This window comes from Dyadobacter sp. CY326 (assembly GCF_021390515.1).
In the GTDB taxonomy this organism is placed as follows: domain Bacteria; phylum Bacteroidota; class Bacteroidia; order Cytophagales; family Spirosomataceae; genus Dyadobacter.
Genome location: NZ_JAJUXI010000014.1, coordinates 173014 through 215977, shown reverse-complemented (window position 1 = coordinate 215977; position 42964 = coordinate 173014). Strand labels below are relative to the sequence as shown.

The following is a 42964-nucleotide window of genomic DNA, read 5'->3' as shown; positions in this document are numbered from 1 at the left end:
TGGCGATGTTTCTAAAAAAGCCGCGTCAGCGGCGACCGATATCATTCCCCCGGGTTTCAACCCGGGGAGGAACCACAAACTAACTTACAACCCCATGCAAACAACACAAACACAAGTAACCTGGCACATCGCTTGCCACGTCAGTGACATTCCCGAAGATGGCGGCGGCTGCGCGCTGATCGATGGTCGGCAAATCGCAATTTTCAACTTCGCGCGACGAGGCGAATGGTATGCAACCGATAATCAATGTCCCCACCGCCAGCAAATGGCCGTGTCGCGCGGGATGATCGGGAGCCATGAAGGTGAGCCGAAAGTGGCTTGTCCTTTTCACAAAAAAACCTTTTCCCTGCAAAGCGGACAATGCCTCAATGATGATTCCTATAAAATCAATACCTTTCCGGTGATGGTCAAAGAAAACCTCGTTTACATCGGAATATGAGCGAATGGAGAGACTCGACAAGAGCGTAGCAAGCAGTCTGACAAGGTTTTACATTGTTGCATTATGCGTTGTGGCCATGCTGACGATCAGCGGATTATTTCTGATTCGCAGAACGATTAACAACCTGAACCACGATAGCCGGATGGTGAACGTCGCCGGAAGGCAGCGAATGCTGAGCCAGCGACTCACCAAACTCGCTATCCTCAATGTCGGGGAAATGAAGCATAAGGACACAGCTGATTTTGCCGCGCTCTTGAAGATTTGGAAGGAAAGTCACGAAAATCTTGCCAATAAAAAACTGCCGGTTGAAAACGGACTGGTGACCTGGAAAAGCGCGCAGCTCGACTCCATGTTCCTTGATCTGACGCCGGTTTTTGACAGCATTTACGTAAATTTTACATCTGTCAATGACTCCGCGACGACACTGCCCGCCAAGCAGCAGGCACTCGATGCCATTTTGGAGAAAGAACCATTGTTTCTTGACAAAATGGACAAGATTGTCTTCCAATTTGACAAGGAAAGCGTCCAGCGACTGGAAAATCTGGAACGGATTGAATGGATTCTGGACATTATGACCATTCTCGTGCTGTTCGCGGAAGGCCTTTTGATTTTCAGACCGGTGGTGAATACAACCCGTCGTGTCGTCAGAATGCTGACCGAGTCTGAAAATGCGTTGCAACTTTCTAATCAAAAATTAAAGGAAGCGAATAGCCAGCTCCTTGAAGCGCAAAACGAATTGCTCCGCGTCGAAGAAGAGAAATATGAACTGCAATTGGCCGAGGACCGCATTAGAGCGGGTGCGTTGATTGAAGGGCAGGAGGAAGAGCGAAAGCGCTTTGCACTCGAACTGCACGACGGCATTGGCCAAATGCTGACCGGACTCAAACTGCATGCAGAAAAGCTCAAATCGGTGCAATTTCTGGATGAAAAACATCAGAAAAGATTTGAACAGCTGGTTGCGCTCATTCAGGATATCATTCAGACAACGCGGCAAATTTCCTTCAATTTGATGCCTTCCGTGCTGAGCGATTTTGGACTGAATGCCGCATTGCGATTGCTTTGCGAGCAAACCGCCGATTTATCGGGAATCAAAATAGAGTTTGACGGCGATACAAACAAGCGCATTGAAATGAGCCGTCCAATGGAAATTGGGCTTTATCGCATTGCCCAGGAAGCGCTGAACAATGCAGTGAAGCATGCCAATGCGGATAAGATCAAGATAAAGTTGGACCATAATAAGAATCGGATTGTTTTGGAAATTTCAGATGACGGAAAAGGTTTTTTAATTAGTAATTTGAAATCAGAAGACGGAATATTTCTTTCCCGAAACGGCATGGAAAACATCCGCACAAGGACGCAGCTGCTGAACGGTGAAATCGAAATTGTTTCAAAAGTGGACAGTGGAACAAACCTGATCGTCCGGGTTGATTTATAATTATTAATCCAAAAAACATTCATACATGCCCATCCGGATTTTAGTTGTTGATGACCACTCAGTTGTAAGACAAGGAATTATAACCCTTTTAGAAGATGAGGAAGACCTGTTAATCGCAGGTGAGGCGTCAGATGGCGATGAAGTTTGGGATATGATTGAAGATTTGAGTCCGGATCTGATTTTGCTGGATCTGACGATGCCAAAAATGTCCGGAATTGAGGTCATAAAGCAAATAGTGCCCGCGTTCCCGCATGTCAAAATATTGGTTTTCAGCATGCATAATAATGCGGAATATATGGTTTCCTCCGCAGTGCATGGCGCTGCGGGTTATCTGCAGAAAGACACCAGTCGCGACGAAATGTTGAAAGCCATTCGCAGCATTGCGAAGGGCGAACTATATTTTCCTCCTTATGCATCTTCGTTGATTATCAAGAACTTATTGAAACAAATTGCCCGAATTCCGGAACCAAAGGTCGAGCTTGAAGAAGGCAGCAATGACCGGTCGATCTGGAAAATGATCACACCGCGCGAACAGCAAATTCTGAAATGCCTGACCGAAGGCATGAGCAGCAAGGACATCGCCGAAAAGTTTGATATCAGCTCCAACACCGTCGCCAATCAGCGCGCCAGCATCATGAAAAAAGCCAATGTCAGGAACACGGCCGAATTGATTAGTCTCGCTTTGCGCGGAAATTGAAACATTATTTGCCCATCCAAACCTTAAAAGCCTGCACTTTTTCGCGGCTTACAATGCTTTCTTTACTGAAACCGGGCTGCAACTTCAATGCAAGTCGGTGACCGAAATAGTCGCTGATCTGGTTTACGGCTTTGACAGAAATGATAACCGACCGGCTGATGCGGAAAAATGCGGCGGGATCGAGCAGTTCTTCCAGCTCATCCATATTGTAATCGACGATGAATTGTTTGTCGTCATATGTTTTAAAAAAGCTGATCCGCTCTTCGCTGAAAAAGTATGAAATGGCCTCAACTTCAACAGAAACCAACTTCTGGATGTGTTTTACCAAAAACCGTTTGCGATATTCCTTCGGCTGAAACTGGTTTTGCAGTTCTTGCACAAGCTTCTCAATGTTCGTATTTTGATTTTCAGAGGATTGCCCGAATGTTTCTTTGAAACTTCTGTATTTGTCAAGCGCTGCGCTGAGATCTTCTTTCTGAACCGGTTTTAATAAATAATCAATGCTGTTGACCTTGAATGCGCGCAATGCATATTCGTCATAAGAAGTAATGAATATGACCGGCGTTTTGACACGGATCTGATCAAAAATTTCAAAGCTCTGTCCGTCTGCCAGCTCAATGTCCATCAGGATCAGGTCGGGATTTGGGTTGGTTGCCAGCCACTTAACCGTCGACGTGATGCTTGCCGTTATGCCGATCACGCGCGCAGCGGTGTCTACTTTTTTCAGTGTTGCTTTGAGTTTGTCCACCGCCAGGTCCTCATCTTCGACGATTAAAATCTTCATTTTAAATTATTTATCAATGGAATGATCACCGTAAATGTGTTGTCGGAATTGCTTATAATGATGTCGGGCTGGTTCAGCAGCCTGTATTTTGTTGAAATGTTTGCCAATCCTACTTTATTCGACTGCACCACGAGCCGCTTTTTGTGGAGCGAGTTGCTGACGATCAGGTTGTCGTTCTCGTCTGTTTTGATTGAAATGATCAAAGGTTCTTCTTTTAAAATAACGTTATGCTTCACTGCATTTTCGAGGAGCATTTGCAATGTCAGCGGAGGCAGAAGATGCTCCTCATAGGAATTGTCAATTTGAATGTCCAGCGCAATTCCCTCAGCATAACGCGTTTTGAGTAAATGAAAATAAGAATGGACAAACTTGATCTCCGCTGAAAGTGTGGTCAGTTCCTGCTCGTTGGTGCGGAGAAGATAGCGGTAAACTTTGCTCAGCTCATCCAAAAAAAGCTCCGCTTTGTCAGGATCTTTGTGGATCAGCGCGGAAAGGGAATTGAGGCTGTTAAACAGAAAATGAGGGTTAACCTGACTTTTCAACCCATCGAGCTGACTTTGCAAGTTTGCTTTTTTCAGCTTTTCCGCTTCCAGTTTCAGGTTTTCTGCTTCAAGCATTGTGTCGCGCCAGCGTTCAAAAATGTATAAACCTTCATAAAAGCTCGTTGCCACAAGATTGATCAGCAGGCCACACAGCATTGCGGCAATGAAATTTCCCAGATCAAACTGATAACCTAGAAATCCCGTCGCATAAAAACCGTAAAACAACGCGCAGGCAATGACGCCCGTCAGCGCAATGTAAATGGAAACCGAAACCAGCAGCCGGTAAGTCGTTTGCTGTACGCCCTGCATTGCCACCCGCATGTAATGTCCCGCAAGAATGTGCAGCCGCCAGGAAATTACCCAAACGGCTGAAACAGTTAATGTTGCATAAATAAAAACATGCATTTCATCCAGATATCTCGGTCCGAAAAGCAGATATGCGAGCGTGATGAAATAAGGCAGGCACACAAACAAAACCCATACATCTTTCTTGGTGATGGGGCTTTTTAATATTTCTTCAAACTTTGACATTTTTCGTAATTCTTCCGCTTTACAAGCAGCCATTGCCTAGGGTTTACTGCAAATATTGCCGCCTTGGCTGCGCAAATCAATGATCATTTCACCAGATTGACAAAAAGCCTGACCGAACTGCAATAACGAGCAGTTTATGGCTTTCAGACATTGTGACGTGCTTTTTGGCTGAAAGCGTGAAAGTATGAGTGAGCGTAATTTATCGCAATTCGGTAGGCGAAATTTGCAATTCAATACATACGGAAATGCGGTGAGCGAATGTAAAGTAGAGTTTTGTCAAAAAAACAAAACATTTATTAGACATGAAAACAATCATTTTATCCGCAATCACAGCAGCCATCATTTGGGGAGGCTGCAAAGAAGACGAAGTTGTAAAAAAGCAGCAGTATGTTTTGAATGAGGAAACGTCCGTTGCCGAATGGAAAGGCGCAATGCCCAACAATGCAAATACAGGATCATTTGCTGTAAAAAGCAAAGATCTGGAAGTTGAAAATGGCAAGGTTACGGGTGGCTCCTTTGTTATTCCCATTGCTTCAATCAAGAATTTCAACCTGCCGGATGCTGTAAAACCGCAATTGCTTGAACATTTGAAAAGCGCTGATTTCTTCAACATTGCGCTCCACCCGGTGGCTGCTTTCAAGATCATTAAAATTGAGCCGTATAGCGGCAAAGACACTGCCGCCGTTGCGGGTGCCAATTTTCTGGTAACCGGGGATTTTACGATGATTGGCCAGACGCATCCGGTTACTTTTCCTGCCAAAATCAATGTAAGCGCCAATGCACTGCAAACAGAAGCCAAGTTCAGCATTGATCGCACGAAATGGGGCATGAATTATGCAACCGACCCGAAAGCTGAGGGACATTACATTTACAACGATGTCGCTATTCATCTGAAACTTTCAGGCGCTCCGAAGCAAGGGGCGGTTAAATAACTTTTGGCGGGGAGGCCGAATTACAAATAGACTCAATCGGATCGAAATGGCATATTTGATGCCATTTCGATTTTTTTATATTTGTATCATTATAAAAACAATTTGTTTCAAAAATTCATGAGCCATCGCAGGAATGTTGTTACGCTTCTTTTGTTGTTTGCCAGTCTCAGTGCAATTGCACAGTCTTTTACCGTCAGTTCCAACAAACGTTACTTGATGAAGGATGGAAAACCGTTTTTCTGGCTTGGGGACACGGCTTGGGAGCTTTTCCATCGGCTCGATCGTGAGGAAGCATCTTTTTATCTGGAAAAACGCGCTGCTCAGGGTTTCACAGTCATCCAGGCCGTTGCGCTTGCAGAGTTTGACGGGCTTAATGTGCCAAATCCTTATGGAGATAAACCGCTGATAGACAATGATCTTACAAAACCTAACGAAGCATATTTCAAGCATGTTGATTTCATTGTTGACAAAGCCGCTGCCGTCGGCCTGAACATTGCTTTTTTGCCGACCTGGGGTGATAAAGTTTTCAAATCGACTTGGGGAAAAGGGCCGGAGGTTTTTAATGCGGACAATGCAATGGTGTATGGAAAATGGCTGGGTAACCGCTATAAAAATCACAAAAACATCATCTGGGTGCTGGGCGGAGATCGAAATCCCCGAAAAGGAGCGAACGACTTGGCCATATGGCGAGCCATGGCGGCAGGAATCGAAGCGGGCGTGGGAGGGGCGGGTAACGCAATGATCACTTTCCATCCGCAGCCGAATAAAGAAGGATCGGGCGAGTGGTTTCATGGCGACAATTGGCTGGACTTTAATATGTTCCAAACAGGACATTGCCGGGACGCAACTGTCTACGACAATATTAAGGGCGCTTACGATCGGCAGCCGACAAAACCTGTGCTGGACGGCGAGCCCATTTACGAGGATCATCCGGTGTGTTTCAATGCCGATGAGAATGGCACTTCAAGTGCTTACGACGTCCGAAAATCGGCGTATCTCGATCTTTTCGCGGGCGCTTTTGGGCATACATATGGTTGTCATGATATTTGGCAAATGTATTCGCCTAATCGTGAGGCGGTTAATGGTCCTCATATTTTTTGGCAGCAGGCTGTGGATTTACCGGGAGCCAGGCAAATGACTTTCGTCAGGAAATTAATCGAATCGCGCCCTATCACGGATCGCATTCCCGATCAATCCATTATTGTCGAAAACGACCTCGCATCGCACGACCGCATCCAGGCAACGCGGGGCAATGATTACATTTTTGTATACACGGCGACAGGCAAAACATTCTCAGTCAACTCAGGCAAAATCTCCGGCGAGCAGCTAACTGCCTTTTGGTACGATCCCCGCAATGGCAAAATCAAAGAAATTGGCAAAACGGACAACAAATCCATAAAAACATACACCCCACCCACCTCCGGCTACGGCCAAGACTGGATTTTAGTGCTGGATGATGCTTCTAAGAATTTTAAAATGCCGTGAGATTTGGTTAGTTCGATGGCTTGTTTTCCGACACCCTATTTGGAATATCGAGAAAAGCGTCTCTGATCTTTTCACGAAACATATTATGACGATGAACGAAGAGAGAAGCAAAACCCTCATTCATTATCGTTAGGTCATATTTGCAGACCATCTGACCATTTAACGCATTGGCCTTCTCAAACCATTGATTGAACAACCTGTTCCGACATCTGGCAAGATTATCCGCCGACTCACAAATGATGATAATTGATTTTCGGGGATTCTCTTTAAAGGCGTGAAGTAAAATGGTTATTATCGTGTCCAAGATTCTTTTATCATGACTTTGGGCGAGTACTTTTGATACACTGACGCCCAAATATAAAGCTTCACGTTCTTCGCCAGCGGGCTCAAATGTGAAGCTTAGTATGTGCTCATTAAATTCAGGATGCGAATTGAAATAGCCTGTGGAGTTTGTAAAATAGGCGATGTAGACGATGTTGCACTGCGTGATGAACCAATATTTTTCCGGATCTTCACTTATAATCTCATATGGGTTTAACAAATTTAATTCCGCGTGCATGTATTTCTTCAATCGTTATTTTGCCTTGGAAATACTCCGAAACGGTTCGTTGATCATCAAGCATTTTTTGCAAAAGGCTTGACTTTGAATTGCCGTTCGCAATTCCTGCCATTTTTATCAAAGCTGATTGTTTCATCGGGTAAGCATCTAAATTTGAGTACGTTGGATTAATACAAATAACTATCAAAAATGAAAGGAAAGCAAAATTCAAGGCGATCAATGTTCTATCGGCTTGTGTTGATGAATTAACGGTCAGCCATGAATTTTAAATACAACTTCCTTATCAACAACAAATCGCATCGCTTAAAACCCACAAAGCACTCTTTCTTCTAGCGCAGGAAAACTGAGCTGGTTGGAATCCGCTCGGCTTGGGCGAAGGATTTTTTGTAGTTTGTTTGGATGCGGGTGAGTTCGCTGGTTTTTTTCTGTGCTTTCAAGCTTTGATAGAGCCCTACGGTCGACCAGCCATTGCCCGGATTCCACATGAGATCTTCTCGGTAAATTTTTTCTGCACCGACCGGTTTATTCATTTTTAACAGATATGCGCCCAGAAATTGCCTTGCCGGGATCGGCCAGTCGTTTGGCTCGGTGTAAATGAGGCCATCTTCGATTTCAATGGCTTTGTCTAAGCTGGCAATGGTCTGGTCGTAATTTTTGTTGTCAAATGCGATGGCGGCAGTCAGGATTTCGGCGGCAATGTTGGCAATGGGTGCGAATGAGTTAAATGGAACGCGTCGTTTGTTCAAAATCGGATCTTTCGATTTTTCCAAAAGCGATGTCAACTCCGCTTTTGCTTTGTCGGCAGCGCTTGTGTTGACATAAGCAACGCCTCTTGCAAAATTGCGCAACAATGCCGCATAAGTCCATTTTGGATCGAGTTTTGTGGTGTCTTTCAATATCTCGTCCCACTTCCCGAGCCTTACCAATGTCAATTCCGGCAGCATAAACAAATATTGATCATACGGGTTTTCGTAAACGGGCGCAACAGTTTTCCTGAGCCGGTTCGCGGTGTTCATGCCCGTTTGATATAATCCAGCACTCATTGCGCAGTAAGTCTGAACCGCAAAATAATGCGGGCTATGCTTTACCAAACTCAGGTTTTTGGCCAACGAATCGTATTTCAACAACGCCGCGTCAGCGTGGTCATTCACATCCACGCCTTTCAGAAAAAAACCATTGCGCTCATATTCATGGCTCGACATATGCACCATATGCGCAACGCCCGGAAGCTGGTCGCGCAGCTTATCCGCATTAGGGAGCGCGACTTCCGGATTTCGCGAGGCTTCGGTCAAGTGGATGTGATAATGCAGGGCGGCAGGATGGTTTGGATTTTGCTTCATCACCTGCTCGCAAAGCGCAATAACTTCGTTGGTCCATGCTTTGGGCGTGCCATCATTATTCCAAAAATCCCACGCATGAATGAGCATGACGGCATCTACAAAGAGCATTTTAATGTCCTGATCTTCCGGAAATTGTGTGATCAAATCATGCGTTTTCTGCGCATAAGCCACATTTAAGGCCTTTCTGTCTGCATCCGAAGCATCGGCCGAATAACGGTTGTTCATCACAGCGATTAGTTGCTGTTCCTTTGGACTTGCTTTTGGTGCGAGCTCCTTCATTTGCTGTAAAACCGCGGGAATAGACTGCGGTTTGGTGTACAAATGCGCACTGTTGTAATAAGGCCCCATTGCCAATGCCTGCCCCCAAAACGCCATTGCACATTCCGGGTCCAGCCTCGCTGCTTCCTGAAACGAAGCCAGTGATTCCTTCATATGGTAACTATAATACATGGTCAGACCCTGATTGAAATAAATCTGAGCGCTGTCGTTTTTTGTCGAAACCGGGTAAGCGTATTTTCCCCAGCCCGGTAACACAGCAATAAACTTCCCATTAGCCGCAGCAACCACATTCGCATCAGGCACAGGTCCGCAAAGCGCGATCGCATTCTGCGTTTTCCGTGTGTTTTGGTATAAATCAAAAATATTGAAATGAAACACCAAAAAGCTGATCAGAACGACTGGAATGAGCAGTAAGGAAAGGAATGTATTTTTCATTTTAATAGATTTTGCGTCAGCTAAGCCATTGCGACGGACATGTGCGAGCAAGACGGATGATTTAAATATAAATCCTTTATTTCTTTTTTCGAGCAATACAGTCTGCATAACCGCGCTTTTGGTGCGCTGAGGGTACGATAATTGTCAAGAAACCATTTTACACTTCATCGACAAACAGATAATGAAAGACAAAGTACGCATTCAGCCATTGGCATCAGCCTCCGGCGAAGAAGTCCACGAACCGATTTCGCGCAAAGGATTTTTATCATTAACCGGCCGATATGCGGCCATCGGGGCCGTGAGCGGTTTGGTTTTAAAGAGCTCGCAGGAAGTGCTCGGTCAGAACGCAAAAAAAGCAGTTTCTCCGCCCGTGCGCGTTCCCGCCAAGTCCGAAGACCCCATCGTTTTGGAAAAATGGAAGTCAGAAAATGACCAGCAAAGCGGTCCAACGCCAACGCCGCTTCCGCCTGGTTCGCGCGTGGGCTATGCCGTTGTTGGGTTGGGACATTTGTCTTTGGAAGAGATTCTACCAGCGTTAGAAATGTGCAAAAAATCGAAACTGACGGCACTTGTGAGCGGAAGTCCGGAAAAAATGAAAAAGGTTGCAGCGCAATATGGCGTTAAGTCGGAGAGCTGTTACAGCTATGAAACGTATGATCAGCTGAAAAATAACCCGGAAGTTGACGTGATCTACATCGTCTTGCCAAACGGCTTACACAGGGAATATGTGGTTCGCGGCGCAAAAGCTGGAAAGCACATTTTGTGTGAAAAACCAATGGCCAACACAGCGGCAGAATGCAAGGATATGATTGCCGCATGCAACCAGGCCAACGTGAAACTGATGGTTGCTTACCGCATTCAATATCAGCCGCATAACAGGAAGTTGCGCGAAATTTTGCAGAAAAAGGAATTTGGCACAACGAAAGTGGTGGAGGCTTCCAATTGTCAGAGCACTGCAAATCCGGATCACTGGCGTCACAAAATCAAACTTGCAGGCGGGGGCGTCTTACCCGATATCGGTCTTTATTGCCTAAACACGACACGGTTTGTGCTGGGCGAGGAGCCAACCGAAGTATTTGCTTATCAATACAGCACGCCGGGCGATCCGCTTTTCAAGGAAGTGGAGGAATTTGTTTCCTGGCAAATGCGCTTTCCCAGCGGTGTTATCGCAAGCTGCGTGTCCAATTATGACGTCCACGAAAGCCGTCGCTATCGTGTGCTCTCCGAAAAAGGCTGGCTGAACTTAGACAAGGCCTATGCCTATAAGGGCCAGGAATTAACGCGCGCAAAGGCGGACGGAAAAATGGAGTTGCATGAAACCATTGGCATTGCCGAGAAAAATCAGTTTGCAACCGAAATCGACCATTTTTCGGACTGTGTCATCAACGACAAAAAGCCGTTTACACCGGGAGAGGAGGGTTTGCAGGACCATATCATTATGGAAGCAATTTACCAGTCTGCCCGGGAAGGCAGGCCGGTAAAGATCACTTCTGAGGCAACCAATGCATCGCTGCACGGCCCAGAGCCAGAAATGGAATAAGTATTAGTTTTTTGCAAGATCAGGTCGGCCAAACACTTCGTTTTCCGGCCTGGTTTCTATCCACCAGACTTTTTCAAGTTTCGGGTCATAATAACGTGCTAGCTTACCTTTGAACAAAACGACCCTTTTTATCTCGCTTTTCAGCGGTTTAATGTTGCTTCCGGTTCCATAAACCTGACGGAAACCATCCAGAAAGTAAGCTTCATTGTCCAAAACGGAAATATCAAAAGTTGACGCATTCTGCGTCTCTGCATTGCCAGGCAATAACGCAGCAGACGGAGCATCCTTGTATAAGGGAAACGAGAGATATTTCAATTTGGTATAAGTGCCGTCGTGTCCCCATTCTTTGGACAACCTCGTGTCATCAAGCAGATAAGGCGAAGACCTGAATGCTTCATTGACTTCTGTATGCGTTGCCCGCTTGCCATCAAGATATAATTCAGTAATTCCTTCATAGCCTAAAAATTCGCTACGCCTATCGAAATAACCGTTTCGGAATTTCGTAATGACATTTTTTGGAAAGGGATGATATTTTTTAAAGTCTGTTAGAAGCTGAATTTCGGTTCGGTAAAACGACAATAGTTGACTTAAATAATCCCTTACTTCACTTTTGACATTGCGGGGGTTTGCTTTTTCGGGATATTTTTTATGTCGCGGATTGTAGTAACGACCTCTGATGGTGGAGTCGTTTTTTGCCGGAATAAACGATATCGAAAGGCGCCCGTAGCCCAGATTTAGACCTCGTGTATACATTTCCTTGACAAAATCCCGGTAATTGGGATGTACAAGTCGCAACGAACGGAAGTAATATCCGTTGGTCACGGTGTCAGGACCCACTTCGGTGAAATAATAACCTTGATTATCCGTCTTGAATGTTTTTACAACGTCCTTTTCTTCAAGTAACTCTATCCGCGCATTCGCAATCGGCTCTCCCGTAGCGGCGTCTAAAAGAATTCCAGCGCAATATCCAAAGTCCTCTTCGATATTTTCGTTTTCAATCAAGTCCTGAATTGGATCAGGCTTAGCGGGATATTTCAAGAAAACGCCTTTGCTGCTGAGTGTATCTATTTCTTCCAAAGCTGGCCGGAAAGCAACGAGCATTACAAGCAGAAGCGGAAGCACGAACAGGAACCGGGTCAGATAAATTTTTGGCGTGCGCGCCTTATTCATCATAATGATCCGCTGTTTGAGCGAAGCAAAATTGAACTGATTGGTCAGCCGGTAAGCTGGCACGCCTGTGACTTTCAGTAACAAATATTGATATTGCTTTGCATCCACGTCATTTTTCAAAACCTGATCATCCGCAATGTATTCCAGGTTTTGCCGGATCGCATAACGGATCAGCCACGCAAACGGATTATACCAATTGAGAATGCACAGCATTTCGGCCCAAATGTTGTCAAACGTATGCTTTTGCTGCACATGCACATATTCATGCAAGATGATTTTTTCAAGCTCGTCTTCCTGGTGCATCTTCGGATTGACGAAAATCGCATTGCCAAAAGAAAACGGAACGATCTCACGATCAATGTGATAAAGCTTAGCAATGTCTTCTGAAACCAGTCGCGCCTTTCTTTTAATGCGAATGTATAAATAAAAATTCAGGCAGAACCGGGCGGTCATTGCGATGATTCCGGCTATAAATATGATCGCAAGCCAGTTTACAGGTTCCTGTTGTTCCGCACTTGAAAGCGGCGTTGCGACAGCGGTTGCTTCCACATAATGGCTCACCCGCGGCACCTGCTGCACCCAATCACTCGCACCAAGGCGTTGCTCGGAAACGAATGAGCTGACGTCGATAAACGGAATGCAAAACGCGAGCATGGAATAAAGCAGCAAATACCAGCGATTCCAGTTGTAAAACGTATGGCGACGGAGCACTGCATAGTAAAACAGGCTGGTCACCGCCAGTCCAACGCTCAATTTGACGAGATATTCGGGCAATTCGGTCATCGCGATGCATGTTTAAATCCGACTATTTTTTACCTTCTATTAATCCAATGATTTCCTTCAATTCTTCGGTTGAAATCTTATTTTTCTGGACAAAAAAGCTAACAAGTTCTTTGTAAGAATCTTCAAAATAATCTTTTACAACATTGCCCAAAAACTTCTGTTTATAAGCTTCTTCGGTTATGACGGGCGCGTACAAATAAGCATTGCCGATGAGCCGGCTCTGCACGAACCCTTTCTTTTCCAGGTTCTTAACCGTTGACGCAAGTGTGGTATAAGGCGGAACAGCGTTGGCAAACGCAGCCATGAAAGACTTCACGCTTCCTTCGCCCGTTTTCCATATCGCCTGCATGGCTTCTTCTTCTTGCTGCGTGAGCTTTTCCATATCTACGAGGTTTTCGTAAATCTACGAATTTGTCGTAGTTAATTCCAAGTCTTTTCTAAAAATTTTAGATGAGGGGCAGTTAATAGTTGGTTTTTAGGCCAGTTCTTCAAACCATTTTTTGAAAACCGGAACGCGCTCTTTGCTGATCAGGATTTGATTTGAAGAGGAGGGAGTGGTGCGCACAAGCAACCTTCCGTTGAAATATAATTCAATTTCAGAAATGCATTGTCTGGAAATGATGAACTGGCGGTTCGCGCGGAAGAAGTTTGTTGTATCCAGCTGATTTTCAAGTTCTTCCAAAGATTTGTCAACAACAAAAGCTTTATCATCGTGCAGAGTCGCGACCACAACGCCGTTTTTGATCGTTAACCACGCAAAATCGGAATCTTTCAGCGGGATCAGCTTGTCGCGATAGGGAACCAGAAAGCTTCTGCGCGGGCTTTTGCGGTTGCGGATCTGCGTGTGCATGAGCTCTTCCAGATATTTCACTTTGCTGATCGCATTCTCTTCATTCAGCTGATAATATTTTTCGAGACTGAATTGCAATGCTTCCTGGCGGATCGGTTTGAGCAGATAATCAATGCTGTTGAGCTTGAAAGCGCGCAGCGCATATTCGTCATGCGCGGTTGTAAAAATCACCGGGCAGCCGATGGATATTTGTTCAAATATTTGAAAACAAGTGCCGTCTCCCAATTGCACATCGAGGAAAATCAAGTCTGGAACCGGGTTAGTGCTCAACCATTCAACGGCCGATTCCACGCTTTCCAGCACAGTCAGTATTTCAGTTTTAGGGTCAATTTTTTGTATCAATTGCGTCAAATACTGGCCCGCCGGCTGTTCATCTTCGATGATAAGGATTTTGGTCATGGAGCTTCTATCAGAGGGACTTTTACTGTAAAGTGTTGTTCGTCTTCCGTCAACACGGGTTTTTGGCCTGTTTGAATTTTATATCGTTTGTCCAGATTTTGCAGTCCGATTCCCGTTCCCGGCGAGTTCAGTTTCTTGTTCACCGAATTGGTCACGACAATGTGTTTGTCCTGCTCATTCAGCCGCAGCTCGATCATTAAAACCTGGTTGGAAGTGATCACATTGTGCTTAATGGCGTTTTCAATCAGAATTTGAAGAGAAAGCGGAATGATATACCACTGCCGCTGCGTGTCTGTCTCCAAAAAACAAAATGCCATTTTCTCGCCAAAACGTGCCGTATACAGATCCAGATAGGCTTTCGCAGCATTCAGTTCGTCCTTCAGCAAAATAAGGCTCTGGTTCTGGACTTTGAGGTTGTAACGCAAAATGTCAGAAAGGTCCAGCACGATCCGCTGTGCCAGATCCGGGTTGGTGGCGATGGAAATGTTGAGAATGTTCAGTGCATTGAACAAAAAATGGGGGTTAAGCTGGTTTTGCAATGCTTCGAGTTGCGCTTTCAGCTGCTCACGTTTAAGTTGCTCATTTTCAAGTCCTATTTGATGATTCTCCTGCGTTGTCAACAGAAAATTCCGGAAACCCAGAATAGCCAGAAGCAGCAGAATGTGATACAAATAATATACAACCCGGAAAATCAGCATGTCCGAGTTATCATTGTCCAGCGCCAGTTTGAGCTGAAAAAGAATCTCGTTCATGGAGAAGAAGAGAACGCTTAGCAGGAGGAACTGCACCCACGATTTCTGGCTGTTGAACCAGCTGGGGATTTTATAAGTGTTTTGCAGGCAGATATAGACGAAGATCCACGAAAATTCAAAACTGATGATGAATTGAATGCAGATATCAAGAATGCCGGAGCCAAAGTTATCCGGGTCGAAGAGTGAGTCCCAGACGAAAATCAGGCGCGGAATGGTGGCAAATAAGCTCAGGATAAAGCAGAGACGCCAACCTAATGACATCCCGTTCCTGTAATTTAAGTCGGGGTTCATGCCAGGCTCGTCAGAAATTTGCTATTCTTCGAAGTTTTCCCCGACAATGTGCTTTGTGATTGGATTAATGCTGCAACCGACTCGATCAGCGCAATTTCAGCGCTTGTCCACTCCCTGTTGTTCAGGGCGTCTTCCAGGCCAATGAACCCTGACCAGCCATTCGTTCCGCGGATGGGAACGAGCAGCATGGATTGTGCATCTTGTTGGCTAAACCATTGTGCCTCAGCGTTTGTCATATGGCCAGATGGCTCCATAACCGCTTGTCCAGCTTCAAAAAGCGCATTCCAGCGATTGAAGCCAGGCAGTTTGACATTTTTTGCTGCGTACTTTGTCGGAACACCCGGCGCCGTCACCTCAACTTCAAGCGAGAGATCATGTGCCTCACCGTTCGCCTTTACATTTTTGGTATACAAATAGATCCTGCTGAGATCCATCACTTCCAGCAGCAAAGTGAAGGCATTGGACAAAGCATTTTCGGACAGCTCTTCCTCAAATCTTGACAGCACTTTTCTGTAAAGGCTTTCGTGGTTTTGATTGTGCTGCGCAATCTTTTTGCGTGCATTGTTTTTCCACTTTGCCAATGTGTTTTCCAAAGCTGGAATCCAGCCGAGCTTGTTGGAGCAGTTGATATAATATGTCGTTTCTGTAACCGCAAGCACTCTTTCGGCCGTAACAGGGCAATGTCCTTCGGTCATAACCAGGCAAGGAAGCTGGCTGCCCAGCACATTGGCCAGGTCCGTTATTTTACCATCGGGAAGCAGGCAGTTGGAAATAAGTAAGTCGTATTTTGATTCGTAAAAGGCTTCGATGGCAGACTGTTTGGAAGCCACTTGCCTGATGCTGAATTTGTAACCCGCATATCCAAGCGAATCTTCAAGCAGGGTGAGATATTCTTTTTGAATGGCAACGATGAGGAGGTTTAAGGGCTTCATTATCGATAGGTTTACAGTATTGCAATGATACAAATTAAAGTAGAAACAATACTACCAAAGTAACCTAAATAGCTAGAAAAAAAACTGCCATTACAATAAGGTTTCGATGTCGACGGTTTGAAGTCGGGAATCAACAGGTTCACCATTACATTTTTCAGTTTCGGGAAATATTTGGATGGCCCGGCGCCAGTTCTGGGGATATTTATGAAACAAAAAGGACAAAGACACGAAATTATATTTCATTTCCTTGCTCTTTTCGCTTTCAAACTTAAATCCTTCCTACTGGTTAACTATCAAAAAATGAACGCTAATAAAGTACTCTCCCGACGATATTTTTATCAGATCATGAACGGCATGAATGAGCAGGTTGCTCATGAAATCCTGTCCGACGATTTCGTTTTTACATTGCCTACACATCCCGAGCCATTCCACGGTCCGGACGGTTTTTTCGGGCTTGTCAAAATGCTGCACGATTCCTTTCCTGACTTTTATCTCAATCCGCAGGAAATGGTTGCCGGCGGCGACTGGGTTGTGACCCGCTGGAAAGGCGGCGGCACGCACACAGGCGGACCTTTGCTAACGGTGAAGGGAAATGTGGAAGCAACAGGGAAGTTTTTCGAAGTGGACGGCATAACCTGGCATACGATTAAGGATGGCAAGATTACCGAGTCGGTTGGTCATGAAGATACACTGGGTTTACTGCTTCAATTGGGAATTTTACCTTCCGATAATGTGCCAGAGCAAATAGATCTTGAACACAACCAGACCCTTGCGACAAGATATTTTGAAGAAATCATGAACCAGGGAAATCTGGATGTGTTTGAAGAGATTCTGGATCCGAATTTTGCCTTTATAATTCCTACACAACCCGAGCCTATTGCCGGATTTCCAGCCTTCAAAAACTTCGTCCTGTATTTACGCAATGCTTTCCCGGACATTAAGTTTACAATCATGCGTCAGACGGGAGAAGGCAATAAGGTGGCAACCAGATGGAACATTGAAGGAACGCATTTGGGAGAATTCCTTGGCGCTGCTCCCACAGGAAACCACGTGAAAGACTTTGGGATCGACATTTTCACCATTAAAAACGGCAAGATCTTCTCCGTTCACGTTAATGAAAATGATTTTGGTTTGATGCAGCAGTTAGGAGCGATCCCATCATGATGGCATTGGAAACAAATACGCCAGCGTTGTCAAAAACAGAAGCAAACAAAGCCATCGTCCGCCGTTACTGGTTTGACTTTTGGAATGAAAAAAATATCAGTGTGCTCAATGAAATCGCGGTAGAAGATGTGACATTTCACTTCCCACCCGGACAAGCACACCAGCCGCCCACATTGAAAAAGTGGTTCGAAACAGCGCTTGTCGCATTCCCGGATGTGCATTTTACATTGCATGATGAGCTTGCAGAAGGAGATAAAGTGGTAAGCCGCTGGTCATATGAAGCCACAAACACGGGCAACTTTTTGGGCAGGGAAACAACAAGCATAAGGGTTAGGGATCAGGGAATTGACATATTCCGCATTGAAAACGGGAAGATCGTTGAAATGTGGGTTGCTCAGGACAGTCTCGGTTTGTTGCAACAATTGAAAGTGATTCAATAAATGGAAAAAGCAGTTGTCCGTCATTACGTTAACAGAGGCGGGCAGCTTCCGGTGAAGCCGGTGATCATTGAAAATTTCGACACGGACACGGACGTGTTGATCATTGACGAGCCCGAGCTTTCCAGGAAAGACCTGATTTTTGAGCAGGAATCAAGTGATACATGGATCAGGCTGGCAGATTCTTTCATGATCCTGGCTGAACTGAAAAATGTCAATGCGATTGATCTTGATCCTGTTCCGTTTTTGAAAAGGTTTTATAAAGCATTGCAGGAGAATGATTTAGAAGAGGTTTTATCGTTTCTTGCTGATAAAGTTATTTGGGAAATGGGAGGGCCACAGGACATTATGCCCTGGGCAGGCAAGTGCGAAGGAAGGGCAGGAGTAACCCGGTTTTTTGAATTACAGAAAGAAGGAATTGCTTTTGAAAAACTGATTCCAACCCGATTTGTAGCACAAGGAAACACAGTTGCCATCGTGCTGGAGGGAAGCGGGGAAACAAAATCAGGCGTGCCATTTTCGGGTGGCGCAGTGCATTGGGTGACAGTCAGGAATGGCAAGATCGCGCATTTACAATGTTACCGCGACACTTTTCCGATCATTGAAGCATTGCATGGCGGAAGGCCATTTACAGTGAGTACAAATGCAGCTGGTTCTCAACATTATGTCAATGAGCCACTTGCAGCCGTCCGGACTGCGGACAGCATTGCGTTTGACGAAGCAGTTTTCGACAATGTGGCCGCAACCGTAAAATCAGCAAGGGCCATGTATGCCGCATTGCAGGGACTGAAAGCGGATGAAGTAAGAAAAGCATTTGCATCCAATGTAGTGTGGCACATGTTCGGTCCGCCGGACATTATTACGTGGTCGGGAGAACGCACCGGGCCGATTGCCGCAGTGGAATCGGCGAAGCAGATCATTGAAACCATGCATTTTGAGCATTTCAAAGCGGTCAGGATGATTTACCAGGACAATGTTGCAGCCGTCTTAATCGACGAGCCGGGGGTTTCAAAAGCAACCGGATTGCCGTTCCACACCAGCGTCGTCCACATTGTAGTCGTGAATGAAGACGGAAAAGTTGCCTCGATCCATAATTATGTGAATACAGCATCTATCGCAGAAGCCTTTTTGGGCGGAAGACCTTATACAGTGAATTGAACAGCATATCAACCCTTAAAAAACGAGAAAGCATGTCACTTACAGCAGAACAAAACAATGCGATTTGCGTAGAATTTTTCGAAACAGCCTGGAATACAGGTCTTGTGCGCGAGGATCTATTGGCATCCGACGCGATAGACCATTCACAAGTTGGCGGAAAAACGGTTTCAGAGCCAGGCTCAGCCAGTTTCAAAGGCATCGTGGGCATGTTCCGTGGCGCTATGCCGGATGCGAAGCTAAGCATTGAAGACCAGATATATGTAGCCGACAAAGTGGTGCACAGATGGAGACTGAACGGCACCGACACAGGCGGCGTAATGGGCATGCCGCCATCAGGAAAATCCATCACTTTAACCGGAACCACGACTGCCCGCATGAAAGACGGCAAGATCGCAGAGCGCTGGGCCAATGTGGACGAACTGGGCCTTTTGCAGCAGTTAGGCGTTGTGCCTCCTCCACCAGGAGCGCACTGAAAAATATTAGTAAACTCTCCTCTCATCATTAAAAGCCTTTAACCCGAATTTTTATGTCAAAGAAAGTACTCGCCATTTTATCGGAATACGGATATTGGGGCATTGAGCTGGTAGGACCGCTCGAAAAACTGGAAGAAGCCGGTTACACCGTTGATTTTATCACACCCAATGGCAAAAAGGCCGAAGCATTGCCACCAAGCTACGACACCACTTACGTAGATCCTCCGCTGGGCGTGTGCGTTACAACGCAGCTTGCTGCCGACAAAGTGAATGCTTTTGAAGCAACAAACCGTTTGGCAAATACATTGAACCTGTCCGAAGTGATCCCGCAGCGTCCTTACTTCTCGACGCCGGACTTCCTTCGCGCATTCGAAAAATATTACAGTGACCTGAAAATCGCGCAGGACAAACTGACGGAAGAATACGACGCAGTTTTCCTCGTAGGCGGCAGCGGCCCGATCATTGACATGGTGAACAACCAGCGCGTCCATGATGTGATCCTTGCTTTTTACAAAAAACAAATGCCTGTTGCCGGAATCTGTTACGGCGTTGCTCCGCTGGTTTTTGCCCGTGATTTCAACGAACGCAATTCCATCATCAAAGGAAAACACGTTACAGGTCACTGCATTGAATACGATTACCACGACGGAACCGGCTTCTTGCACACCGATTTGAACATGGGGCCACCGCCATATGTGCTGGAATACATTCTTTCCGACGCCGTTGGGCCAGAAGGACAATATCATGGAAATTTTGGTAAAGAAACTTCCGTAATCGTTGATTATCCATTTATTACAGGCCGTTCATTGCAATGTTCGTTCGAATTCGGAGAGCAGTTTGTGAATGTTCTGGACAAAGGCCTCACGCGTTATGGCTGGTAAAACCGGGAATCAGAAGATCATTGAACAATTCCTTGCGGATGGCATGGACTACATGTTCGGGAATCCCGGCACGGTGGAGCAAGGTTTCCTTGACGCGCTAGCAGAGTATCCCGAGATGAAATATGTCCTCACCTTGCAGGAAACGATTGCGGTCATGATGGGCGACGGTTATGCCCGCGCTACGCAGAAGCCGACATTGGTTCAGCTGCACAGTTCGCCCGGGATTGGAAATGCCGTGGGCGCTGTGTATCAAGCTAAAAGAGGGCATGCGCCGCTGGTTGTGATCGGCTCGGATGCGGGTGTGCAATACATGAATATGGATGCGCAAATGGCCAATGATCTTGTTGCGATGATGGCGCCTGTGACCAAATATGCAACCATGGCAACGTCTTCCAAATCATTGCTGCGGACCATTCGCCGGGCTGTGAAAATAGCCTCCACGCCTCCGATGGGGCCGGTGTATGTTTGCTTGCCGATGGACATTCTGGACGAGATTAATGATGAGCCGGTGTTTCCAAGCTGCATTCCGTCCACCCGCGTTGCACCTGCGCCTGAACTGATCGCGCAATCAGCAGAAATGTTGCTGGCTGCCGAGAAGCCAATGATCTTTGTCGGCGACGGCATTGCTTATTCAAATGCGATTCCCGAGCTGACCCGCGTTGCGGAGCTTTTAGGCGCAGAAGTTTATGGGGTAGAATTCGGTGATCTGGTGATGGACAACACGCATCCTTTGTATCAGGGCACAACGGGCCACATGTTCGGTTCTTACAGTCAGCCGATTACGATGAAAGGTGATGCCAATCTCATCGTCGGCACTTATATGTTGCCGGAGGTTTTTCCTGAATTGGGAGAAATTTATGCGCCGGAAGCAAAGGTGATCCATTTCGATCTCAATGCTTATGAGATTGCCAAAAATCACCGCGTTGATCTGGGCGTTGTGAGTGATCCCAAACTTTCACTTGCCGCGCTTGCTGAAAAAATTGAAGCACTGCAGACGCCAAATCAAAAGGCAAATGCTACGCAACGTATAGAGCAGATCGGTAATGCTAAAAAAGACAAAATTGCAGCCGAAAAAGAAGCAGATGACAAGCATCAGGGCAAGTCGCCGCTCCAAATGTCGCAGTTCACAAAGGTGCTTGCTGAAAAGCTCAATCAGGATGAAACGATCATTTTTGATGAAGCCCTTACAAGCTCTGCCGCTGTGAGCCGCTACATTCCACCGAAACTTTCCAAACAATACTTTTTCACACGCGGCGGATCATTAGGCGTGGGCTTCCCAGGTGCTATCGGTGCCAAATTAGCCAATCCTGAAAAAACGGTGATCGGTTTCTCGGGCGATGGCGGAAGCATGTACACGATCCAGACATTATGGTCGGCGGTGCGGCACAACACGGGAGCCAAGTTTGTGGTTTGCAACAATGGTTCTTACAAATTGCTGCAACTCAACATTGACCAATATTGGCAGGAACGCGAAATTCCGAAACACGATCATCCGCTGCCTTTTGACCTTTCCTTTCCTGCAATCCGGTTTGACCTGTTGGCGCAATCCCTGGGCGTGGAAGCGGTTAGGGTTGAAAAAGAAGAAGAAATTTTGCCCGCAATTGAAAGAATGCTGGCCGACGATAAGCCCTTTTTGATCGACCTGGTGCTGGAAGGCAACCACAAGGCGGATTGGGTAGAGATTAATTGTTCGCATTGACTTTAAGACCGTTAAACCCTCCCCATTTTCAAAATGGAACAACTAAGTTTTGATTACATCATTGTTGGAGCCGGAGCTGCCGGGAGCGTCTTGGCCAATCGGCTGAGCGCTGATCCGGAGACGCAAGTGCTGCTTATCGAGGCTGGAAACCGGGACAACGAGCCTGCCATTCACGATCCGGGAGGCTTTGTAAGCCTCTGGGAATCTGACATTGACTGGAAAATGCGTACGACGGAACAGCCGGGCCTCGGCGGGCGCACGATCATGATTAATCAGGGCAAAGTGCTGGGTGGCAGCACGTCTATTAATGCAATGATGTATGTAAGGGGCAATCCCGGCAACTTCGATCAATGGGAATCCATGGGTGCAAAAGGCTGGGGTTATGAAGCCGTTTTGCCTTATTTTAAAAAATCAGAAAACTTTGAAAATGGCGCCTCTGACTTTCATGCAGTTGGCGGCGAGCTTAGCATCCGCGACTGTCCGGACGAAGTGATGCGTTCTGAACATTTTTTGGTCGGGGCAACAGAGCTTGGTTATGACGGCCCAAACTGGGATTACAATGGTGCACGCCAGGAAAACGGCGCTGGATTATTGCAATTTCATATTGATAAGCATGACAAGCGCGACAGCAGCGCATCAGCTTTTCTGCATTCGGTTTCAAAAAGAAAAAATCTGACAGTTTTTACCAATGTCTTGGTTTCCAATATTTTAATAGTGGATAAAAACGCAATTGGCGTAGAATACATTACGAACATTGGCACCACAGAGCAAGTCTTTTGCAATAAGGAAGTGATCATTTCGGCCGGTGCATTAAACTCGCCAAAATTATTGCTTCTGTCGGGCATTGGGCCAAAGGAAGAGCTTGAAGAAGTGGGCATTCCGGTTGTTGCGGATTTGCCAGGTGTTGGAAAAAATTTGCAGGATCATTTGCAGTTGCCCATGATTTTCAGGTCAAAAATTCCAATGCCCAATACAACGCTCCTCACGGGTAACGCGCTGTTTGTCAACACAAAGGAAGACAATGGCGTTGTGGATCTGCAAATCAATTTTACCCCAAGTTTGCCAGGACCATTGGCTCCGGTGCTTCCGGATTTGGGCGGTCCTGTTTGCATTTTCCTGCCCATTCTGGTCCAGCCTCAAAGCAGGGGAGAAGTGAAGTTGCGCTCCAGCAACCCAATGGATCTGCCTTTGATTAACCCCAATTATTTGCAGGAAGACGCGGATGTGGCAGTGTTATCCAAGGCCGTTGCGTTGGTTCGAAAGCTTGCAAACACACAGAAATTTTCCGAATTGAACGGCGGCGAAATGATGCCTGGGGCAGATGCCGACATTGAAGCATTCGTCAGAAGCCAGGCAACTACGATCTGGCATCCAGCCGGAACTTGCAAAATGGGAACGGATGCAATGGCAGTCGTTGACCCGGAATTAAGAGTGCACGGCATTCAAAATCTGCGCGTTGCAGATGCTTCGGTTATGCCGACTGTGACGAGTGGAAACACTGTTGCGGCCTGCTTCATGATCGGGGAAAAAGCGGCTGATATGATCCTGGCGGAGCATGCAGTTGCAAATTTGGCAAAAAGTTTAACCAATTGATATTCCGATTATTAACCTAAATAAAACACAATGTTAACGCAGGAAGCAATTAAAGCACTGGCTCTTGACTGGTATAAAAAGCTGGATGTTCACGTCCCGATGGTTGAAGTATTGCCGCTGCTGGCTGATGCGGAACTGGAAATGGTTTTCCCTGAAGCGACAGTTTACGGGTATGCCGGATTTGAAGGCTGGTTTCAGCGCGTGATCCGCATTTTCTTCGACGAAGTGCACACCGTTAAGGTGGTAGAGCCGGTCATTAATGGCAACACGGCGGTGGTAAAAGTGGTCGTGCAATGGGAAGCCAGCGTTTGGAATGCGCCCGAACCTTTCAGCAAACGCATCAAATGTGACGCTTTTCAAACTTGGGAAGTAAAACTGACTGATGCCGGAAATGTGGTCATCACCAAATACATTGTCGACGGACTCGAATATCACGAAGGTTCTGCGACGCTCTAAATCAGGTTATTAACCCTTCTCTATTTTTATCAAATCATGAAAAACGTACCGGATACCAAGCTGGGCAGAATGTACAAGGAACACATTCAACACATCCTCGACAAGAACATTGACGCCCTGCTTGACCAATATACAGACGACGCAACGCTGATCAGCAGCTTCTCTAAATCGCCAGTTATCTACAAAGGCCGCGACCAGGTGAACGAGCATATGCAAGGCATTTTGGGCATCGACGGACTGGAAACAGACATTGTTTTCTGGGCTGAAACAGAGAATCCGGAAACATTGATGATCACTGAACAGATCACGATGACAGTAGGCGGGGAGAAAAGTGAAATGCGTTTTGCGGACAGCTGGGTGCTGCAAGATGGAAAAATTGCCATTCATTTTGCCGGAATGGTCCAGCATCCGGACGGAACATTAGCCTAATTTAAAATAACCCCTAATCCCTTTGACCATGAAACTGGCAGGAAAAAAGATCGGTGTGCTGTTGGAAGCCGATTATTTTGAGAACGAAATATTCTATTACAAATTCCGCTTTCCCGAAGAAGGCGCTGAGCTGCATTTTCTGACAAGGTTATGGGGACAGGATAAACTCACATTTCTGGGCCACGAATATCGCGCGCCGATGGATGTGTGGGAGACGTTTGAAAACATGAGCGACGAAGAATTGCGTACTTACGACGCCATTATCGTGCCTTCGGGCATGGTTTCGGACCGGTTGCGCTACACCGAAGACGTGGAGAAGATACCACCTGCAACCGCATTTCTGAAACGCGTTTTTGCAGAACCAGGAATTTTGAAAGGCATAATCTGTCACGGATTGTGGCTTACGGCGCCTGCAACCGAGCTTGTCCGCGGCCGTAAATTGGTTTGCCATAATAATCTCATCGGCGACGCAAAGGCTTACGGAGCCATTTATACCAATGAAGACGTGGTTGTTGACGGCGATCTGATCACTGGACGCTCGGGCGGACATGCGCATTTGTTTGCCAAAAAAATTATCGAAACCCTGTCAGCAGCTAACCCAAATTAATATGAGCGCGACATTTTTCCACCTGGCACTTACCGTGAGAAACCTCGCCAAGTTCGAGGATTTTTACTCAAAATATTTCGGGTTCCGCAGGGCAAGGGTGATCAGTTTGGGCGATGACGCCGAGCTGGTTTTCTTGAAAAACGACGACAACATCTATTTTGAAATCTTCCCGCCCGAAGAAGACCGCCCTTACCCCATGTCCGAAGCCGACGGCCCGCATTATCCTGGCCTAAGGCATATTGCATTTTCGGTAGACGACATTGATGCAATGGTCGAAAGCATGGGAGACGACGCCGTAATAACACTCGGCCCGCTGCATTTCGACGACGTAATTGAAGGCTGGAAAACCGTCTGGCTCAAAGACCCGGAAGGAAATATCATAGAAATCACCCAGGGCTATCGGGATCAGGAAGACTTGGCTTAATAAACTCTCAAACACCTTTACCAACTAACGCATGAATATTAATTTCACTTTTTCGGATACCATTGCGGGTTATATCACGGGATATAATGCAGAGGAACGCTGGTTTACCGTGGAGACGTCGGACAAGCGTCCTTTCAAGATCAATCTGATCGCTTCCACTTATGCGCGCGGCGTGCAGAACCTGACAGAAGGATGGCAGGATCCGGGCGACATTGCGCCGTTTTTGTCAACAAACGGACAATATGTTTTCGCTTACGGAACATTTTATCCCAATGCTGGCGCGGAGGAAACAACATTCGAAGCGCAGCAATTGATTTTCCCGGGTAAGGAGCCAAAAGCGTATCGCCACGAGGAGCAGAATTACTGGATCACACAGATCAGTTCTATTGCTTCCAGCTATCTGAAATGGCAGTTTGATTATCCAAAAGAGGAGATCAATTACAAAAATTATCGCACAATGCTCCATTTGGGAGGTTCCAAAAAAGGGGATTATTTGCAGGAAACAGACACGATTTCCAGAATGGTTTACGGATTTGCATCGGCATATCTTTTGACCGGAAAAGACGAATTCCTGGAAGGTGCAGAGCTTGGAACAGAATATCTGCGCGACCACATGCGCTTTTTTGACCAGGACGATGACCTCGTTTACTGGTATCACGGCTTAAAAGTGGAAGGCCAGAAAGAAACCAAATTGCTGACTTCGGAATTTGGCGATGACCTGGATTCGCTTCCTATGTACGAGCAGATCTACGCATTGGCGGGCCCCACGCAAACCTACCGCATAACGGGCGATCAGCGCATCCGCGACGACATTGACAAAACCATTGATCTGTTTGAAAAATATTTCAAAGATCCAAATGGCGTAGGTTACTACTCCCACTTGCACCCGATCACATTGGATGCGCACGAGGAATCATTGGCACATAACAAAGCCCGTAAAAACTGGAACTCTGTGGGTGACCACGCACCGGCTTACCTGATCAACCTCTGGCTGGCAAGCGGCGAGCAAAAGCATGCTGACTTTTTGGAATACACTTTTGACACCATCACCAAATATTTCCCCGACTACGAAAACAGCCCGTTTGTTCAGGAGAAATTCTTCGAAGATTGGAGCAAAGACCAAACCTGGGGATGGCAGCAAAACCGCGCGGTGGTAGGCCACAACCTCAAAATCGCATGGAATTTGATCCGTCAGCAATCACTGACGCCAAAAGAGGAATATCTGGAATTTGCCAAAAAAATCGCTGAACTCATGCCGGCCGCTGGCTCGGATCAGCAGCGCGGAGGTTGGTATGACGTGGTAGAACGCGTTCAGAAAACGGGCGACAAGCACCAATTTGTATGGCACGACCGCAAAGCCTGGTGGCAGCAGGAGCAGGCAATTCTTGCTTACCTGATCATGTACGGGGTTTTGGGAGATAAAGAATACGAAAAACAAGCACGCGAGGCGGCAGCATTTTACAATGCATTCTTCCTGGACAATGATGATGGCGGTGTGTATTTCAATGTGTTGGGCAATGGTATGCCGTATCTTCTGGGAACAGAGCGTTTCAAGGGAAGCCACTCAATGAGTGCATATCACAGCACAGAACTTTGCTATCTGTCAGCAGTTTATATCAATTTGCTTATTACCAAGCAGCCAACTTATTTCTACTTTAAGCCTTATCCAAACGGTTGGAAGGACAACATTCTGCGCGTGTCGCCAGATATCCTGCCTCCGGGAAGCGTGTATATCAGTGAGGTTTTCATTGATGATCAGCCTTATACAGATTTCGATGCCTATGCATTAACCGTGAAACTTCCTGAAACAGAGGAACGCATCCGCGTGAAAGTGCAGATCAGTTCGGCCAAGTAATTTGAACCACATTAAGAAACTATTCAGATGAAAGTTACCATTACGGATCAGGAAGAAATTACGGTTGTTGAGGTTTCCGGCGATATTGACAGCAAAACGGCGCCCGAATTTGAAAGAAACGCAAAGTTGGCGATGGACAAAAGCAAGCACATTGTGATTGACCTTACCGACGTGGGTTTCATGTCCAGCGCCGGGTTGCGCGTGCTGCTGATGGTTTACCGGAATATCCGGTCCCAGGAAGGCAAAGTGGTGCTGGTGGGCGTTTCGGAGGAGATCCAGGACGTGATGTCGACGACGGGCTTTATCAACTTTTTTACCATTGTTGAAAAACCGGAAGATGGAGTTGCATTCTTAAAACAAGACTAATCCATGGCAACAGACATCAGGATCGATTATTATCCGACGCACGAGCAGCAGGGGATCAAGTTCAGACGCGGACACGTGCTGCCATTTGGCGCAACCATGGTTCCGAACGGGATCAATTTCAGCATTTATTCCAGCGAAGCCATCGACTGTACGCTTGTATTGTTCGAAAGGGGCGAAGCGGAACCGTTTGCCGAGATCCGTTTTCCGGAAGAATTCAGAACGGGCAATGTGTATTCCATGATCGTTTTCGATCTGGACTACGAGCGCCTGGAATATGGTTACCGCATGGACGGCCCTTTCAAGCCCGAAGAAGGTCACCGTTTTGATAAAAGCATTATACTCAGCGATCCCTACGCCAAAGCAATTGGCGGACGGGATTCCTGGTTGGCCAAGCCGAATTGGGATAACATTTACCCGTATCGCTCACGCCTCGTTTTCGAGGATTTCGACTGGGAAAATGACCACCCGCTCGAAACGCCGATTGAGGATCTGGTGATCTATGAAATGCACGTGCGCGGTTTTACGCAGCATCCATCATCCAATGTTAAAAACCCGGGCACATTTGCAGCCATTCGCAGCAAGATCGCTTATCTCAAAGAGCTGGGCATCAACTGCGTAGAGCTTATGCCGATCTACGAGTTTGACGAATGGGAAAACAGCAAGGAAAATCCGGTTACCGGCGGCTTGATCGTCAATTTCTGGGGTTATAGCACGGTTAATTTCTTCTCGCCAAAGGCAGGTTATGCTGCCACGGGGAAGTTTGGGATGCAGGTGGATGAGCTGAAAACGCTCGTAAAAGAACTGCACAAAAACGGCATTGAAGTCATGCTGGACGTGGTTTTCAATCACACAGCAGAAGGCGATCACCGTGGCCACACGATCTCGTTCAGGGGGATTGATAACAAAACCTATTATATGCTGACGCCTGAGGGTTATTATTTCAATTTCTCAGGAACGGGCAACACATTGAATTGCAATAATCCGGTGGTGCGGAACATGGTTCTCGACTGTCTGCGCTATTGGGCAGCCGATTACCACATTGACGGTTTCCGTTTTGACCTCGCCGCCATTCTCGGCCGCGATCAGAACGGAGCGCCATTAAGCAATCCGCCACTTTTGGAATCCCTTGCATACGACCCGATTCTAGCCAAATGCAAGCTCGTAGCCGAAGCCTGGGATGCTGGCGGATTGTATCAGGTCGGTTCATTCCCCGCTTACGGACGCTGGGCAGAATGGAACGGAAAATACCGCGATTCGATCCGCAAGTTCCTGAAAGGCGACGAAGGTTTGGTTGGAGAAATCGCGCAATGCATTCAGGGATGGCCTGATCTGTACTACTATCGCGGCCCGACAGCCAGCATTAATTTCATCGCCTGCCACGACGGTTTCACCCTTTATGACCTCTTTGCTTACAACGAAAAGCACAACGAAGCGAATGGAGAGAACAACAATGATGGTGGTAATGATAACCATTCATGGAATTGTGGGGTAGAAGGTGAGACGGATGATGCGTTTGTTAATCAGCTGCGTCACAAGCAAATAAAGAATGCACTGTCGATTCTGATGGTGAGCCAGGGCGTTCCTATGATCCTGTCGGGCGATGAAGTGGGAGTGACCAAAAATGGGAACAACAACACCTATTGCCACGATAACGAGCTTAACTGGCTGGATTGGAGCCTGATGGAGAAAAATGCGGACATCTTTTATTTTGCGCAACGCATTACAAGATTCCGTCGTGCACACCCGGTACTTAGGAGCAGGACGCATTTCCACCATAGAGATTATGTAGGAAGCGGATTCGCGGACATTACATTCCACGGAACCCAGGCCTGGCAACCCGACTTTTCAAGCAGCAGCCGTTGCATCGCATTCATGCTCGACGGTGCGCACGCCAAAAGCGGAACCATCCAGGACGACTCCATCTACATCGCAATGAACTCACATTACGACGCATTGTACTACGAACTCCCACCACTTCCAAACGGACAAAGCTGGCATCTGGCTGTGAATACGGACATGCCGTCCGGTGAGGACATCTATGACATTGGTAAGGAGCCGAAATTGGAAGATCAAGGGAGGTTTTTGGTAGGGGGGAGAGCGACGGTAATACTGGTCGGGAAGTAACATTAATAAGTATTTTAAAACTCAAAACATTAATCCAAAATGGCTTTTCAAATAGAATCATTAATACAAGACCAGGTGGCTACTTTTACGCTGCATGGCGAGCTGGATTCACTTTCGGCGCGTGTTTTTCAAACAGAAATTGAGAAAATTGCTAACCAACCCATTGATTCATTGGTGCTTGACTTGGAGGATCTTAACTTTATGTCATCCGCAGGACTTCGCGTTTTGATTTACTCAAAACAAAAAATCGGTCCGAAATTATCCATTTACATTGTGAGACCACAGGAGCTGATCGTAGACACGCTTACCAAAACCGGTCTGCAACACAGCGTAACAATCGTTGATCAATATCCAGTTTAACATCTCCTGATAATGGAATCGAAAAGTTTTCCCGGCACTGTTGATTCTCTCGATGCGCTTCGGGAATACATTGGTGAGCTCTCGCAACAGGCTGGTTTGGCGAAAAAACCAACTTACAGCCTTAAACTGGCGGTTGATGAGATCGCTACAAACATCATTTTGTACGGTTATCAGGAACCTGGCATTGAAGCTGACTTTCAGGTTTTAAGCGAGATCAAGGACGACAAACTGGTGGTGATCCTGGAAGACATTGCCGCACCGTTTGACCCGTTGGCGAAAGAGCTGCCCAATGCGCAGGATTTGACGCTTTCGCTGGAAGAACGCGGCATTGGCGGACTGGGTATTTTCCTGACCATCAATGGTGTCGATGAGTTTTCCTATGAATATGCCGATGGAAAAAACCGAAACAAATTTGTAATGAAAATTGCCGCAACCTGAAACATATGGTTGAGAATTCTACTGTTTCCAACCCATTTCCGGGTCTCAGGAGTTATGATTATGAAGATCATGCACTGTTCTTCGGCAGGGACGCGCACATCCGGGAGTTGAAAAACAAACTCCTGGACGGGCGCTTTCTTGCGTTGATCGGGTCGTCGGGAAGTGGGAAATCTTCATTAATTAAGGCAGGGCTCATTCCTTCATTGGAAGAAGGCGACGCGGCGAACAGATGGAAAGTGATCATTTTCAGGCCGGGCGGAAATCCGGTGCGAAACTTCGTCGATGCACTAAAAGCAGCGTTGCGGAGCGATCATCCTGTGTGGGAAAGCCGCGATCCGTTGTTGCTGGAAAAAGAACTCAGCAGTGATCCAAAAGCCGTTTTGACATTGCTTTCGGCCATTAGCGAGCAGAAAATCCTTTTGGTAATAGACCAGTTCGAAGAAATTTTCCGCTATGAACTGTCAGAGGATTTTTCTGGAAAAAGCAGAACCAATGCGTTCGTTCAGTTGCTCCTGACGCTCATCAACCAGCGCGAGCTTCCGGTGCACGCCGTGATCACCATGCGTTCGGATTATCTGGATCATTGCACGGAATTCAACGGACTTACCGAGGTCATTAACAGAGGTTATTATCTTCTTCCCAAAATGAACGCGGAGGAAGTAAAGCAGGTGATCGTCGGTCCCGTCGAATCCGCAGGCGCCAGCATTGAGCCCGAACTCGTTACCGGATTGCTGAAAGAACTTGCCGAAAATCCTGATTTCCTGCCGATTCTGCAACACGCATTAATGCGTACCTGGGACCGCTGGAAATCGACCAAACCATTTTCTTCTCCCGTTTCCCGTGCTGATTATGAGGCCATTGGAACCATGCAGGAATCGATCACGATGCACGCGGAAGAAATTTACACGCAGCGGCTGGACGAAAAACGACGCAATGCGGCAGCCAAACTTTTCAAATCACTCATCGTGCTCGGCCCGAGCGACACTTCCTCGCTGCACCCGACTGTTTTGCGTGAAATCATCCAGATCACCGGCATTCCCGATTATCTGCTGATCGATGTAATTCACGTTTTCAGGGAAAATGGCGTCTCCATCCTGACGCCGAAACCGGGCGTGAAAATTGATCACGACTCCATCATTGATGTTTCGGTTGAAAAGGTTTTAACGTTCTGGGAAAGATGCCGGAAGTGGATCGAGGAAGAACTGGAATCGGCCAAACTTTACAAACAGCTTAGTTATTCCGCCTCACTTTATCAGGAAGGCCGGACAGGACTTTGGGTCAATCCAGAATTGCAGCTAGGACTTAAATGGCTGAAAGAGAGCGAGCCAACATTGGAATGGGCGCAGCGTTACGATCCGTTTTTTGAGCGTGCAACCAATTTTTTAGATTATAGTAAAAAACAATACGAGCTCGAAGTAAGGCAAAAAGAAGACCGCCAGAAACGCGAACTCCGCAAGGCAAGGATCTTCGCTTCTGTGCTCGGGATCAGCTCATTGGTGTCGTTATTGTTCCTGATCGTCGCGCTTGTGTTGCGGACGCAGGCGCAGCAAAGTGAAAAAACAGCACTGGAAAAAGAAAGTCTCGCATTGGAAGAGCGGCAACGCGCAGAGGATCAGACGCGTGAAGCCATTTCTCAAAAGAAAATCGCGGAACAGCAAGGCACATTTGCCGAGCTCCAAAAGACATTAACCGAAGAACAAAAAGGCATTGCGGTAAGGGAGCAGGAAAAAGCCGTGAAAGAAAGCATCGCCGCAAAAATCGCCAAGCAGATCGCCGAAGAGCAGAAAATCCAGGCCGATAATGCCAGAAAGGCAGCCGTAGAATCGCAGAAACAAACAGAAATTCAGAAAGAATACGCGGTAACCGCGCAAAAGGAATCGGATCGCCAGAAAGTGTATGCGCAATCTGCACAGAAAGAAGCCGAAACTTCAAGAAACGATGCATTGAAACAGCGCTCGAAAGCAGTGGCGCGTTTCATTGCAATACAATCATTTCAAATGCCAGCGGGCGACGAGCTGACTGCATTATTGGCTTTGAAAGCGTATGATTTTAACATTAAAAACGGCGGAGAACGCGAAAATCCGGACATTTTCAATGCACTGTCCAAAGCCGCGGGCGCCAAGGCAACATTGATCGCGCACAACGACATTGTACGCGTAGTTGCCGAGCCGCAAGCCGGCAATTCGCTTTTCGCAACGGCTGGCGACGATGGCGTTGTGAGTCTCTGGAATTATCTCACGCCTTCCGTGAAGCCGCTTTTATTCCGCAATCCCAAGCAGACATTCAGGAGCATTCGCTCAATGGCGTTTATGCCCGACGGGAAGTCGTTTTTCACCGGCTCCTCCAATGGCCAGATCGTGCGCTGGGACAACCTTACACCGGGCGCGCCTCCTGCCAAAACCATTATCGGGCACGACGGAATTATTTTTTCGCTGACCGTCAAGAACATTCATAACAAACCTAACCTGATTTCAGTAAGCTCAGCTGGCCAGATCCGGCTTTGGGACGTAAGCGATAAAAAGCTCGACGTGCTCAAAAACATCAATGTCGGCACCGAAATCGCCGCCGTTGAAATGCCCGGTGATGGTCAGTTTATGTTTCTGGCAACCGGAAACGGCAAGCTGTTCCGCATTGACTTAACGAAGCTGGACGCAAAGCCAACCGAATATAAGCTGCCCAATCTGCGCGGCCGCTTGCTTTCCATGACATTCACCCCAGATCAAAAACAGCTGTATTTCGGGACTAGCTCGGGCGTGCTTTATCATGTGAGAATGGCAAATGATGAGCCCGTTCCCAACTCGTTAGCCGGAACGCAGGGAACGCACACGTCCGGGATCACGAGCATTGCATTCGCACCCGACGGAAGTCGCATTGCCACGGCTTGTTATGACTGGAAAATCCGCATTTGGAATGCAAAAGAGGACATTTCAAAACAACAACCGGTGTTACTCAGTGATTTTGATTACTGGGTGATGGACATTCAGTTTACGCACGACGGCAACAAATTGCTCGCTGCCGGAGCGGACAAAACGGTTCGGATCTGGGACATTAACTCCGCCGATCTGTTTGCCGAAGTTTCTAAAAAAGTGAAGAGAGAATTGACCGAGGAAGAGTGGGACCAATACATTGGAAAGGATATTCCTTACGAAAAACTGTCCCGCAACATCAGATAAGCCCATGATGAAAAATTTTACACGCCTTTTTATCCTAATAATTCTTGCTTTTGCGGGTCAAAACGCTTTTGCACAGGAAGATTGCGACGCGTCCGTGATCATTCCCGAAGCGGACAGAAAATACCGGACAGGCAATTTTGACGAGGTTTTTCAAATATTAAACCCTTGTCTCAAAAACAAATTTTCGCCCAATGCGCAAGTCCAGGCATACAAGATCATTGCATTGACTTATCTGGCACTCGACTCGCTTCCGCAGGCTGCGACGGCGGTCAGAAATCTGTTGGTTGCTAATCAGAATTATGAACCCGAATTTTCCGCACTGCCTCAATTCAAAGATCTCGTTGCCCAGCAACGTGATCTCATGGACCGCATTATCCAGATCACATCCGTTTCCAAAAAAGCTGAGAACCTGTTGCAAGTGCCTGCAACTGTGACTGTTTTGACCCAAACTGACATCATCAAACGCGGTTATAAAGATTTGACGCAAATGCTCAACGACATTCCCGGCTTCGACGTGATTCGCGGGAACGGGCCTTCGTATGTGACATTTTACCAGCGCGGTTATCGCTCCACTTCCAACGACCGCACCATTCTGCTCGTGGATGGCGTGGAGGAAAATGACTTGAACTCCGACAACATTCCCATTTCCAGACAATATGCATTGTCCGACATTGAGCGCGTGGAAGTGATCTATGGCCCTGCTTCCACCATGTATGGAGCCAATGCATTTATGGGCGTTATTAACCTCATTACCAAACGTTTCCTGGATCGTGAAATGCCTGAAGGGAAAAAAATGGTCGTTTCTACGAACGGGCAGGTTCGCTATGGATCGCTGAATACAAAACTGGTGGATGGCGTCGTAACGGTTCGCACGAAGGACGTTGCGGTTTCTGTTACATCCCGCTATTTTGCTTCTAACGAGCTGGATTACACCAAATATCCCGAATGGAATTACGATCCCAGAACGGCTGACAATTATCCCACACAGCAAAATATTAAAGGCACCGCCGCCCAGACTTACATTACGAATAATAAACTCACGACGCTTTTTCCAAACAGCGATCTGTATCAGATTGGTTATGATGCCAATGGCGCTGCAAATGCATTAAGTCTGACCGATGCAGGAAAAGCCAGAGCGGCGGAACTGGATAATGCGAATTTGTTTCAGGCCAATGTGAATGGAAATCAGGTTGGTTTTAATGATGATTCCAGAAACTTTTTTATCCGGGCAAAAGTCGAGTTCAAGGATTTTATGATCTCACTCATGAGCTGGAAGACGGACGAAGGCGCGACGCCCTGGTACACCAATCGCTCCCGCATTGTAACGCCCGATGTGTCCCGCTGGGTGGCTAATAACAAGGCTTTTTCTTTGACCTACAATAAATTTATATCGGAGAAGGTCCAGATCATGAACCTAACTTCCTATCGGCTGCACGAGCTGAACGGCGCCACCAACCTGCCCACTTACCGCGGCTATTTCAATGGCAGTTACGGGGTTATCGATTTACTGAATGCGCGCAAACCGACTTACGCCATCCCTTACTGGTATCGCGTTTCCAACCAGCTTCGGAACGAGTTTCGCGTTTTGCTTACGCCTTTGCCCAAGCTGGACATTAACAGCGGCATTGAGATCCGAAACAGCATTATTCAGGCCAATTACATTACATCGCAAGCCGAGAATGCAGATGAAACCGGCCGACCGGATTCCACGCTCGCAGGAGGTGATAACTTCCGGGTTTTTGACATTGGCATCTTCTCACAAGCGACATATAACTGGACCGAAAGCTTGAAAATGGTCCTGGGCGCGAGGCTGGATCACAATCAGATCCGCTCCAATGGCGGTTATGGATTCGTGTTTAACCCGCGTTTGAGTTTGATTTATTCAAAAGGGAAATTTGTATTCAAAGGCATTTATACTGAGGCATTTAAAGATGCTTCCTATCTTCAAAAATACGCCACAAGCCGCGAGCGGCAGCTTAACAATCCAAACTTGCAACCTGAGCGCGTGAAAAATATCGAAGGCAGTGTTTCGGTGCGTTTTAGCAAAGCCATGTCGTTCAATGTGGCGGGTTACATTGCCAATTACAGCAATGCGGTGGGTTTGGCGACGGCCACGCTGCCAGGCGGCGGGACCACGCAGCAGTTCCAGGCATTGGGCAAGCAGCGGATCATGGGCTTGCAGTCCGAAGCCAGATATGACATCAAAAACCTGAATGTATGGGGCAACTTTACTTACAGCAAGCCGCGTGACCTGAGCAAAGTGGAAGGTCAGAAAATTCCGGTAAGCGACATTGCGCCCTGGTCTGCCAACCTTGGAGCGGTTTATGAGCCCGTTAAAAACCTGAGCATCAGCGTCACCAACAACTACATCAGTGCGCGCAAATCCGGCGTTGGAACCTCCGGAAGCAGCAATCCGATCACCCGTTTCGAGCCGATTTATTTGCTGAATTCAACATTGACTTATCATAACATCCTGAATATGTTGAGCTTACAGGTTCAGGTTTCCAATGTGTTGAACCACGAATATTTTGTGCCGGGCATTCGTGCAGCCGAGGGCGTAACGTCAGCGTCTCGTTATCCGCAGGAAGGCCGTGTTTTTTCAATCGGGCTGCTTTTTGACACAAACAGAAAATAGACTTTACGCTTCCAAATGGAATTAGTGCATATAAAACCCCCTCGCTTAATGGAAACAAGGTTTGAAATCAGAAATTCGGAGTTCCTGCTTGTGAAGCTGGATTATCCCGAACGGCTGGATGAAATGGGGGCGCTCAGGGTGTTGGCTTGGAAAGATGAGCAGGGCATAAGCCAGGATTTTTTCTCGCATAAAGCCTGGCTCGACGACGAAGATCTGCTGGCGCATCATTGGGTAATCCTGCATAATAAGGAAATTGTGGCCGCCGCAAGAATGAGCTTTCACAACGATTACAGCTCCATTCCGCACGCCGATCTGTTCGACGGAACTGTTTTACAAAACTTTGGAAATGGCCCATATGCATCGTTAAACAGACTTGTGGTTGCGCCGAAATATCGTGGAAATGGATTTTCAACATTGCTTGACGAAGCGCGAATCCATTACGCAGCAACGCACGGCATTAAGGTGATCATTGCGCAGCCCGTTGCCTCTCGCATCAAACCGCTGGAAGATCTCGGCTTCCTGTATATAGGGAAAATAAAGCCCTTGTATCAAATGCCCGAGCGGCAAATCTATTTCATGATCAAGGAATTGGGAGATTAATTTGTGAAAAAAATCAAGGACATATCGCGGATGCTCAACATCAGAAAGGACGAGGAAAGCCTCGTGAGCCTGCTGATGGCCTATTCCTTTTTTATGGGCGGCGCAACTGCATTGTTCTACACCGCGGTGGCTTCCTCATTTCTGGTCAGTTTCGATCGGTTGATGTTGCCGCAGGTTTACGTGGTCGGCGGCGTGTTTGTGTATTTGATGGGACTGGTTTTGACGCGCATCCAGAAGCGCATTGCATTCGATCGGCTGGGCGAAAATGCATTGCTTTTTCTAATCGTTTCCATCGCATTTTTCCTCATAACCTATCATTTGACGGGCAGTAAATGGGTGTTTTTCTTCCTCTTTATCTGGAACCGGATTTTTGTTTTGGTCAATGGCGTCACGTTTTGGGCGGTGGTTGTGAAGCTCTTCAACTTCCAACAGTCCAAGAGATTATCCTCGCTGATCAACAGCGGCGAAGTTTTTTCGTCTGTGATCATGTATCTGGCAGTTCCTGCATTGGTCAAGGTTTTGCCAATCGATTCACTGTTAATCGTGGCCGTTGGTTTTCTCATCGTCTGCGCCGTTTTGCTGAGAAAGATCCATAAGCTGCATGTCACAGCAGAGCACACGCGGATTGAGATCAAAAACAAAGTTTCCGACAATGTGGTCGCCGAAGCTGTTGATCCAAAATATTATCGAAATATCTTCCTACTGGCCCTTTTGCCCGTTTTTGCATTGTTTTATGTTGAATATATTTTCTTCACCGAGTCGCGCAGCGTTTTTCCCAATAAAGAATCACTGGCCAGTTTTCTCGGATTTTTCTTCGGGATCAGCGCCATTCTTGAATTTTTTATCAAGACATTCCTATATAACAAGTTAATCAGTAAATACGGGTTAAAGCTTGGCATTCTGATCCTGCCATTGAGCCTCGTTTTCAGCTTTGCGGTTTCGGTCATTTATGGTCTGGGATACGACACGGCGGCGATCTTTTTTGCCTGCATTGCGCTTTCGCGCTTTTTCATGAGTGCGATCAGAAAAGCGATTGCCGAACCGGCTTACCAGGTTCTGTATCAACCCATTCAGGCGCGTTTGAGGCTCAACATTCAAGGCCGGATCGAAGGCCGGGCCAAGGCAATGGGCGGTTTGGTGGCTGGTATTTTGCTTTTTGCGCTGGTCAATATTTCGAAGTTCGACGCATTGCCGCTTGCCATTTTGTTCCTGGTTGTGGCGGTTTGCTGGACGTTCGTAGCATTTGTTGGAGAGAATTCTTACAAAAAAATGGTGCGTGACAAGGTTTTCCAGTTTCCTGCAAAATCGGGCAAAAAGCAGTCTTACATTCCCGCTCAAACTGCTTCGGAAAAGCCTTTCGATCAGCTTATTAACCAGATTTTTTCTCCGAAAGAAACAGACCGCATTGAGGCTGCGCTGGGTCTTGGCGGGTCAAATCGTTTTTTGACTTACAAATATCTGATCCCGCTTTTGCAGGACCCAAACAAAAAGGTGCGCGAAGCAGCGATTTACACAGCAGGCGAACTGAAAAGGCCGGAATTGTGGCCGTTTTTAATGGAGCAAATGGAGATCGACCGTTATTATTCCGTGGCATTTGATGCGCTGGTAAAATCGGGCGCGCCGTTGTTGAAATACATTGAAAAGTCGTTTTTAAGCAACAATGATAACCGTTACAGACAGCTGCATCTGCTTAAAATTGTGGAGCAGATTGGTGGCCCGGAAGCGATCCGGTTCCTGCGCAGAAACCTCGAAAATCCAAACCGATTTGTGAAGGACAAAGTGCTGGAAGCATTGCGAAACCTGCGTTACACTTGCAACAGCACGGAGCAAACTTTCATGCTTAACGAACTCGACGAGCATTTGAAAACATTCGCCTGGCTGCTTGCTGTTCAACATGATCTTTCGGAAGAATATGAGCCCGAAACGCAGCTGATGCTGAACATTGAGCGGGAAAAAATGCGGATCATGCGGAAAGCATTCATTGTGCTGGAAGCTGTTTATGGTTCGCGATTCCACGCCGTGACATTGCTAAAAAGTGATCAGGCCACGGATGCAAAAGATTATCTCACAGAGATTTGCGACCTGTTATTGCCCGAAAACATTAAAAATAAAGTCCTGCCTTATCTCGACAGCGACTCCCTGGACGAAATGCGGCGCCGTTACGCGGAAATCTATCCGCTTGCCACGCTTTCTGTTGAGGAGCGCTTGATCGACATTATTAACAAGGATTACACACGGATTTCGCGCTGGACCAAGGCGGTTGCGATCCGGGAACTGCTTCATTTTCAGGCGGATATCGTCACGCCGGTTTTGGTTGCCAATGCGGTTTCCAAATCCAAAGTCATTTCACAAACTGCTTTTTACATTCTCCGGATCGTGAATCCTGCGCGTTTCCGGTCGTTAATGGATGTCATGACGCGGGATAATGATGCCTTCCATCTCGAAATCATGAAGCCGCTCGAATGGCTCGCGACCGAGGAAGATCTGCTCATTTCCAAGCTCCGTCGCCTGCGCGAAACGCATGCGTTGGGCGGTTTGCTGAGCGGTGAATTGCAAAAAATCCTGCTCACTTCGGCGTATTTTCAGGAGGAGAGCGGCGACGTGATTGACCTGCGAAAGCACCTGAGCGACGGTGACGTGTCGATTCTGGTGACTTATGGAAAACTGTTTTTCTCAAAGATCGGGGCGCTGGAAGCAGGGAACATCCGTGATGTGAGCGAGTTGACCAAAATGGGTGTGGTGATGATCCCTAATGTGTTGGAAGACAGTGAGTTTTATATTATCGAGAATTTTTTATTGAAAGATCTTAATATCAGGCAAAATGTGGAGGAAAGCGCTGAGGTGCATTAATTTATTGATCATACTTGTCTTTTTGGCTGGTTTAAAACCGCTTCTGGCGCAGCAGATCAATGCGGCCAAACCGGAGATGGGCAGGCCGTTATCGGGCTTTTACCAGTCGTCGGATTATCATGCGCATGCCCAGAATTTTGCCATCACGCAGGAAAAGTCGGGTGTAATGTATTTTGCCAATTTCGCGGGTGTGCTGGAATATGACGGGGTTTCCTGGAAAACGATCCAAACAACGAATGTGACCCGCGTTTCCGCGCTCGTAACGGACGTGAAAGACCGTGTGCTTGTGGGAGCGAATGGGGAGTTTGGTTATTTGGGCAAGGACGCATTTGGCGCGCAACAGTTTGTAAATCTGTCAGCCAAGCTCAAAGAAAAATTTACGCAAGTCATTCAAATCATTCCGACAAAAGCGGGCGCGTGGTTTGTGACCGATCAGATTAACTTTTTTTGGAACGGCTCGAAAGTCACGGCATTTAAACATAACCTGAAAATTCAGGCAGCATTTCCTTTCAGAGATGGGATGCTTGTTTATGCCAAAAACAGCGGAATGATGCTGGTTAACGGCAATCAAATCTCTAAAATAGTCCAAAACGACAATGTGCCAGCATTGCTGGACCTCTCTTCTGTTGTGCAGCTCGGCGATGGATCAGCACTTTTGGTAACAACAAGTCAAGGCATTTTTAGATTAAAAAACAACCGCATTGAAGTCATTGGAGGAAATGCAAATCCGGTTTTAATTCGAAATCAGGCCACTTATGCGGCAAAATTACAGGATGGAGCGGTCGTGATAAGCATGGCGACGGGCGGAATGCTGGTGGTGAATGCGGATGGCGATGTGCAATATCCGGTTTACGCCGGTCCTGATTTGGAAGAAAGTCAGGTTGCGGCGATGTTCACGGACCGCGAGCACAACTTGTGGCTTGCGCTTAATGACGGCATTGCGCGATTTGATCTGCCTTCGCCAATCTCGATTTTTGGCAATGAAGACGGTTTAAAAGGCTCCATTACAGCAATCAGGCGTTTTCAAGGGCGGATTGTAGTGGGCACATTGTATGGGTTATATTATATTGAAAACAACAAAATCGTTCATGTCGAAGGCTTTTCGGGAAGTGTGCTCGGCTTTGATGAGGCGAATGGTGCGCTTTACATTGCTTCAAACAAAGGGCTTTTTCAATGGGCAAAAGGCGCGGGCGTTTCCAAAATAACGGCAAATTTTTCGCTGAGCGTAACGGCCGCTAAGTCTGGAAATGAATTGTATGTAGGCATGCAGGACGGTTTGGCCAAATTGACTCGCGCCGGAAATGGCTGGCGTCCGGAGCATGTGGGAGCCGTGACTGAGCAGATTGTCGGTGTTACTGAATTTCCAGCGGGCACTTTCTGGCTCGAAACGCTTTCGAATGGAATTTTGAAATTGGATGGGAAATCAGGGAATGTGAAACGCTTTTCTGCGGCGCAAGGCATTTCGAGCCCGTTGTATAACAAGCTCGCTTTGTATGAAAACAAATTAATGGTTTCTAATAAGGACGGACTTTTTGAATATCAGCCACAATCCGATCATTTCGCACGCGCCAAATGGTTGCACGCGGAAAAAACCTGGTTTGACCGCGTCCAAGGCGACAACAAAGGCAATGTGTGGACGACGCGTGGCGATAAAAAATCGGCGTCGTTTTTCAAAAAACTGCCTTCCGGTAAATTTGAACTTGTGGAAACGCCATTGCTTCCCATCGCCGAGATTCCTTTTCAGGTTATTTTCCCGGCTGACAACGGCAATGCATGGCTCGGCGGCGACCAGGGGCTTTACAGGCTCGACATGCAGGTGCCCGATCGCTACGTTTACGAATATCCGGTGCTGCTCAGAACCGTTGCGACGCAGGACAGTTTGCTGGCATTTACCCAAAACGGAACGATCAAAAAAACACTCAGCCACCGGCAGAACAATTTGATATTTGAATTTGCATTGCCCAGCTATCACAGCAACCAACAAGCTCATTATCAATATCTTCTTGAAAATTATGATAAAGAATGGTCCGACTGGGGCGCATTGACACGCAAGGAATACAGCGGTTTGCCGTCGGGAAGTTACGTTTTCAAAGTGCGCTCGAAAGATGTTTATAACCATGTTTCCAAAGAGACCACATTGGCATTCAAGATCCGGGTGCCCTGGTTCAGGCAATGGTATATGATCATTTTGTACGCGATTTTGTTTGCGGTGATGATCTATTATGTGGTCCGGTGGCGGTTAAGGCGCATTTTGAGAGAAAAACAGGAACTGGAAACGCTGATCCGCGAGCGAACGGAAGAGGTTGTAAATCAGAAAGAAGAGCTGGAATTTCAGTCAGAGGAATTGTCGGCGACGAATGATCAGCTGGAACGGATTGATGAATTTGTAAAGTCGATTAATAGTGAAGTTAACACAGGAAGGCTGTTTCAGCTGGTTTTGAACAAGCTTTGTGAATTTCAGAATGTGAATGGTGCGTCTGCGCTGGTTTACAACAAAGCCACTGATAACTACCAGTTTATAGCGCTTGCTGGCTCCGTCGGCAATGCGAATGTGGAGGATGTGAGGCTGACTTCACAGCAAGCGGAGCAACGTTACGTGGAAAATGGGGAGGAAATTCTGGAAGATATTTTCCTTAAAAATGATTTCCGAAATCAAAATGCAAATCAATCCATCGATGCGCTTTTTTCACCCAAGTCGCTGATAACGATTCTGATCCGTGTGGAGGGCGATGTGAAAAGTTACATTACACTTGAAAATACGGATCGCGAGAATGCATTCGGTGAGCGCGATTTCAGCATGGTGAAAAACCTGAAAGAGCATTTAATTGGTGCTTACATTAAAACCAACATTCTTGAAAACCTTGAAAACACATTGTCCAACCTCAAATCGACTCAGGAAGAATTGATCCGACAGGAGCGGTTGGCGTCCGTGGGCAGCCTTACAAAGGGAATTGTGGACAGGATTTTGAACCCGCTGAACTACATTAACAACTTCTCGCAATCGTCGGGGAAACTTTTGAAGGAAATCACGGAGGTGACTGACAAACACCAGGATGGGTTGACGGAA

General features: G+C 46.9%; 36 protein-coding genes (1 of these 36 cut by a window edge). 27 read left to right on the top strand and 9 right to left on the bottom strand.

Annotation, left to right across the window (positions count from 1 at the left end):
* Positions 1 to 94: 94 nt before the first annotated feature.
* The 3 genes from nirD to LZG73_RS25115 are packed head-to-tail and all read left to right on the top strand — an operon-like array spanning position 95 to position 2571.
* The gene (gene nirD, locus LZG73_RS25125) at positions 95 to 439 is read left to right on the top strand and encodes a nitrite reductase small subunit NirD (RefSeq protein ID WP_233855554.1); all 345 of its coding nucleotides are present in this window, start codon (positions 95 to 97) and stop codon (positions 437 to 439) included.
* Between the two features lie 4 nt (positions 440 to 443).
* Complete coding sequence (locus tag LZG73_RS25120; RefSeq protein WP_233855550.1) at positions 444 to 1874, top strand: ATP-binding protein; 1431 nt, start codon at positions 444 to 446, stop codon at positions 1872 to 1874.
* A gap of 25 nt (positions 1875 to 1899) precedes the next feature.
* Positions 1900 to 2571 (top strand): response regulator transcription factor, encoded by a 672-nt coding sequence (locus LZG73_RS25115; protein WP_233855549.1) that lies wholly within the window; start codon positions 1900 to 1902, stop codon positions 2569 to 2571.
* 4 nt (positions 2572 to 2575) lie between these two features.
* Here the strand turns inward: LZG73_RS25115 and LZG73_RS25110 are convergent, their stop codons facing one another.
* Positions 2576 to 3355: a LytTR family DNA-binding domain-containing protein gene (locus tag LZG73_RS25110; protein ID WP_233855548.1), complete on the bottom strand. Its 780-nt coding sequence runs from the start codon at positions 3353 to 3355 to the stop codon at positions 2576 to 2578.
* Positions 3352 to 4461, bottom strand: coding sequence for a sensor histidine kinase (locus LZG73_RS25105; protein ID WP_233855547.1), 1110 nt, complete (start codon positions 4459 to 4461; stop codon positions 3352 to 3354). Before LZG73_RS25105 ends, LZG73_RS25110 begins: the two co-directional genes overlap by 4 nt.
* Positions 4462 to 4730: 269 nt before the next feature.
* Here LZG73_RS25105 and LZG73_RS25100 point away from each other — a divergent pair, with 269 nt between their 5' ends.
* On the top strand, positions 4731 to 5360 hold the full coding sequence (locus LZG73_RS25100) for a YceI family protein (RefSeq protein ID WP_233855546.1): 630 nt from the start codon (positions 4731 to 4733) through the stop codon (positions 5358 to 5360).
* A gap of 117 nt (positions 5361 to 5477) precedes the next feature.
* Positions 5478 to 6845: a glycoside hydrolase family 140 protein gene (locus LZG73_RS25095; protein ID WP_233855545.1), complete on the top strand. Its 1368-nt coding sequence runs from the start codon at positions 5478 to 5480 to the stop codon at positions 6843 to 6845.
* A gap of 7 nt (positions 6846 to 6852) precedes the next feature.
* Here the strand turns inward: LZG73_RS25095 and LZG73_RS25090 are convergent, their stop codons facing one another.
* Together LZG73_RS25090 and LZG73_RS25085 are read right to left on the bottom strand one after the other, a co-directional pair.
* Positions 6853 to 7404 carry a DUF6169 family protein gene (locus tag LZG73_RS25090; protein ID WP_233855543.1) on the bottom strand — a complete coding sequence of 184 codons (552 nt, stop codon included), beginning with the start codon at positions 7402 to 7404 and terminating at the stop codon, positions 6853 to 6855.
* A gap of 329 nt (positions 7405 to 7733) precedes the next feature.
* Complete coding sequence (locus LZG73_RS25085; RefSeq protein ID WP_233855541.1) at positions 7734 to 9458, bottom strand: hypothetical protein; 1725 nt, start codon at positions 9456 to 9458, stop codon at positions 7734 to 7736.
* A gap of 181 nt (positions 9459 to 9639) precedes the next feature.
* Between LZG73_RS25085 and LZG73_RS25080 the strand changes: the two genes are divergently transcribed.
* The gene (locus tag LZG73_RS25080) at positions 9640 to 10998 is read left to right on the top strand and encodes a Gfo/Idh/MocA family protein (protein ID WP_233855539.1); all 1359 of its coding nucleotides are present in this window, start codon (positions 9640 to 9642) and stop codon (positions 10996 to 10998) included.
* Between the two features lie 3 nt (positions 10999 to 11001).
* Here LZG73_RS25080 and LZG73_RS25075 read toward each other — a convergent pair whose 3' ends face one another.
* From LZG73_RS25075 to LZG73_RS25055, 5 genes are all read right to left on the bottom strand, one after another.
* Positions 11002 to 12951 (bottom strand): M56 family metallopeptidase, encoded by a 1950-nt coding sequence (locus LZG73_RS25075; protein WP_233855537.1) that lies wholly within the window; start codon positions 12949 to 12951, stop codon positions 11002 to 11004.
* Positions 12952 to 12973: 22 nt separating this feature from the next.
* On the bottom strand, positions 12974 to 13333 hold the full coding sequence (locus tag LZG73_RS25070; RefSeq protein ID WP_233855535.1) for a BlaI/MecI/CopY family transcriptional regulator: 360 nt from the start codon (positions 13331 to 13333) through the stop codon (positions 12974 to 12976).
* 93 nt (positions 13334 to 13426) lie between these two features.
* Positions 13427 to 14200: a LytTR family DNA-binding domain-containing protein gene (locus tag LZG73_RS25065; protein ID WP_233855533.1), complete on the bottom strand. Its 774-nt coding sequence runs from the start codon at positions 14198 to 14200 to the stop codon at positions 13427 to 13429.
* Entirely contained in the window at positions 14197 to 15213 is a 1017-nt protein-coding gene (locus tag LZG73_RS25060) for a sensor histidine kinase (protein WP_233855531.1), read from the bottom strand. Before LZG73_RS25060 ends, LZG73_RS25065 begins: the two co-directional genes overlap by 4 nt.
* 26 nt (positions 15214 to 15239) lie before the next feature.
* The gene (locus LZG73_RS25055; protein ID WP_233855529.1) at positions 15240 to 16175 is read right to left on the bottom strand and encodes a GAF domain-containing protein; all 936 of its coding nucleotides are present in this window, start codon (positions 16173 to 16175) and stop codon (positions 15240 to 15242) included.
* A gap of 300 nt (positions 16176 to 16475) precedes the next feature.
* Between LZG73_RS25055 and LZG73_RS25050 the strand changes: the two genes are divergently transcribed.
* The 21 genes in view from LZG73_RS25050 to LZG73_RS24950 are tightly spaced (at most 53 nt apart) and all read left to right on the top strand, a layout consistent with a single transcriptional unit that may run on beyond the window.
* Positions 16476 to 17339 (top strand): ester cyclase, encoded by an 864-nt coding sequence (locus LZG73_RS25050; RefSeq protein WP_233855527.1) that lies wholly within the window; start codon positions 16476 to 16478, stop codon positions 17337 to 17339.
* Positions 17336 to 17779: an ester cyclase gene (locus LZG73_RS25045; protein WP_233855525.1), complete on the top strand. Its 444-nt coding sequence runs from the start codon at positions 17336 to 17338 to the stop codon at positions 17777 to 17779. The genes LZG73_RS25050 and LZG73_RS25045 overlap by 4 nt, the downstream gene beginning before the upstream one ends.
* The gene (locus LZG73_RS25040; protein ID WP_233855523.1) at positions 17780 to 18934 is read left to right on the top strand and encodes a nuclear transport factor 2 family protein; all 1155 of its coding nucleotides are present in this window, start codon (positions 17780 to 17782) and stop codon (positions 18932 to 18934) included.
* Positions 18935 to 18966: 32 nt separating this feature from the next.
* Complete coding sequence (locus LZG73_RS25035; RefSeq protein WP_233855521.1) at positions 18967 to 19407, top strand: ester cyclase; 441 nt, start codon at positions 18967 to 18969, stop codon at positions 19405 to 19407.
* A gap of 53 nt (positions 19408 to 19460) precedes the next feature.
* Positions 19461 to 20288, top strand: a complete 828-nt coding sequence (locus LZG73_RS25030) for a type 1 glutamine amidotransferase domain-containing protein (protein WP_233855519.1) — start codon at positions 19461 to 19463, stop codon at positions 20286 to 20288.
* On the top strand, positions 20251 to 21987 hold the full coding sequence (locus tag LZG73_RS25025; protein WP_233855517.1) for a thiamine pyrophosphate-binding protein: 1737 nt from the start codon (positions 20251 to 20253) through the stop codon (positions 21985 to 21987). Before LZG73_RS25030 ends, LZG73_RS25025 begins: the two co-directional genes overlap by 38 nt.
* Positions 21988 to 22020: 33 nt before the next feature.
* Positions 22021 to 23580, top strand: a complete 1560-nt coding sequence (locus tag LZG73_RS25020) for a GMC family oxidoreductase (protein WP_233855515.1) — start codon at positions 22021 to 22023, stop codon at positions 23578 to 23580.
* Between the two features lie 30 nt (positions 23581 to 23610).
* Positions 23611 to 24036, top strand: a complete 426-nt coding sequence (locus LZG73_RS25015; protein ID WP_233855513.1) for a hypothetical protein — start codon at positions 23611 to 23613, stop codon at positions 24034 to 24036.
* A gap of 36 nt (positions 24037 to 24072) precedes the next feature.
* Complete coding sequence (locus LZG73_RS25010) at positions 24073 to 24465, top strand: nuclear transport factor 2 family protein (RefSeq protein ID WP_082216371.1); 393 nt, start codon at positions 24073 to 24075, stop codon at positions 24463 to 24465.
* A 28-nt stretch (positions 24466 to 24493) separates the two neighbouring features.
* Positions 24494 to 25072, top strand: coding sequence for a DJ-1/PfpI family protein (locus LZG73_RS25005; RefSeq protein ID WP_233855510.1), 579 nt, complete (start codon positions 24494 to 24496; stop codon positions 25070 to 25072).
* Between the two features lies 1 nt (position 25073).
* Positions 25074 to 25496, top strand: coding sequence for a VOC family protein (locus LZG73_RS25000; protein WP_233855508.1), 423 nt, complete (start codon positions 25074 to 25076; stop codon positions 25494 to 25496).
* 31 nt (positions 25497 to 25527) lie between these two features.
* Complete coding sequence (locus tag LZG73_RS24995; RefSeq protein ID WP_233855506.1) at positions 25528 to 27351, top strand: AGE family epimerase/isomerase; 1824 nt, start codon at positions 25528 to 25530, stop codon at positions 27349 to 27351.
* A gap of 27 nt (positions 27352 to 27378) precedes the next feature.
* The gene (locus LZG73_RS24990) at positions 27379 to 27717 is read left to right on the top strand and encodes an STAS domain-containing protein (protein WP_233855504.1); all 339 of its coding nucleotides are present in this window, start codon (positions 27379 to 27381) and stop codon (positions 27715 to 27717) included.
* A 3-nt stretch (positions 27718 to 27720) separates the two neighbouring features.
* The gene (gene glgX / locus LZG73_RS24985; protein ID WP_233855502.1) at positions 27721 to 29841 is read left to right on the top strand and encodes a glycogen debranching protein GlgX; all 2121 of its coding nucleotides are present in this window, start codon (positions 27721 to 27723) and stop codon (positions 29839 to 29841) included.
* 39 nt (positions 29842 to 29880) lie between these two features.
* Positions 29881 to 30201, top strand: coding sequence for an STAS domain-containing protein (locus LZG73_RS24980; protein WP_233855500.1), 321 nt, complete (start codon positions 29881 to 29883; stop codon positions 30199 to 30201).
* 12 nt (positions 30202 to 30213) lie between these two features.
* Positions 30214 to 30639, top strand: coding sequence for an ATP-binding protein (locus LZG73_RS24975; protein ID WP_233855498.1), 426 nt, complete (start codon positions 30214 to 30216; stop codon positions 30637 to 30639).
* A gap of 5 nt (positions 30640 to 30644) precedes the next feature.
* On the top strand, positions 30645 to 33812 hold the full coding sequence (locus LZG73_RS24970; RefSeq protein WP_233855495.1) for a hypothetical protein: 3168 nt from the start codon (positions 30645 to 30647) through the stop codon (positions 33810 to 33812).
* A gap of 4 nt (positions 33813 to 33816) precedes the next feature.
* Positions 33817 to 36447, top strand: coding sequence for a TonB-dependent siderophore receptor (locus tag LZG73_RS24965; protein ID WP_233855493.1), 2631 nt, complete (start codon positions 33817 to 33819; stop codon positions 36445 to 36447).
* Positions 36448 to 36495: 48 nt separating this feature from the next.
* Positions 36496 to 37047: a GNAT family N-acetyltransferase gene (locus LZG73_RS24960; RefSeq protein WP_233855491.1), complete on the top strand. Its 552-nt coding sequence runs from the start codon at positions 36496 to 36498 to the stop codon at positions 37045 to 37047.
* Between the two features lie 3 nt (positions 37048 to 37050).
* Complete coding sequence (locus LZG73_RS25605) at positions 37051 to 39897, top strand: HEAT repeat domain-containing protein (RefSeq protein WP_233855489.1); 2847 nt, start codon at positions 37051 to 37053, stop codon at positions 39895 to 39897.
* Positions 39869 to 42964, top strand: the 5' portion of a protein-coding gene (locus LZG73_RS24950; RefSeq protein ID WP_233855487.1) for an ATP-binding protein. It continues 618 nt past the right edge of the window; 3096 of the gene's 3714 nt are visible here — the first part of the coding sequence; its start codon is at positions 39869 to 39871; its stop codon lies off the right edge, out of view. Before LZG73_RS25605 ends, LZG73_RS24950 begins: the two co-directional genes overlap by 29 nt.

Bases quoted from the DNA above. Each gene is read 5' to 3' on its own strand.
- LZG73_RS25115 (WP_233855549.1), top strand. From the start codon at position 1,900: ATGCCCATCCGGATTTTAGTTGTTGATGACCACTCAGTTGTAAGACAA.
- LZG73_RS24960 (WP_233855491.1), top strand. From the start codon at position 36,496: ATGGAAACAAGGTTTGAAATCAGAAATTCGGAGTTCCTGCTTGTGAAG.
- glgX (WP_233855502.1), top strand. From the start codon at position 27,721: ATGGCAACAGACATCAGGATCGATTATTATCCGACGCACGAGCAGCAG.
- LZG73_RS24970 (WP_233855495.1), top strand. From the start codon at position 30,645: ATGGTTGAGAATTCTACTGTTTCCAACCCATTTCCGGGTCTCAGGAGT.
- LZG73_RS25110 (WP_233855548.1), bottom strand. From the start codon at position 3,355: ATGAAGATTTTAATCGTCGAAGATGAGGACCTGGCGGTGGACAAACTC.
- LZG73_RS25015 (WP_233855513.1), top strand. From the start codon at position 23,611: ATGTTAACGCAGGAAGCAATTAAAGCACTGGCTCTTGACTGGTATAAA.
- LZG73_RS25020 (WP_233855515.1), top strand. From the start codon at position 22,021: ATGGAACAACTAAGTTTTGATTACATCATTGTTGGAGCCGGAGCTGCC.
- LZG73_RS25030 (WP_233855519.1), top strand. From the start codon at position 19,461: ATGTCAAAGAAAGTACTCGCCATTTTATCGGAATACGGATATTGGGGC.
- LZG73_RS25040 (WP_233855523.1), top strand. From the start codon at position 17,780: ATGGAAAAAGCAGTTGTCCGTCATTACGTTAACAGAGGCGGGCAGCTT.
- LZG73_RS25120 (WP_233855550.1), top strand. From the start codon at position 444: ATGGAGAGACTCGACAAGAGCGTAGCAAGCAGTCTGACAAGGTTTTAC.
- LZG73_RS25080 (WP_233855539.1), top strand. From the start codon at position 9,640: ATGAAAGACAAAGTACGCATTCAGCCATTGGCATCAGCCTCCGGCGAA.
- LZG73_RS25090 (WP_233855543.1), bottom strand. From the start codon at position 7,404: ATGCACGCGGAATTAAATTTGTTAAACCCATATGAGATTATAAGTGAA.
- LZG73_RS25000 (WP_233855508.1), top strand. From the start codon at position 25,074: ATGAGCGCGACATTTTTCCACCTGGCACTTACCGTGAGAAACCTCGCC.
- LZG73_RS24990 (WP_233855504.1), top strand. From the start codon at position 27,379: ATGAAAGTTACCATTACGGATCAGGAAGAAATTACGGTTGTTGAGGTT.
- LZG73_RS25085 (WP_233855541.1), bottom strand. From the start codon at position 9,458: ATGAAAAATACATTCCTTTCCTTACTGCTCATTCCAGTCGTTCTGATC.
- LZG73_RS25075 (WP_233855537.1), bottom strand. From the start codon at position 12,951: ATGACCGAATTGCCCGAATATCTCGTCAAATTGAGCGTTGGACTGGCG.
- nirD (WP_233855554.1), top strand. From the start codon at position 95: ATGCAAACAACACAAACACAAGTAACCTGGCACATCGCTTGCCACGTC.
- LZG73_RS24975 (WP_233855498.1), top strand. From the start codon at position 30,214: ATGGAATCGAAAAGTTTTCCCGGCACTGTTGATTCTCTCGATGCGCTT.
- LZG73_RS24995 (WP_233855506.1), top strand. From the start codon at position 25,528: ATGAATATTAATTTCACTTTTTCGGATACCATTGCGGGTTATATCACG.
- LZG73_RS25010 (WP_082216371.1), top strand. From the start codon at position 24,073: ATGAAAAACGTACCGGATACCAAGCTGGGCAGAATGTACAAGGAACAC.
- LZG73_RS25100 (WP_233855546.1), top strand. From the start codon at position 4,731: ATGAAAACAATCATTTTATCCGCAATCACAGCAGCCATCATTTGGGGA.
- LZG73_RS25035 (WP_233855521.1), top strand. From the start codon at position 18,967: ATGTCACTTACAGCAGAACAAAACAATGCGATTTGCGTAGAATTTTTC.
- LZG73_RS25070 (WP_233855535.1), bottom strand. From the start codon at position 13,333: ATGGAAAAGCTCACGCAGCAAGAAGAAGAAGCCATGCAGGCGATATGG.
- LZG73_RS25025 (WP_233855517.1), top strand. From the start codon at position 20,251: ATGTTCTGGACAAAGGCCTCACGCGTTATGGCTGGTAAAACCGGGAAT.
- LZG73_RS25045 (WP_233855525.1), top strand. From the start codon at position 17,336: ATGATGGCATTGGAAACAAATACGCCAGCGTTGTCAAAAACAGAAGCA.
- LZG73_RS24965 (WP_233855493.1), top strand. From the start codon at position 33,817: ATGATGAAAAATTTTACACGCCTTTTTATCCTAATAATTCTTGCTTTT.
- LZG73_RS24980 (WP_233855500.1), top strand. From the start codon at position 29,881: ATGGCTTTTCAAATAGAATCATTAATACAAGACCAGGTGGCTACTTTT.
- LZG73_RS25005 (WP_233855510.1), top strand. From the start codon at position 24,494: ATGAAACTGGCAGGAAAAAAGATCGGTGTGCTGTTGGAAGCCGATTAT.
- LZG73_RS25055 (WP_233855529.1), bottom strand. From the start codon at position 16,175: ATGAAGCCCTTAAACCTCCTCATCGTTGCCATTCAAAAAGAATATCTC.
- LZG73_RS25050 (WP_233855527.1), top strand. From the start codon at position 16,476: ATGAACGCTAATAAAGTACTCTCCCGACGATATTTTTATCAGATCATG.
- LZG73_RS25095 (WP_233855545.1), top strand. From the start codon at position 5,478: ATGAGCCATCGCAGGAATGTTGTTACGCTTCTTTTGTTGTTTGCCAGT.
- LZG73_RS25105 (WP_233855547.1), bottom strand. From the start codon at position 4,461: ATGGCTGCTTGTAAAGCGGAAGAATTACGAAAAATGTCAAAGTTTGAA.
- LZG73_RS25060 (WP_233855531.1), bottom strand. From the start codon at position 15,213: ATGTCATTAGGTTGGCGTCTCTGCTTTATCCTGAGCTTATTTGCCACC.
- LZG73_RS25065 (WP_233855533.1), bottom strand. From the start codon at position 14,200: ATGACCAAAATCCTTATCATCGAAGATGAACAGCCGGCGGGCCAGTAT.